Below are 55,930 nucleotides of genomic sequence, written 5' to 3' on the forward strand. Positions count from 1 at the left end.
CACGGTGCTGGAGCCTGACCTTCCCACCCTGGCGGAAGGCGGCCTGGCAGGCTTCGAGATCGTGCCATGGGTAGGCTTGCTCGCGCCCGCCGGCCTGCCGCCTGAAGCCGCCAGAAAGCTGGAGGCAACGGCCGTGAAAGCCCTCCGCCACAAGGACATTCAGGCTCAGCTGATCCGTGTCGGGCTGGATCCCGAACCCACCGATGGGAAGGGGCTGGCCGACACCATCACGGCCGATATCAGGCTCTGGGCCCGTGTCCTGAAGGACGCAGGGGTCGAGCCCGAATAGATCCGCTCAGCAAGGTCAGTAGTGCACCACCGAGCGGATCGACTTGCCTTCGTGCATCAGGTCGAACGCTTCATTGATGCCCGTGAGCGGCATGGTGTGGGTCACGAAAGGCGCGAGCTGGATCTTGCCGGCCATGGCGTCCTCGACCATGCCGGGCAGTTCACTACGGCCCTTCACGCCGCCGAAGGCAGTGCCCAGCCAGCGGCGACCGGTCACGAGCTGGAATGGGCGGGTGCTGATCTCCTGGCCGGCACCGGCCACGCCGATGATCACGCTCTGGCCCCAGCCCCGGTGCGCGCACTCCAGCGCGGCGCGCATCACGTTGACATTGCCGATGCACTCGAAGCTGTGATCCACGCCCCAGCCCGTCATCTCCACGATCACCTGCTGGATCGGCTTTTCATGGTCCTTGGGATTGACGCAATCGGTGGCGCCGAAGGTCTTGGCCAGATCGAACTTGCCGGGGTTGGTGTCGATGGCGATGATGCGGCCCGCGCCCGCGAGCTGCGCACCCTGGATCACCGCCAGGCCGATGCCGCCCAGGCCGAACACCGCCACGCTGTCGCCCGGCTGCACCTTGGCGGTGTTCTTCACCGCACCCAGGCCGGTGGTCACGCCGCAGCCCAGCAGACAAACCTGTTCAGGGTTGGCATCGGGATTGACCTTGGCCAGTGACACTTCAGCCACCACCGAGTACTCGCTGAACGTGCTGCAGCCCATGTAGTGGTAGACGGGTTGGCCGTTGTAGCTGAAGCGCGTGGTGCCGTCGGGCATGACGCCCTTGCCCTGGGTGGCGCGCACCGCCACGCACAGGTTGGTCTTGCCGCTCTTGCAGAACAGGCATTCGCCGCACTCGGCGGTGTAGAGCGGGATCACATGGTCGCCCGGCTTGACGCTGGTCACGCCTTCGCCGCACTCCACGACGATGCCCGCACCCTCGTGGCCCAGCACCGCGGGAAAGAGACCCTCGGGGTCATCCCCACTCAGGGTGAAGGCATCCGTATGGCATACGCCGGTATGGGTGATCTTGATGAGCACTTCGCCCTTTTTCGGCGGAGCGACGTCGATCTCGACGATCTGCAAGGGTTTGCCGGCTTCGAAAGCGACAGCTGCACGGGACTTCATGATATTTCTCCTTTGATTCAATGATTTGGCAATGGTTTGGGACAGCGCCTCTTGCCAAGCGCCCTACCCTCACCCCAACCCTCTCCCGCCAGCGGGAGAGAGAGCTAAAAGCGTGTTCACTTCAACGTTCCAAGTACTGCCGAAAGGCCGCGGAGCAAGCCATACCAGGGCCACCGCGGAGCGGGCTTGGCCCGGCCGCCGGAGGCGTCCCCCTGGGGGGAAGGCGCGCCAGCGCCTCAGGGGGGTCTCATTTGAGATAGCTGCGCACAAGTGAAGCCACTTCGTCTATCGCCTCGTGCGCTCGCGCATGGGCGGGGTCGTTCAGGCTGGCCACCTCGCAATCCGCATGGCCGAAGGATTCACGCAAGTGGCCTTCCAGCACGTCGGCCATCAGCCCGTTCACGGCGCCGCGCATGGCGGCCAACTGCTGCAGTACGGGGCCGCATTCACTGCCATCGGCAATGCTGCGCTCCAGCGCCTCGGCCTGGCCGCGGATACGGCGCAAGCGCGTGATGGCGCGTTTCTTGTCTTCATCGGAATGAGGCATGGGACATGCTCCTGATACTAAGGGGGAGTTTATTCCACAACGGCGTCAGTTCTAAAAAGACTTTTATTTCATCAAGATGCCCATTCCGGCCGTTACAGTGCGGTGCCATGGCAAGCCCTTCATTCGCTATGTTCATGCGCAGCCTCGGGCTGCAGGCCTGCACCGCCGTGATGGCCGTGGCTGGAGCGTCAGCTCAGGCCGCGCGGCCCATGAATACCGATGACGCGCGACTTGTCGACCCAAAGGCTTGCCAGGTTGAAAGCTGGGTTCGCAAGAATCAGGATTCGACCGAATTCTGGGCACAGCCGGCCTGCAACCCTACCGGCAATCTGGAAATCACTGCTGGCGGCGGGCACGCGCGCGGCGATGATGCAGGCAGCCAGAACAGCTGGGTGCTGCAAGCCAAGACCCTGTTCAAGCCCGTTGAAACCAACGGCTGGGGATGGGGCCTGGCAGCCGGTACGGTGCAGCATACCGGGCCGCCGAACGGGCGCGACTGGTACACCTATGTACCCGTGAGCCGCTCTCTCCTCGACGATCGCCTGGACCTGCACTTCAACATCGGCTGGCTGCGCGATGGGCAGTTGAAGCGGAACTTCATGACGTGGGGCATTGGATCGGAAGCGCAGATCAGTGACCGTATCTGGCTGATCGCCGAAACCTTCGGCCAGAACGAAGGCCGGCCGCTTTACCAAGCCGGAGTCCGCTACTGGATCGTGCCCAACCGTGTGCAGGTAGATGCCACCTACGGCAACCGCCTCGGCGGCGGAGAGCGCTGGTTCTCGCTGGGCTTGCGGCTGCTGTCGCCCGCTTTCCTGCCTTAGAAACTTGGCGCTCGCCGGCTCCAGCAGGTGACTGAGGGCCCCAGTGCGCTCTTGCGCCCGAACACTCCGAACAACCCTGTGGAAAAGATTTGCATAACCCCATGGTTATCCACAGACCAACCCCTTTTTCCTGAGTTGTTCCCTCCCGCCAAAAATCCTCAAGCCTTCTTTCCCACACCCTCGCATCGCATCTAACTCCTTGAGTTTCAATGCCATTTCATGGCTTTTCCACAAACCCACAGCCCTCTACTACAACGATCTATTTATATAAATAAGAAAAGAAGAAATACCAGGGAAACTAAAACGCGCCTCAAAATCTCCTCATCCCCCGGCCGGCGCCCTACTCACCCAACCCGATCGGTGCCGGCGCTTTCATCACGATGCGTGTAAAGAGCCGGTCGTACTCGGCTCCTGGCTCGTACCCGCCGGTAAGCGGGTCACGGTTTTTCTCGAAAGCATCGTCCAGCGCTTTCCATTCGGCGTCACTGAGCGCTTTTTCCGCTGCCGGCAATACCTCTTGCTCTTCCACGCGCATGTGCTCCAGGTACAGATCCACATACTTTTCGAACGCTTCGGTAAATGCCGGGCGTCGCGGCTCCCCAAGCAGTTCCCAGCCGAGAAGCAGTTGCTGGAGATCGCGCACCGCCTTTTCCGTGAACTCATGGTCGCGATTAAGGCGGGCAATAGCGTCCGCCGCACCTGGCGCATTTCTCAGCACGGCAGGAAACAGCAACTCGGTTTCCTTGGGGTGATGCAGGCGTTCGGGAAACTCGTCGATGTAGAACAGCATCGCGCGCAACACGTCGAAGAATTTCTTCGGATCGTCGCCGGGGCCGCGATCAACCATCATGCGCATTGACTGCAGCATGGCGGCCAGCGACGAATGTTCGTCGCGGATAATTTCCAGACTCCTGTGTCTCATAAGCTCTCCTTGAAGAAATGATTCGAGTCTAGGAACGGCCGCCTGAATCGCCCATGATGTGCATCAAGAAGATGCACAGAGCTCCCTGGAAGCTGGTTTACGGGGGCAGGCTGGCGAAGAGTGCTTGAAAAAATGGCCTTGAGCTTGACGTTGCCATCATGGCAAGGTTCAGAATCAATGCATCACTTCAAGGAGTCCAAGACATGAACCAAACTTTTTCTGTCACCGGCATGACCTGCGGCCATTGCGAGCGCTCTGTCACCCAAGCGGTGAAAAAACTCGATCCAGGGGCCGATATCAAGATCGACCGCGCGGCCAATCGCGTCGATGTGCAATCCAGCCAGCCTCGGGAAGCTCTGGCGGCAGCCATCGCCAGCGAAGGCTACAAAGTGGCGCCATGAGTACGCAGGCGCACTGCTGCTCGGAGGCTCGTTCGATGAACACGCCTACAGGCGATGATCTGCCGGTGGCCATCGGAAAGGCTGCCCAGGCTTCGGGTGTATCGGCCAAGATGGTGCGCCACTACGAGTCGCTTGGCCTGCTGGGCGAGGTCGGGCGCACCGATAGCGGCTATCGGCAGTACACCTCCGCCGATGTGCACACGCTGCGCTTCATCAAGCGGGCGCGCAACCTGGGCTTTTCCATAGCCGAGATCACTGAACTGGTCGGCCTCTGGCGCGACCGCGGCCGCGCCAGCGCCCATGTCAAGCAGATCGCGCAGCAGCATGTGGATGAATTGCAGGCCCGTATCGACGCCATGCAGGCCATGCAACGTACGCTGCAGAATCTGCTGCGCCATTGCCATGGGGATGACCGCCCTGATTGCCCCATTCTTGATGATCTCGCTGGAAATGATCCCCCTGAGGCGCTGCGCGCCTTCCCCCTAGGGGGACGCTGCCAACGGCCTGGCAAAGCCAGCTCCGCGGCAGCACTTGCATGGCTTGCTCCGCAGCCTTTTGAGCGTGGGGGTCATTTTTCATCGCCGGGCCGTTCCCAAGATGAAAAAGCCCCCCTGGGGGGCAGCGGACCTCGCGAAGCGGGGGAGCGTGGGGGTCATTTTTCATCGCCGGGCCGTTCCCAAGATGAAAAAGCCCCCTGGGGGGCAGCGGACCTCGCGAAGCGGGGGAGCGTGGGGGCCATTTTTCATCGCCGGGCCGTCCCGAGATGAAAAAAGTACCCCCTCGGGGGGCAGCGGACCCTGCGAAGCAGGGGAGCGTGGGGGCTTTTTTCATTCAACTTTACAAAGCGTCACCCTGCAGCCAAGGGACGGACACACACGGAGCTGAGACTCGCTTTCAAGCCAGCGGACTTGTTGAACAAGGATCCACTGGCCGGGCATCACTTGTTTTTCGAGTCTTTTTCTCTGCATGAAAGGAGAACCCTCATGACTCAGCATCCGAAACGCCTGTTCCTTGCAGGCCTGCTGGCCGCCACTCTGGGCGCTACCGCCATGGCCCAGACACCTCCCCCGCCGCGCCTGCGGCTGGTGAAGCACCCGCTCAACCTGCGGCGGGCAAGCAACGTCCTCACATGAACCCTGAGCAGTTCCGCCAGCGCATGGCCGAGCACCATGCCAAACGTATGAACGAGCTCAAAGCCAAGCTGCAGCTCACACCGCCCCAGGAAAACGCCTGGAACACCTATACCGCTGCCGTGCAGCCGCCCGCTCGCGAGGGGCACCAGCGCATGGACCGCGAAGCGTTCGGCAAGCTCACCACGCCCGAGCGCATCGACCGTATGCAGGCCATGCAAGCCGAGCGCCAAACCGCCATGCGCCAGCGCGGTGAGGCCACCAAGGCGTTTTATGCCCAGCTGACGCCCGAGCAGCAGAAGACTTTCGACAGCGAAACCCTGCGGCATGGCCGGCACGGCAAGCGCGGCCACGGACATCCCGGCGGCCACGGAATGAAGCACGGCTAAGCGATATAGCTCGTTTCACGAGAGGCGTCTGCCTCTCTGCAGAAGCGGACTCGGCCGTGGACGGTTTCGTTCACGGCTGAATCCGCTTTTGCTCATTTACAAGCATGTTCCGCGGGCAATTTGGGCTAAGCTGCCCCTATCGTGCCCGATCACTACCATTCCCCTCCTCTGCCACCCCGGCCTCCAGCCGGTACTCTTCGCCTGCCAGCCGTGCGCGGCGTTGAACTGGGGGCTCCCCTTCAGTGGCTGGCCCTGGGATGGCGCGATGTATGGCGCTGCGGCTTCTTGAGTGTCGCGCACGGTTTGGCGCTGGCGCTTTTCGGCGGCTTGCTGCTGTGGCTGGCGCATGACCGCTTCTGGCTGCTGGCAGGCGCGTTTTCCGGTTTTCTGGTGGTCGCTCCCGTGCTGGCTACCAGCCTGTATGCACTGAGCCGCGCGCTGGAGCGCGGTGAGCCGATCGGTGCTTCCACCATCGCCTTGACGTGGACACGCTGGCAATACTCGCGGTATGCCGTCCATGGCGGCTATTGGAGCATGGTGCGCTTCGGCCTGCTGCTCTCGCTGGCCGGTACTGGCTGGGTGCTGACCTCGGCGGCCCTCATCACTCTCCTTGCGCCGCAGCCTGTGCAAACCCCCATGGATTTCGTGCGCCACGTGATCCTGGCGCCTGGTGGCCATCTTTTCGAACTGTGGCTGACCATGGGCGCCCTGATGGCGGCTCCGCTCTTCGCTTCCAGCGTGGTGGCGATGCCCCTGCTGCTCGACCGCCGGGTGGATGTACTGCAGGCGGTGCTGACCAGTTGGCAAGCCGTATTGAAAAATCCGATCCCCATGGCCCTCTGGGCCGGACTGTTGATGGGTTTGACCCTCGTGGGCATGGCCACGGCCATGCTCGGCCTCATCGTGATCGTGCCCTGGCTCGGCCATGCCAGTTGGCACGCTTACCGGTCCCTGGTGGACGCCAGCAATCTCCCCGAGCGCCTGCTACCGGAGGGGGCCTGACATGTTTGGCTTCAACGAAGAGCAGATTGCCTGGTTCGGTCTCACGGTGGGCGTGGGCGCGTTCATGCTCTACATGCTGTTCATCATCGCCCAACTGGCCTGGGAATCGAAGGCTGGCAAATTTGGCACTTTCGTGATCTTCCTGGGCCTGGCTTTTGGCATGCTGGGCTTTGTCGTCAAGCTGGTTCTGGAGTGGTTCATGACCCGATAGGAGCAACCCTGTGGAAAAGATTTGCATAACCCCATGGTTATCCACAGACCAACCCCTTTTTCCTGAGTTGTTCCTACCTGCCAAAAATCCTCAAGCCTTCTTTCCCACATCCTCGCATCGCATCTAACTCCTTGAGTTTCAATGCCATTTCATGTCTTTTCCACAAACCCACTGCCCTCTACTACAACGATCTATTTATATAAATAAGAAAAGAAGAAATACCGGGGAAACTAAAACGCGCCTCACACATGCAAAACCCTCCGTTTGTGGCCGAGGTCAAGCGCGTTCCCGGTAGCCTTCGTCAAGGGGTGGGCGCCCTGGATTCCGGCTTTCGCCCATATGCGCTAACGTAAATTAGCGTATGCTCGAGCCATCAATCCGGATAGGTGGAAGATGGACCAAGAGCCAGAGCGAGTGAATTTGAGTGAAGACTGGCAAGTCATAGAGAGTCTATTGCCCGAGCATTGGCAAAGCCAGGCCAGGCAGTTAGGTGCGCTCAAGCGCACGCGAGGGGTGCGCGATGCGCGAATGCTGTTGCGGCTGATGCTGATTCACCTGGCGCAAGGCTGCAGCCTGCGGGAGACGGCAGCGCAGGCGCAACTGGCGGGTATAGCCCAGATCAGTGATGTCGCCTTACTCAAGCGCTTGCGCTCATGCGGTGCTTGGTTTGAATGGATGGCCGGGCAAGTCAGGCAAGCGCCTGAGCTGCAAGCACAGCCCCTGGCTGGGCAGAGCCTGCTGAGTGGGCGCAGATTGCGCGTGGTCGACGGCAGCGTGGTGCGCGAGCCGGGCCCCACGGGCTCGCAGTGGCGGCTGCACTATGCGATCGGCCTGCCCGATCTGCAGTGCCAGGAGGTTCACCTGGGCTCAGCCAGGCAGGGCGAGACACTCAAACGCTTTGAGGTGCGAGCGGGCGATGTGTTTGTGGCCGACCGTGGTTACGCGCATCCGGCGGGCATTGCCCACGTGCGCGCCGGTGGGGGCGATGTGCTGGTGCGGCTTAACCTGGTGACACTGCCTTTGTATGAGACTGGGGTGCCTGTTGCGAAGGCGCAAAAGCTTGATATTCTGGCTTGTGCTCGCACCGTTCAGATAGGTCAGCCCAAGGAGTTTGAGGCGTGTGTGCACCCCAAGGAGGGGGCCATTGTGCGCGGGCGCCTGTGCATCGCACGCAAAAGCCAGCAGGCTGCTGCCAGGGCACGCCAGCGCGTGCAGCGTGAGAGTCAGCGCAGTGGCACGCAGATGCAGCCGCAGACGCTGGAGGCGGCTGATTACGTCTTTGTCTTCACCAGTCTGTCGCAAGAGCTCAGTGCTCAGCAGGTGCTGCAGATCTACCGTCTACGCTGGCAAATCGAGTTGGAGTTCAAGCGGCTGAAGTCGCTCATCTCGCTGGGGCATCTGAAAAAGCACGATGAACAGGCGGCGCGAAGCTGGCTGCAGGGCAAGCTGCTGGTGGCCTTTCTGATCGCTCGCATGATTGCTCATGCCGAGCGCGTTTCCCCCTGGGGATACGAGATCGAGAAGATCGCGTACGACTGAGTCTTGGTGCCCTTGGCGAGAGACTTCGCTGATGCGCGAGTTGCTATGCCGTGCACTGACGCCTGCGATGAATCTGCGCGAGGCCATCCGGCAATGGCAATCTGTGCGCCAGCGCCTGGCTGAGTCGCCTCGACGGCGACGCTCTCAAAGAGTTGATTCGTATGACTTACTACGTTAGCGCATATGGGCTTTCGCCGGAATGACGGGGAAAGGAGCTTCCCTGTTCCGGGTTCGTGTGCGGGAAAGCGGCTTATCCCAGGCGGGTAGAATCCCGTAATGTCTGTCGCCCTCGCTGGAAATTCACCTGCCGCCTTCGAGATCAAAAGCGCCAGCCTGCCCCTTGTGGCCTTGCTGTTGAAATCAGCCGATCTGGCCTTGCTCGAGCGTGAAATGGTCACGCGTTTCGGCGATATTCCGGATTTTTTTGACAACGATCCGTTGATCATCGATCTGGCGCCGCTCAAGGCCTCTCAGCCTGATGCCGCCGTGGATTTCGAAGCGCTGTTGCCACTGCTTCGCACCTATCGCTTGCAGCCGATGGTCGTCCGGGGGGCAGTCCGGCGCAGATGGAAGCCGCTGCCGCCGCGGGCCTGGTACCCACGGCCGAAGCCGTGGTGCCGCGCCGCGCTTCCGCTCCGGAAACCGAGGCGCCGCCCAGGCCGCAATCAGAGGCCCAGGTGGTGGTGGCGCCTCCACCTGCGCCCGCCGAAGCCGAAGTGCGGCCCACTTCCGCGACCGAGCCTGTTCAACCGCTTTCAGCGTTGGTCATTGATCGTCCTGTACGATCGGGGCAGCAGGTATATGCCCGCGGGCGTGATCTGGTGGTCATGGCCATGGTCAATCCAGGCGCCGAAGTGATCGCCGATGGCCATATCCATGTCTATGCGCCTTTGCGCGGGCGAGCCATCGCCGGTGCGCGCGGCGATGGCAGTGCGCGCATCTTCGCGCTGGAAATGACTCCCGAGCTGATTTCGATCGCCGGCGTCTACCGCACCACCGACACGCCCCTGGCGCCTGAGGTGTGGGGCCGGGCGGCGCAGATCCATCTCACCAGCGATGATGAAGGCGACAAACTCATCGTTACCGCTATTTCCGGCTGACACCCTGGGTTGTCAGGTCTAATCCGGTTTGATTTTCAGAAAGACTATCACGCATGACCAAAATCGTTGTGGTGACTTCCGGCAAGGGTGGCGTGGGCAAGACCACCACCAGCGCCGCATTTGCTTCCGGACTGGCGTTGGCCGGGCACAAGACGGCCGTGATCGATTTCGACGTCGGTCTTCGCAATCTGGACCTCATCATGGGCTGCGAACGCCGCGTGGTGTATGACCTCATCAATGTCATTCAGGGCGAGGCCAACCTCACCCAGGCGCTGATCAAGGACAAGCAGTGCGACAACCTCTTCATCCTCGCCGCCAGCCAGACGCGCGACAAGGATGCGCTGACCCAGGAGGGCGTCGAGAAGGTCTTGAACGACCTGGCCAAGATGGATTTCGACTACATCGTCTGTGATTCACCGGCCGGCATCGAAACCGGCGCGCTGATGGCCATGCATTTCGCCGATGAAGCCCTGGTCGTGACGAACCCTGAAGTCTCCAGCGTGCGCGACTCCGACCGCATTCTGGGCATGCTGGGTAGCAAGACCAAGCGGGCCATCGAGGGCAAGGAGCCGATCAAGGAGCATCTGCTCATTACCCGCTACAACCCCAACCGCGTGGCGGACGGCCAGATGCTGAGCCTGGAAGACATCCAGGACATCCTGCGCATCAAGCTGATCGGCGTCATTCCCGAGAGCGAGGCCGTGCTGCAAGCTTCCAACCAGGGCCTGCCGGCCGTGCACCTGAAGGGCACGGATGTGTCCGGTGCGTATACCGATGTGGTGGAGCGTTTCCTGGGCAATGAAAAGCCCATGAGGTTCGTGGACGCCGAGAAGCCCGGCTTCTTCAAGCGCCTGTTTGGAGGAAAGTGAGCCCATGTCCTTTCTCTCCTTTTTTCTTGGCGAGAAGAAGAAAACCGCCAGTGTGGCCAAGGAACGGCTGCAGATCATTCTCGCGCACGAACGCTCAGGCCGTTCTGCCGCCGAGCCTGATTACTTGCCCGATCTGCAGCGCGACCTGATTGCCGTGATCAGCAAGTACATCAAGATCGACCAGAAGGACATCAAGGTCAACCTGGAGCGTCAGGATGACCTTGAGGTGCTGGAGGTGAAGATCGAGCTGCCGGAGAAAGCCTAGGAGCGTGGGCGGTAGAAGGCGTCGAAGCGAAACGTGCGAAAAACGAGGACAGCGAGGTAGTACCGAGAAGCCCATAGTGGATCTATGGGCGCAGGAGGTAATAGCGCGATGGACCGTTTTCTCGTGCGTTGCAGCCGACGTCCCTTCTGGCGCCCATGCTCCTAGGCCTTGCCTTCGTACTTCTGGCCGAGGGCCATGAGCTCCGGCGTCCCGATAGTCTCGTTCAGCTGATCGAAGTCCAGCATGCGGTCGCGCCAGGGCGCCGTGGTGCGGTTCTGGTGCAGATCGCCATAGTATTGGCGGAGCATGAACCCGGCGGCTCTTGCCGTTCCGCCCGGGAAGATCACGATGCGGTAGCCGATGGCACCCAGTTCGTCGGCGCTTTTCACGGGGGTCTTGCCGCCTTCGACCATGTTGGCCAGCATGGGAATGCGCGATGAGAAGCGTGCGCAGGCTTGCTGCATTTGCTCGGGCGTCCGCACCGCCTCGATGAACAGTGCATCCACACCGCAGGCCAGAAACGACTCGGCGCGTTCCATGGCGGCTTCGAAGCCTTCCACGGCGACGGCATCGGTACGGGCCAGGATGAGCGTTTCGCTCGAATGGCGCGCATCCAGCGCGGCCCGCAGTTTGCCGCACATCTCGGACACGGGAATGACGCCCTTGCCGTCCAGATGCCCGCAGCGCTTGGGGAAGGTCTGGTCTTCCAGCTGAATCATGGCAGCGCCCGCGCGCTCGAAGGCGCGTACGGTTCGCTGAGTGTTGAGCGCATTGCCGAAGCCGGTGTCCGCGTCGACGATCACCGGCGTGGCCACCCGCTCCGTGATGCGGGCCAGGGTGTCGGCCACTTCGGTGGCGGTGGTCAACCCGACGTCGGAGCGGCCCAGGCGGGTATAGGCGATCGAGGCGCCCGAAAGGTACAGCGCTTCGAAGCCCGCCTGCTCTGCGATCAGTGCGGTGAAGGCGTCATAGATGCCGGGGGCGAGAACAGCTCGGTCGCTGCGCAACCGTTCCTTCAAAGTCATGCTCATGGTGTTCAAAAAAGAGTGGTCAGTTCTTGAGGATTCCGGCCGCCGTGGCACCGGCCACCCAGCCGCCACCGACGGCGCTGAGTAGGCCATTGCCCGACATGTAGCCCGATACCTCGTTACCCGAGACGCCGCGTGCGGCTCCGCCCGCAGCCAGCAGATTGGAAAACGGCCGGCCGTCTTGGCGCAGCACCTGGCATTGGCTGTCGATGTCCAGGCCGCCTTGGGTATGAAAGAGCGCGCCTGTCACCTTGACGGCGTGGTAGGGCGCTTTCAGGGGGCGCTTGAAGTGGCGGCCCCAGGCATCGCTGCCTTCAGGGGCTGCCGCATCCAGTGTGGCCTGCAGCACGTCTGCTTCGCAGCCGATCAGCTTGGCCAACGAGGCGACGTCGGGTGCCGTGCGCAGCGCTCCGGCCTTTTCCGCATCGACATAGTCGGGGAAGGTGCGGGCCAGGCTCAGCAAGGGGTCGTCGAACACGTTCCATGCAACGCCGCCCGGCTGCTCAAGCACATGCACGGCCGCCTCGGAGTAGCCGTGCGTCTCGTCATGGAATCTGCGGCCCTCGGCGTTGATCTGGACGCCGCCTTCCATCATCACGGCCCAGGTCATGAGCGCGCCCTGGGGCGTGACCCAGGAGCCGTGCCCCTGATAGCCTCCCAGATCGGCTAGGCGCGCTTGTAGCGCGCGGCCCCAGGCGATGGCGCTCCCGTCGTTGCCGACATGGCCGCCGAATGTGGCGTTCTTCATTTCCGGCAGGAGCTCGCCTACCAGGCTGGGGTTGCCGCCAAAGCCATTGCATGCGAGCAGCAGCACGTCGCAGGCGACGTACGCCATGGCGCCATCGAGCGCGGCATAGCCCACGCCAATGACGCGGTCCGATTCGTTCAGCCAGAGCTCACGCACCACGGAGTCCGTCAGGGTGTCCGCACCGGCCGCGGTGGCGGTGCGTTCCAGGGCTGCCATCAGGGCCGCGCCCGTGCGCTCGGCCAAGGCGTGCATGCGCCGCGCCCGGTGCCCAGGATAGAGAAAGCCATCGAGGATCTCGAAGACGATGCCGTGCTTTTCCAGTGCGTCGATCGCTTGCGTGACACCTTCCGTGTAGGTCTTGACCAGGTGGGGGGCCGCCTGACCATGGGCCTTGGCCATGACGTCTTCCGCGAACTGGGTGTGCGAATCTTCGATGCCCAGCGATCGTTGAAGCCGGGTTTCCGCGGCAGGGATGAAGCCCGAGGAAAGCGCCGTGGATCCGCTGGGTACGGAATCGCGCTCGAGCAGCAGACACTCGATACCTGCTTCGCGCAGCCGGATGGCCGCGGTCAGGCCGCATGCGCCCGCGCCCACGATCACGGCGGGGAATCGCGGCGTCTCTTCGGGCATCTGGGCGGCACGCACGATGCGGGCGGGATGATCGGTCATGGAAGACTGCATGAATAGGCTTTATCGAGGCGTGGATGCTTTGTCGTACTGCTGGCGCAACTGATTGAGCAGACCGCCAGCGGCCACCATTTCCAGCAGAAAACCAGGAATGGGGTCGCAAGCCAGGGTGCTGCCATCGGCGCGCTTCACAGCAGGATTCGGGCCTTCCAGATCCAAGGTGACGGATTCACCTTCTTTCAAGAGCCCCGCGTCGGCACACGTCAGCAGCAAAAGGCCCAGATTGAAGGCGTTGCGGAAATACAGCCCGCCAAAGGAGGGGGCGATCACGGCTTTCACGCCCAGGTGCACTAGCGCACCGGCAGCCTGTTCCCGTGATGAACCGATGCCGAAGTTCGGCCCCGCGGCGATCACATCCCCTGGCTGGACGGCTGCAGCGAACTCGGGCCGCGTGGCTTCCAGGCAATGCGGCGCGATACCGTCGAGGCCCAGTTTCATGTAGGCACCCGGGGCCAATTGGTCCGTGTCGATGTCGGCGCCGAGAGCCCAGACCCGGCCCGGCTTGGTGGTGATGATGGTCATATCAATTACCCATGGCGCCGTGCGTGAACCGTAGCGCATGAAACATAAAGATTCCAAAGGCCGCGAAGCAGGCCATGCCAGGACGCCCGCGGAGCTGGCTTGGCCAGGCCGCTGGGCGCGTCCCCCTTGGGGGGACGGCGCGTAAGCGACTCAGGGGGGTCATCCCAAGATTTCCCTTGGATCGGCGATGTGTCCGCGCAGTGCCGAGGCGGCAACGGTGTAGGGCGATGCGAGGTAGACCTGCGCGGTGGCGGAACCCATGCGTCCCTTGAAATTGCGTGCCGTGGTGGAGATCACGTTGGCGCCGTCCGGGATGGTGCCGCCGTAGCCTGAGCAGGCGCCGCATGACGTGGCTAGAACCTCTGCTCCCGCATCACGCAACACCCCCATTACGCCCTCATCCTCAGCCTGCTGCTGGTCGCGCAGGCTGGCAGGGGCCACCAGCAGGCGCATGCCGGGTGCCGCGCGTTGGCCTCTCAGCACCTGGGCAGCCGCGCGCAGGTCGTCCAGCTTGGCGCCGGTGCAGGCGCCTATGTACGCGGCCTGGATGGGCACATTCCGGAACTGATCGACCGGGCGGGTATTGGCAGGGCTGTGCGGCGCGGCGACCTGGGGCGCCAAGGAGGCGGCATCGAAGCAGTGCGTGATGGCCTCGGCACCCTCGTCGGTGTGCCAGCCGTCGGTTTCCACATCCTTGACACCGACACTTTCCAGCCAGGCCCGCGTGGTCTCGTCCGGCGCGATCAGCCCGGCCTGGGCGCCCAGCTCGGCGCTCATGTTCGACAAGGTCATGCGCTCCGGCATGGAAAGCTGCCGGACGGCTTCGCCGCAGAACTCCACTGCCTGGTATTCGCCGCCGTTCATGCCGAAGCGGCCGATCATGTGCAGCGCCATGTCCTTGGCCGTCAGGCCCTCCGGGAGGCGGCCGTCCCATTGCATGCGGATGGTCTGCGGCACGCGCAACCAGATCTCGCCCTCGACGACGACGCCCAGCATCTCGGTGCTGCCTATGCCGAACATATAGGCGCCGAAGGCGCCGCCCGTAGGTGAGTGCGAATCACCGCCCACACAGAACATGCCGGGCCGGATGTGCCCTTTTTGCGGCAGCACGACGTGGCAGATGCCTTCGCTGTCGTAGACGTTGGGCAACTGCTGCTCCGTGGCCCAGTCGCGTGCGATGCGCACGATGCGGCGCGAATCGTCGTCGCGCTCGGGCACGTAGTGGTCCATGACCAGCACGATGCGCGACTTGTCCCAGAGCTGGGCGCCCAGCTCTTCCAGCATGGGCTGCAGCCTTCGCGGGCCCGAGGAGTCGTGGAACATCGCGAGATCGACCTTGCAGTTCACGATCTCGCCCGGCTTCACATGGGCACGCCCGCTGGCCCGTGCGATCAGTTTCTGGGCTAATGTAGTGGGATGGGTCATGTCAGTGGCGCCCGGCCGCCCGAAGGCACTGACGCGCCCCCTGGGGGGCAGCGAGTGAAGTGAGCGTGGGGGCAATTTCATAGTGGCGCCCGGCCGCCCGAAGGCACTGACGCGTCCCCCTGGGGGGCAGCGAGTGAAGTGAGCGTGGGGGCAATTTCATGTCAGTGGAAAAACCTGATGCATGGGGGTGTCCAAAGAGACAAAAATCCGGTTATGGCGCGATCTCGGTGGGAACGACATGCGCCTCGATGGCGCCGACCTGGGAGAGCTCCATCTGGTATTCGTAGCGGTCCGGCCGGTATAAGCCGTGCAGAAACTGGACGGGCCGGTTGTGGGCATCGAACACCAGGCGCCGAACGGAAAGCAGCGCCGCGCCGATGGTGACATCCAGCTCCGCGGCTACCGTCGCATCGGCCTGCTTCGCGGAGACTGTCTGGCGGGCTCTTCCCAATTCGACGCCGGAGGTTTCCAGCAGCTCCAGAATCGGGTTGCGTGCGACGTCCGCGCGGCTGAAGCCGCGGACCAGGTCTGCCGGAAAATAGCTGGTGATGAACGACACGGGGCCATCACTGGTGCTTCGCGTACGCACCAGCTTGCGCACCTGGGTGCCCACCGGAATCTGCAGCGCCTGGGCCAAGGTGTCGGAGGCAGGGATGAGGCGCCATTCGAGCACCTTGATGGAGGTGCTCCGGCTCATCTGGACGATGTTGCCGAGCAGCCCGCCCAGCCGCATGGAGGGATGGTCCGAGGAACTCACGGCCCTGCCCTTTTCTACCTGTTCGGCCCGTGAAGTCGGACGCGTGCCCCGGCCCGCGGTCCGGATGATCAGTCCCTCGTCGGCAAGCTGCTTGAGCGCGTAGCGCACGGTGACGCGCCCTACGCCGAACTGCCGCGCCAGCTCCAGCTCTGGGGGCAAGCCTTGCGCATGAAGCCCTTCCTCCAGCTGCTGCTTGAGCACCAGGTAGATCCGGTGGTATTTGGTCAACGGCAGCGAGCCCGCCATATCAGACGCCCCGCTCGCCCAGCCCTTGCCGGCGGCTGCCCGTATAGGGGGAAACGGTTTTGCGAGTCACTCACAACCCCAGATAGTTCTTGCGCAATGCCGGGTCATGCAGCAGATCCGCTGCCTTGCCTTGCATGGTCACATGTCCATTCTCGATGATGTACGCCCGGTGCGCGATCGCCAGTGTCTGCACCGCGTTCTGCTCCATCAGCAGAATGGAGAGCCCTTCGCGGTTGATGCGCTGGATCAGCGCGAACATTTCTTCCACGAGCAGGGGCGACAGCCCCAGCGAGGGTTCATCCATGATCAGCAGTTCGGGCTCCGACATCAATCCGCGGCCGATGGCCAACATCTGTTGCTCGCCCCCTGACATGGTGCCTGCCAATTGCTTCAAGCGTTCCTGGAGGCGGGGAAAGATCGCCATGACCCGCTCGAGATTGCGCCGCCGGTTCGGTTTGCCCCGTACCAGGCTACCCAGTTCCAGGTTCTCCAGCACGCTCAGGTCGGGGAATATCTTGCGCCCTTCCGGGACATGGATGAGGCCGCGCTTGACGACCTCGGTGGAGGAGAGGCCGATAAGGTCTTCACCCTTGAACCGGATGGTGCCGCCGAAAGGACGGTAAAGCGCCGAGAGGTTGTTGTTCAGCGTTGATTTTCCCACGCCGTTGCTGCCCAGCACCGCAACGATCTCGCCCGCGGACACGTCCAGATCGATGCCGCGCAGGATTTCCACGCGGCCATAGCCCGCGCGCAGGCTTCGTACTTCAAGCATGGGCATTCTCCTGCGCAATCTGTTCAGCGGCGCCGCGTCCCAGGTAGGCTTCGATCACGGCCTTGTCGCTCACGACCTCTCGCGGCTGTCCTTCCGCGATGATCTGGCCGTAGGACAGCACATAGATGTATTCGGACAGGCTCATCACGGCCTGCATGACGTGTTCGATGAGCAGCACCGTGACGCCGCTGGCGCGGATGGCGCGCACCATCTCCACGATCTCGATAATCTCGGACGGGTTCAGCCCCGCCATCACCTCGTCGAGCAGCAGCAGCTTGGGGCCCGTGGCGAGCGTGCGCGCCAGTTCCAGGCGCTTGCGTCCGGCCACGGTCAATCCGGCCGCGCTCTGGTCCAGCAGCGCTTCCATGCCGAGCTGCTTGCCGATGCGCCGGGCATGCTCCCAGGCTTCCTCCCGCCGCGGAAACTGCTGGTAGGCGCCGACGGCGATGTTCTCGTGAACCGTCAGGCGCGCGAAGGGCTGCGTGACCTGGAAGGTGCGGACCATGCCGCGCCGCGCGATGGCGTGAACAGGCTGGCCCGTGATGTCTTCACCCCGGAATTCCACCTTGCCCGCATTGATCTTCTGGAAGCCGGCGATGCAGGAAAACAAGGTGGTCTTGCCTGCGCCGTTCGGTCCGATCAAGGCGACGATGCTGCCCTCGCGCACGGCGAGCGACGCGTTGTCCACGGCCTTGAGGCCTCCAAAGACTTTGCTGAGTCCTGTGACCTTCAGCATCACTCATTCTCCTTGGATGCGAGCTTGGATCCACGCTTGCCGAAGTGCTTGAACAGATCGACCAGCCCGTTGGGCAAGAACGCAATGATCACCAGCAGCAATGCGCCATACAGCACCAGCGAAAGACCTTGAACGTCTGTCAGCACGCGGGTGAAATCACCCACGGCGGCCAGCAGCACGGCGCCGATCAGTGGCCCGTAGACGGTGCCGGAGCCGCCGATCATGCTGACCAGCAGCATCTCGACCGACTTGTCGATGCCGAACACCACCAGCGGATCGATATAAAGGAAATATTGGGCGAAGAAGCAGCCGCCCATGCCGCCGATGGCACCGGACAGCATCAACACCTTCACTTTTTCCCGGAACACATTGACACCCAGTGCGCGGGCGGCATCTTCGTTCTCGCGGATCGCCGCCAGTTGTGCCCCGAAGCGTGAGCGTTTCAGCCACAGAGCGATAGCGATTGAGCCGACTGTCAAGGCAAGGATCAGGTAGTAAAACCCGATGCGCTCGGGGAACTGGAAGTTCGCCACTGAAGGCTTGGCGGGTATCAGCATGCCAAGACCTCCGCCCGTGATCTCTACCGAGTTGGCGATGATGCGCAACACCTCTGCAAAGGCCAGCGTGATCAGTGCGAAATACGACCCCTTCAATCCCGCGCGAAACGAGAGAAACGCGATCACGAAGCCCACCACGGCTCCCGCGAGCGCGCTGGCTGGCAGGCCCAGCCAGGGATTGAAGCCGAAGCGCATTTGCAGAATCGTGGAGGCGTAGGCCCCTGCGCCGAAGAACACGACGTGCCCGAAGGACAACTGTCCCGCGAATCCGCCGGCGATGTTCCACGACTGCCCGATGAAGGCGTAGAACAAGGCCATCACGCCGAAGTTGATGGCGAAGTTGGAAGAAAACACCAGCGGGAAGATCAGCGCGATCAGCAGCAGTCCGCCATGAAGGAGCCAGGATTGGCCTTTGGAAAGCGCACTCATCGCTTGGCCCCAAACAGGCCGGACGGCCTGAACAGAAGAATCAGAATGAAGATCAGGGAAATGCCGATCTGGCCCAGGCTTTCGCCCAGGAACAAACCGCCGAATGACTCGGTCAGTCCCACGATCAGGCCGCCGATCACGGCTCCGAGGAAACTGCCCATACCGCCCAGCACCACGACGGTGAACGCCACCATCACGAACACGTGGCCTGTGGTCGGAGACACATAGAAGATCGGCATCAGCAGGCAAGCCGCGGCGCCCAGCGTTGCCAGCCCGATGCCGTAGGAGATCGCGAACACGCGGTCCACGTCGATGCCCACCAGGCGGGCACCGACGCGCTCCTTGGCTACGGCGCGGATGGCCTTGCCGATGTCCGTGTAGCGGATCAAAAGGCCAAGCCCCAGGCACAGAATCATCGAGGCGCCGAAGGAAATGATCTTGGGCAGCGAGAGAAGCAACGGACCCATTTCCACCATGGCGTCGCTGTAGGAGACGGTGATGGTGCGCGTATCGCCCTTGAAGAACATCAGTGCGAGGTTCTCGATCAGGATCGAAAGCCCGAGCGTGATCAGCAGGACGTTCTCATCTTTTCCGCTGGAGAATTTTCCGATCAGGCCCCGGTACAGCAGATAGCCGATCGCGAACATGGCGGGCACCATGATGAGCAGCGCCGCATAGGGATCGATGCCCCACAGGGTCAGGAGGTAGTAAACGCCGAACATGGCGATCATGAGCATGCTGCCGTGTGCGAAGTTGATGATGTGCAGCACACCGTAGATCAGCGTCAACCCTGATGCGACAAGCGTGTAGATGCCGCCGATCAGCAGTCCATTGACTGTCGCGGCAAGCAATGTGGTGGCGTCCAAGATGATTCCCCAGAGTGAACAATGCCCTCACAGCCTTCGCCTGAGGGCCGTGGGACTTAGAACGTAGTTATGCGTTGACGGCAGGCCTCAGCCCAGCTTTGGGCGCGGAAAAACAGCCTTCGCGCTGGCGAATTCGTTGGGCCAGATCACATCGATATCGGTCTTGCTGGCTTGCAGCAACACGGCGCGGCCCCCTTCGTTCTGCCCATTGACGAACTTGGTGGGTCCGTAGGGCATGTAGTGGTCGGACCAGGTGCTGGCTGCCAGCGCGGCGATCACTTTTTCCTTGTCGGCGGTAGCGGCGCGCTCCAGCGCATCGGCATAAAGGCGGATAGCGTTGTAGCCGCAGTACACCTCGAAGCTGAACTGATGGCCCTTGGCCTCCACGGCCTTGCGCGCGGCGATGGCCTTGGGATTCTTCGGGTTGTACCAGTGGTTGAAGTCCATCGTGTACTGGGCCACGTCCGGAAGATCCTTGACGAACTTGAAGTTGAACCCGCCACCCATCACGGAGAAGACGCCCGCGAGATTGACCTTCTGCTGATGCAGCGTGCGGGCCAGAAGCACATACTCGTTCTGGTAGTTGCTGATGATCACCAGATCAGGCTTGAGCGACTTGATGCGCAGCACCAGGTTGGAGAAATCGCGCGTCGGGGTGGCGTGCTTGATCACGTCCTTGACCTGGATATTGACGCCAGACAGCTTAGTGGCCAGGAGCTTGGCTGTCGTGGTGCCGAACTCCGAATCCTCGTGCACGACCACTGCGGTCTTGGCGATGCCGCCGGCGTTCTTGTTCAGCGTGCCCAGGGCCGCGAAGGCGTCTTCCACGACCTTGCCGTTGCCGGGTGCCAGACGGAACACGTTCTTCAACCCGCGCGAGACGATAGCGTCCGATGCGCCCACGTCGATCAGGAAAGGGGTGTTGTACTTGGCGGCAGCCTGCGTAGCCGGCAAGGCGATGGCGCTGGAGAAGCAACCCACGTAAGAGCCGACGCCCAGTTGATGCAGGCGCTCTACCTCGGCCACGCCCACTTCCGGGCGGGACTGGGAATCGGCCAGCGCGGCTTCGAGCTTGGCGCCCCCCATCGATTTGATGCCGCCTGCAGCGTTGATCTCGTCGATGGCCATCTGGCAGCCCATGCGCCCCTGCGCGCCCGCCAATGCGAGCGAGCCGCTCACGGGGTGCAGCAACCCGATCTTGACTCCAGCCGGCTGCGCGAGCAGCAAGCCTGGGGCTCCCATGACGGTACTGGCCGCACCTGCTTGAAGCAGGCGTCGCCGCGAGATGGTGGCGGAATCAAGCATGGAGTAAACCCTCATAGAAAAGTGTGAATAAACGCCAAGAATGGGCGTGCATTAAATTGTTCCTAAGATAGAACAATTTGGCCGAACTATGAAACGAGAGCCGCGCAATGTCAAGCGTGAGAGCCCTTAAATCCGATCAAATCACTGAGAAAAAGCATGGACTACCTTGATGAACTGGGCGCTTTTGCCGCCGATCTGCAATACAAAGACCTACCTTCCAGCGTCCGCCAACAGCTTGGATGGGTGCTGGCGGATACGCTGGCCGCCATCGTGGCCGGCTCGGCGGAGCCAGAGGTTCGGGCCATGGCGGAACGGGTGGCTCACCCCGGCAACGCCACGCTCATCGGCCTGGGGTTGGGCGCCAGTCCGATGGAAGCTGCCCTGATCAACGGCACCGGCGGCACCTTTCTGGAGATGGATGAAGGCAACCGCTTTTCGCGCGGACACCCGGCCATCCATGTGCTGCCTGCCGTGCTGGCCCTTTGCGAGGCCCGTGACGTGGAGGCGGATCAGTTGCTGGCAGGGTTGATGGCGGGCTACGAAGTCGGCTCCCGGCTGGGGGCCGCTGCTCAACTGCGCAGCGTGATGCATCCCCACGGTACCTGGGGCACGCTGGGCGCCGCCGCCGGTTGCGCGCGCGTGCTGGGCATGGATGCCCGCATGATGCGCGAGGCCATCAACACCGCTGCATCGATGAGCATCGCCACTTCGAAGAAAACCATGCTGCAGGGCGGTTTGGTGCGTAACGTGTACGCCGGACTGTCCAACAGCAACGGGATGCTGGCGTCCCAACTGGTGCAGAGCGGCTTCGGTGGCGAGGCCGATGGCCCCGGCTCACTGCTTGGGGAGATTGTTTCCGAGCGTTTCGACCGGCAGGCAGTCGTCCGGGAACTGGGCCAGGAATGGCACGTGATGCAGAATTACTTCAAGCTGCACTCATGCTGCCGCTTCAATCACGGTACGCTGGATGCGCTCGACATGCTCGCCGCGCAAGGGGCTTTGCCCGCGGCGCAAGAGATTGCTGCCATACAGGTCACCACCTACAACCTCGCGGCGGAGTTGAACGATCCGGCACCCCGCAACACGCTGGCGGCCAAGTTTTCGGTGCCCTTCGCGGTGGCGACCCGCATCATCCATGGCGGCAGCGGGTTGGGGAGCTTCACCTGGGATGCTGTCAAGCGTGCGGATGTATTGGCGCTCGCCGCCAAGGTGAGCGTGGCCGAGGATCCCGCCATGACGAGCCAACTGCCGCACAAGCGCCCTGCCCTGGTGCGCATTACCGACCACCAGGGCCGCGAGGTTCAGGCGGAAGTCGGCGTGAACCGGGGGGATGACACCTCACCCTACACCCCTGAGGAGCTCACAGGCAAGTTCCACGAATTGTGCGGCCGCGTCTGGCCGCGCGCACATGCCGATGCCCTGCTGAACGCGACGCTCACGCTCGGTGAAGGCCGCCAGGACGGCCGCGCCAGCCTTCAGGACTGGCTGGCCTTGCTGCGCAGGCCTGCGGCCCACGCTCTCGCCGAGTGAATGGGTCGGACATTAAATGTCCCATTGACAGAACAAATTGACAGGCGCATTATTTACGCCTGTCAGCCGTCCCATCGTTATCCCCGTCATTCCCGCGCAGGCGGGAATCCAGGGTCAGCGCCGGAACAGTCAACCTGGATTCCCGCCCGCGCGGGAACGACGAAGTTCCAACGCATAAGTCTTGAAACTGAAAGATCTCCGCATGCAAACTTCCGACAAGACCGCTCGCCAACTGTTCGAAGAGTTCAAGGCCAACCCCACGCGCAAGCGCTTCGGCTTCGGCCGGATGCCCGCGCTGATCAATGTCGATCCGCAGAAAGCCTACACCTGCGTGGGCGAGTTCGCCACGGCCTATGAAACCGATCCGCGCCAGATGGAATACACCAACCAGCTGGCCGCGGCATTTCGTGCCAAGGGGTTCCCGGTGGTGTGGACCTACGTCGCGTACATGGAGTCCGGCGAGGACTGCGGCATCTGGGGCACGCGCAGCAATACACCGGATTCGCTGCAGAACATCAAAGTGGGCAGCCGCCGCTCGGAGTTCGATGACCGGCTGGTGATCGACCGAGAGCGCGACATCATCGTCAACAAGCGCATGGCGTCGGCGTTCTTCGAAACCAACCTCGGTTCGATCTTCAGCTTCCATGGCGTGGACACGGTCATCGTGACGGGAGGTTCCACCTCGGGCTGCGTGCGCGCCACGGTCGTCGACAGCCTGCAGCGCAGCTTCCGCACCATCGTGGCGGAGGAATGCGTGGCCGACAAGCACGAGAGCCCACATTTCGCGAACCTCTACGACATGGCCGTCAAGTACGCCGATGTCCTGCCCGTGGCAGAAGTGCTGGAGCAGATCGGCAAGATGCCGGCGAAGGGCGAGTGATGAAACGCGATCCCGGCTTCTACGACTACCTGCCCTATGACCAGCGGCCGCAGATCCGCTGGCCCAATGGGGCCCGTGTGGCCTTCTGGGTGGCGCCCAATGTCGAGTTCTACGAGCTGAATCCGCCGCGCAACCCCGCCCGTGCGCCCTGGGCCCGCCCGGCCCCTGACGTGCTGAATTATTCCTACCGCGACTACGGCAACCGCGTGGGCTTCTGGCGCATGCTGGAGACCATGAAGCGGTGCAACATGCGCGGCAGCGTCTCGCTCAACGTCGCCATGTGCGAACACCATCCCGAGGTGATCGAGGCCTGTGCCGAGAACGGCTGGGAGTTCTACTCCCATGGCACCTACAACACCCGCTACCTCATGGGCATGACCGAGGAGCAGGAGCGCGCGGTCATCCAGGATTCGATCGATACGATCAAGAAGCACACCGGCCAGAAGCTCGACGGCTGGCTGGCACCCGCTCTCACCTATACCGACCGCACCATGGACCTGGTCGCGGAGATGGGCCTGACCTACGTGTGCGATCTCTTCCACGACGACCAGCCCGGCCCCGTCAAGACAAAGACAGGGCGCCTCGCCAGCATCCCCTATTCGCTGGAGATGAACGACACGATCGTCTACAACGTCAACCAGGTATCGCCGCGCCGCTACGGCGACATCATCAAGCGCCAGTTCGACCGCCTCTACCAGGAAGGCGAGCACTCGGGCACGGTGATGTGCATTCCGCTGCACCCCTACCTCATCGGACAGCCTTACCGGCTTGCCGCGTTCGAGGAGGCGCTGCAATACATCACGAGCCATGACAAGGTCTGGCTTGCCACGGGCCGCGAGATCGCCCAGTATTTCAACGAGCACTATTACGACGCGTTCGCCAAGGCTGCGCATCCTGTTGGGGAGGCACCATGAGCAGTTTGCCTGAGGATTATCTAGACTATCCGTTGCGCCGCTATGGCATGGATCATGAGCGCTATGAATGGTCCATGTTGCCCCAGCGGCCGCCTGTGGCCTGGCCCCAGCAGGCGCGTGTGGCGCTGTGGGTGGTGCCGGCCCTGGAGTGGTTCCCGCTGGACATGAAGGGGCAGCCCTTCAAGCCGCCGGGCGCCATGCAGACGGCCTACCCTGACTTCCGGCACTACACCTTGCGCGACTACGGCAACCGTGTCGGCATCTTCCGCATCATGCAAGCGCTGGAGCGGCACGGCATTCCCGCCAGCGTGGCCATGAATGCCGCCGTGGCGGTGCGCTACCCTGCCCTCGTGCAGGCTTGCGTGAAGCGGGGCTGGGAAGTCATTGCCAACGGGCTGGACATGGATCATCTGCACCACGGCGGCCTGGCCGAGGCAGACGAGCGCGCCCTGATCCAGCAGTCCATCGAAATCCTGCAAAAGGCGAGCGGCCAGAAGATCCGCGGCTGGCTCTCGCCCGCCAAGTCGGAGTCATGGAACACACCCGATCTGCTCCGCGAGGCCGGCATTGAATATGCGTGCGATTGGGTCAACGACGACATGCCTTATCCGATGAACACGCGCGGCGGCACGCTGTACGCCATGCCTCATCCGATCGACATCGACGATGCGACCATCCTGGTGCAGAACCATCACACCGAAGATGATTTCCGCGATCAGCTGATCGACCAGTTCGATCTTCTCTACCGCGAGGCAAGGCCTGGCGACGGCCGCGTGATGGCCATCTCGCTGCATCCCTGGGTGATCGGCCAGCCCTACCGCATCCGTGCACTGGAAGAGGCCCTGACCCACATCATGCGCCACCAGGGCGTCTGGGCGGCCACGGGCGGCGAGATCCTCGACGCCTGGAAATCGGCGCAACCCACAGCCTGAGCCTGCCATGCCTGTTGTTGCCGCCACATTGCTTCCGGTTTATCCGGCCGAAGTCGAGCAGCGCCTGGTGCAGCGCCTCGCACTGGCCACGCGTTCGGTCATCGCGGCGCCAGCTGCCGGCACCACGGTCTACGTGAAACATGCCAGCACCTATCTGCGGGACGGACGCGTGTTCACCGGGGGCGGCAGTGCGCTCGCGGATGCCAGCGCCCTCGCCCGTTCATTCCTGGAAGCGATGCAAGCGCGCGATCTTGAAGCCGCGCAGCGATATCTCGCGCCGTCTTTCGTGATGCACTTTCCGGGCTCGGGTCCCCTGCATCGGCTGGAAGAACTGGTGGAGTTTTCCCGCCCCCGCTATAAGTTCGTGGGCAAGACCTTTGAGCGTTTCGAAGAAAGCTGGGGCGATGAGCGCACGGTGGTGTTCTGCACCGGCACCCTGCACGGCGAATGGCTGGACGGCAGCACCTTCGAGGGCATCCGTTTCGTCGACCGCTTCGAGATCGCAGATGGCCTGCTGCAGCGCCAGGACGTCTGGAACGATCTTGAGCTCCACAGGCCTTAGAACGTGTTCACGATCTAGATTCCGGAAAATCGTTGATGACTGCTTCCTCCAATCCCGTGCGCCGCGTGCTCGTGGTGGTGCCCTTCGCCATGTCGGCCGACAACCTGCTGCTGCGCCAGGCGCAACTGGAGGGACTTCAGTTCGGTGAAGGGATCCGTTTCGAATACCGGGCCGTCAAGGCCGGGCCGCTGAACTATTCCAGCCATCATGATTTCGCGCTGGCCGATGTGGCCAACTTCGAAGCCGGTTGCCGTGCGCAGGAGGAAGGCTTTGATGCCGTGTGCATCGACACCATGAGTGATTCCGGCGTGGCGGCCTTGCGATCGGTGCTGGACATTCCGGTCTTTGGGCCTGGCAAGGTATCAATGCTCAGCGCGTTGATGCTGGGCGACCGCTTTTCCATCCTGACCATGGCCAGCCGGTGGAAGCCGCTTTACAAGAAGGCGCTCGACGAACTGGGCATGCACCACAAGTGCGCCTCGGTGCGCGCCATCGAAGTACCGCCTGACAACCAGAACCTGCTCTCGGGCAAGGAAGAGGATGTCTTTCCCCTGCTTGAGGCGGCCGCGCGCCGCGCCATCGAGGAAGATGGCGCTGAAGTGCTGATCCTGGGTTCGACCACGATGCATCAGTCGCACGCGTGGCTGCGCGAACGCCTGCCCGTGCCGATCATTAACCCCGGCCCGCTGAGCTACAAGGTGGCCGAGTCGATGCTTGCCCTGGGCCTTGCCCATAGCCACCAGGGCTACCCGCGGCCCATGCATCCGCGGCTGGACATGCTGACCCGCATGCTCGACGCGGGCGGCCAGGCGCCGGTTGCTTGACTGCCAACCCGCGTTGAGGCCAGTTTGATGGGTTCTCAGCGGTATTACCCCCTCTCTCTCGCGGGAGAGGGTTGGGGTGAGGGCCAGTGGTGGTTGTTTACTTGCTGCGTTTCTCTAATAACTCCTTGCTTTTGATTCGGAGACACCCTATGAACCGTTTTCCCACTCGTCGCACTCTGCTGGGCATGGCACTGGCTTTCGCCGCCGTCACCGCGTCGCATGCGTTTCCTACCAAGCCGATTCGCTTGATCGTGGGCGCCAGCGCGGGCGGCACCACCGATACCCTGGCGCGCGAAATCGCCGAGGACATGACCAAGACGCTGGGCCAGCCGGTCATCGTCGAGAACAAGCCGGGTGCTGGCGGCAACATCGCGGCCATGGAGGTGGCGCGGGCAGCGGCGGATGGTCATACGCTGCTGGTCTCCTTCACCAGCCACACAATGAACGCATCGCTGTTCAAAAAGCTGCCTTACGACCCGATCAAAGATTTCACGCCCGTGGCGCTGTTGACCAAGGTCTCCAGCGTCCTGGTGACGCGCACGGAATCGCCCTACCGCGAGGTGCGTGATGTGCTCTCCATAAGCAAGGCCGAGGGCAAGCCGATTTCCTTCGCCATCGGCGGGGTCGGCTCGTCACTGCACATGGACACCTACGAGTTCGAGGTGTCCAGCGGCGTAGGCATCACGCAGATTCCGTTCAAGGGCACCAGCCCTGCCCTGGCCGATGTGGTGGCGGGGCATGTGGATCTGATGTTCGCGCCCGTCAACGGGGCTCGTCCGCTGGTCCAGGCTGGGAAGTTGAGGGCGCTGGCCGTTGCAGGGCCGAAGCGCATGGCGGCCTTCCCGGACGCGCCGCCGATCACCGAGGCGGTACCCCGCTACACCACCAACTATGGCTGGTTCGGCGTGCTTGGCCCTGCGGGGATGCCGAAAGAGGTCACGCTGGCCTTGAATACCGCGATCAACAAGGCCATGGAGCAGCCGAAGGTCAAAAAGCGCCTAGAGGGGGATGGCGCCATGCCTGAGCCTGGCACGCCCGACATGTTCGCTTCCTTCCTGGCGCTCGACATGAAACACTGGGCCTCGCAGGTCAAGGCCTTTGGCATCAAGCCCGAATAAACCGCTTAGCCTGCACCAGACGGCCCAGCGTCGCAACCCTGCGCTCGTTAGGGTCTATGAGCCGGCCCGATAGGTGCCTGGGGGTTGCGGGTATTCTTGCTCAGCCCTCCGGCTGAGTCCGAGGCGGCCATGCACGCCCTGTCTGTTGCAGCCGGTGCGCCAACCTAATGCCGGATCCCGGCTGAAGTACAACATGCGCATCATCTCTCGCTTATTCCTTCTTTTGCTGGCCGTCATGGGCCTGGGCCTTGCCATCGGTGGCGGCTGGCTGCTGAGCTTGGGCGGCTCACCCTACTATCTCATCGCGGGGCTGGCGTGGCTATTGGCCGCATGGCTGCTCTGGCGCCGGCGCCGCAGCGGGGCCTTGGTCACCGCTGCGGTGGCGGTGCTGACCGTGCCCTGGGCACTATGGGAAAGCGGGGCCGATTTCTGGGCGCTGTTCCCGCGCCTGATGGCGCCGCTGGCCGTGGCGGCCCTGGCGCTGTGGCTGGTGCCCGTAGGGCCGAGCCTGGCCCGCCCGCGGCGTTGGCGCTGGGGCGGCACGGTGTTCGCATTGCTGTTCGCCATCGGCTTCGGGATGGCTTTCATGCCTCATGGCGAGATCAAGGTCGGAACGGAGCAGGCCTACAAACTGCCCAGCGGCAACAACGAACCTGTGAACTGGAGCGCCTATGGCCGCACGAACGCAGGCCTGCGCGATGCGCCCTTCAACCAGATCAACCGCGACAACGTTTCGCAGCTCAAGCTGGCCTGGAGCTATCGCACCGGCGACGTGAAGCCGGGGGTGGATCAGAATACGCCGCTGCAAATCGGTGACACGGTCTATAGCTGTACCCGCAATGACAAGATCATCGCCCTCGATGCTGATACGGGGCAACCGCGCTGGACTTTCGACCCAGAGGCCAAGTCTCCCTTCTGGCAGCGTTGCCGAGGCCTGGGCTACTACCGCGCCGACGCTCCGGCGGCGGCACCAGCCGGTGCTGCAAGCAGTGTTTCCACGGCATCCGCGCAGGCGGCAGCGGCTCCAGAGGGCGGAGTTTGCCGGGACCGCATCGTGCAAACCACTATTGATGCACGTCTGATCGAGCTGGATGCCCGCACCGGAAAGCTTTGCGAGGACTTTGGCAACCAAGGCATCGTGGCTCTGTCGGAGAACATGGGGCCGGTCAAGCCCGGTTTCTACTTTCAGACCTCAGCTCCGCTGGTGGCGCGTGATCTGATCGTGATCGGCGGCTGGGTGGTGGACAACCAGATGCGCGGCGAACCCTCGGGGGTGATCCGGGCTTTCAGCGCTCGCACTGGTGAACTGGTTTGGGCCTGGGATCTCGGCAATCCGGCCATCACGCGGTTGCCGCCGGAGGGTGAAAGCTACACCCGCGGCACGCCCAATATGTGGACCACAGCGGCCTACGACGACAAGCTTGGCCTGATCTACGCGCCGCTGGGCAATGCCACACCCGACTACTACGGGCCGGGCCGCCCGGAGCATTCGGAGGAATATGCCTCCTCGCTGGTTGCACTCGACGTGGCTACTGGCCGGCCGCGCTGGAAGTTCCAGACTGTGCACCACGATATCTGGGACTACGATCTACCTTCGCAGCCCGCTTTGATCGATCTGCCGGACGGCCAGGGAGGCTCCACGCCTGCCGTTTTGCAGACGACCAAGCGCGGCCAGCTCTTCCTGCTCAACCGCGCCACTGGCAAGCCGCTGGCCGATGTGGCCGAGCAGCCAGTCACGCAGAATGGCGCGGTGCCCGAGCAGAAGCTTTCGCCCACGCAGCCTTACTCCGTGGGGATGCCCACCATCGGCGTTGAACGGCTGACGGAGCACCGCATGTGGGGTGCCACCATGTTCGACCAGTTGATGTGCCGCATCGAGTTCCGGCAGATGCGCTACGACGGCGATTTCACCCCGCCGGGGCTGGTGCGTGCCATCGAGCATCCCGGCAATGTCGGGGGCTTGAATTGGGGCAGCGTATCGGTGGATACGGCCAACCAGCGTGTGTTCCTGAACGACATCCGCGTTCCTAGCGTGTTCCAGCTGGTACCCCGTGACGAGTACCCTGAATTTGCCAAAAAATATCCCACCGTAAGCGACGGGCATGGCCCTTCGGCCCAGTTGGGAACCCCCTACGGCATGTACACCAACATCTGGTTCTCCAAGATCGGTGTGCCTTGCGTGCAGCCGCCGTTCGGCACGCTCACCGCCATCGATCTGAAAACGCGCAAGATTGCATGGCAGGTTCCCGCCGGCACTGCTGAGCAGTTGGGCCCGCTTGGGGTCAAGATGGGGCTGCCCATGCCGATCGGGATGCCCAGTTACGCCGGCACCCTGGCGACCCAGGGCGGCCTGGTGTTCTTTGCCGGCACACAGGATTTCTACCTGCGCGCCTACGATGCCGAAACCGGCAAGGAAGTCTGGAAGGCGCCGCTGCCGGTAGGCTCCAGCGCCACGCCCATGACCTATGTCTCACCCAAGACGGGCAAGCAATATGTCGTGATCTCGGCTGGCGGGGCCGCCTACTCGAAGCAGATCGGCGATTACGTGCTGGCTTTCGCCCTGCCCTGAACCCGGCCTGAGATCTTCAGCGCGGGCCGGTATCGAGTTCGCCCTGCCACGCGGCGGGAACGCGCACGGGCAGGGCCAGCAGCACCTGGCCGAAGGTCTTGCCCAGAGGATCGTTGCGCAGCGAGCCCGCGCCGCCACCGGCCAGCGCCTGTTCCAGCATGAAGTTGTAGGCATGCACTCCGGGGACGTCGTAGCGGCGAACCTCGCCCTGCACCAGGTGCTGGAAGTACTGCCGCACGGCCTCGGGTGTGACCTGCTCGCCGATGAGGCCAGTGAAATGCGGTTGGCGGGCGATGATGGCGATATTGGAGATATTGCCCTTGTCGCCGCTGCGCGCCACCGCGAGCGCCGAAAGCGGTACCGTTACATCATCGTCCGATGAGGCCGCGGCGGAGTGCTTGGCTTTCTGCGCGGCGTAATGCGTGCCTTCGCCCAGAGCCTGGTCCACGGGCACGCCGGAAGGGATGGAAACCGGCCAGGTCTCGCCGTCCATGGACACGGTCACCGCGACGTGGTCCTTGGGCCACAGGAAGGAGAAAAGCCGGAACACCGGCCCTGGCTTGGGGCGTCCGCTGAAGCCGGTGGTGCCTTGAGCCGCGGAGACGCCGAAAGGCGCGACTTCCTTGGCCACGATGTTCAATGCGGCAGCGTCGGCATGCCGTACGGCGAATCGCATCACCACCTCGCGCGCAGCCGTGCCGCGGGCCTGCCGGCCGTAGGAGGGCTTCTCGCTGCCCAGGACTTCCACGAGGGTCTCGCTGAAATCTCCGAAACCGGCTTCGCCCATCATCCGCCGGCAGCGGGCCAGCAAGGCTTCGCCGGTCCGCTCGGCCTTGGCGACAGCGTCGTCGCCCGCGATCGTGAGCGTGGAAGACAAGCGGAAGCCATCCGCCCAGGTGGCACTGACCTTGTACCGGTCCGTTGGCGGACGGCCGCGCGCACCGTGAATGAAGATGCGGTTTTCTCCAGCCTGTTCCATGCGCACGGTGCTGAAGTCGCAGGTGACGTCGGGCAGCAGGTAGTTGGCGGGATCTCCGACCTCGTAGAGCATCTGCTCGGCGGCCACGGTGGGCAGGATGAGGCCGCCGGTGCCGGGAGGCTTTTCCAGGTGGAAGCTGCCGTCTGCGTTGCAGTCGGCGATCGGAAAGCCCATGTGGTCCCAACCGGGCACGCGCCACCAGTCGGTATAGAGGCCACCCGTGGTCTGGGTGGTGCATTCCAGGATATGCCCGACCAGGCTGCCGGCGGCCAACTGGTCGTAGTCGCTGGCGCTCCAGCCGAAATGATGGATGAGGGCGGCCAATGAGAGCGCGCTGTCCACGCAGCGCCCGGTGATCACCACGTCGGCTCCTTTCTGCAGCGCTGAGGCGACGGGCAGGGCGCCGAGGTAGGCATTCATGCTGGTCAGGGAGGAGGGCAGCGGGGTGCCGTTGAACATCTCGGTGACCTGGCGGGCGGCGATGTCTTCACGCGCGCCCATCAGGTCGTCTCCTTCGACCACCGCGATGCGCAGCGTCAGGCCTTGCGCGTTGGCCGCGCGGCGCAGGGCTTCGGCGCAGGCGCGGGGATTCATTCCCCCCGCGTTGGCGAGCAGCTTGATGCCGCGTTCCGCGATCGCGGGCAGGTGCGGGCTTACCGCAGTGACGAAATCGGCGGCATAGCCCGCCTTGGGGTCCCGGCTGCGGGCTTTCTGCAGCAGCGACATGGTCAGCTCGGCCAGGTAGTCGAACACCAGCACATCGACGTCGCCGCCATGGACCAGTTGTGCCACGCCGGCATCGCTGTCTCCCCAGAAGGCGCAAGCGCCGCCGATACGCAAGGTTTTCCGAGAGGCTGTCATTTGTTCACGGCTCATCAATGAAAAAATAAAAAGACGAAAAGTTTTCCTATTTATAGGATAACAAGATTAGATAATGCGGTAAAGCGTCTTTCGAAACGTCGACCGAGCACACTAGAATGCCTCGAACTTTCCATTCCGCTGCCCGATCGCCCGGGATCCACGCCATGTCATCTCGATCCGCTCCACCGCAGCCGCCCCAGTTCACTGTGGGCGCCACGACGCTGTATGCCCAGCTGGCCAGCCTGCTGCGCAGCCGCATCTACAGCGGCGAGTGGGCGAACGAGGAGGCGATACCCAGTCTTCAGGAGCTGTCCGAGCTCTATGGCCTGGGCCGGGTGACGGTGCGCCAGGCGCTGCAGATCCTCGCGAGCGAAGGGCTGATCTCCAGCCAGCGGGGGCGCCGGACCTTCGTGACCTATGCGCCGCAGGATGCCGGCGGCGCGGGCATGGATGGGCCGGTCGTTTCCTACACGACCTCGATCGAGCAGCGGCGGCCCGATTTCAATGTGGTGCTGTTGTCGCGCGAACGGGTGGCTTCGCTGCCTCGAGGCCGGTGGATGGTGGGGCGCGACCAAGGGCCCTACATCCACATCCGCAAGCTGGACCGGGACGGCGAGCAGGTCTATGGGCTGGCGTCGGTGCACGTGGCGGAAGATCTCTACAAGCGCTTTCCCAAGGGGGCTGAGGGCAAGCAGAAGCTGGCCCAGCTGGTGCGCAAGTACGCGCAGCCGCTGTCCGAGGCGCGCGAGCGTGTGACAGTGGTGCCTACCGATTTCGAGGCGGCTTCGGCGCTGGATTACCCCATGGCGGCGCCGGCGGCCCGGGCGGAACGGGTGGTGTGCGATGACTCCGGCCGGGTGGTCTATCTGGCTGTGAGTGTTTATCGAGGGGATCGGTTTGGGTTGGAGAGGGATCTGTTGGATTTCTTTCGGTGATTGGCGGTTGATTTATTTGCTGCGTTGTTTAATAACCTTCGGTTGCTGACCTACGGTCGGAGGCCGGGATTGCCCCCGGCGGTGCACCTACCTTTCTTTGCTCGCCCAAAGAAACGTAGGCCAAAGAAAGGGCGCCCCACTGGACGTGTCCCTTCGCTGCGCTGCGGGCAACCTGTGGTGCTCACGCATGGGGCGGTGCCGTCGAACTCGCTATGTTCACTTCGTTCACGCCGCTCAAACAACGCCGGCAAGCTAGAGCACGAAGCAGAAGCATCTTGCAGTGCTTCTGCCCGCCCCATACGCTGCGCTCCTCGGCACGGCCAGAGGGGCGGGGAGCCCTGCTCGGGCCATTGCTGCGCTCGGCCCGCGAATCAACGGGCTTCGCTGTCTTGCCCCTTCCCCCACTGGGGGAAGGCAGGGATGGGGGCTTTCACGGCGGTTGATCAGAATGGGCTTTTGTTGTGCAGATACTCCAGTGAAAGCCCCCACTCTAACCCTCCCCGCGGGCGGGAGAGGGAGCAAGACCACCGAGCAGTGCGAGATCTATTGATTCGCAGGCCGAGCGCAGCAATGGCCCGAGCCGCGGGCCCCCTCTGGTCGTGCCGAGGAGCGCAGAGCGAGGGGTGGGCAAGGGCACTGCAAGATGCCCTTGCTTCGTGCTCTGACTTGCTGCAGCTGTTTGAGCGTAGTGAACGAAGTGAACGCAGCGAGTTCTGCAGCACCACCCCTCGATCGAGCACCGCAGGTTGCCCGCAGCGCAGCGAAGGGACACGGCAAGTGGGGTCGCCTTTTCTTGGGTTACGTTCTTTTGGCGAAGCAAAAGAAGGTGACTGCGCCGCCGGGCGCACATCCCGGCCAACCGACCGTAGGTCAGCAACCGAAGGTTATTAAACAACGCAGCAGTAAATGAGATGCCCCAGATGAAGAAGCCAACAAGACAAGGACACCCAAGCCGCCCTTACTCAGCCTTGATCTTGTTATCCGCGATCACCTTCCGCCATAACTGCGTGTCTTCACGGTTGATGCGGTCCAGCACTTCCGGCGTGCCAGGGGCCGGCGTGGCATTGAGCTTGGCCAGCCGGTCGCGAACGGCGGGAAGGGCCAGGGCGTCGTTCAAGGCCTTGTTGTAGGCCCGCACGATTTCCGGGGAGGTCTTGGCGGGCAGCATCATGGCGTACCAGCCATCGCTGATGAAGCTTTCATATCCCTGTTCCCTGACCGTGGGCGTATCGGGCAACTCCGGCAAGCGCGCCGAGCTGGTGACCGCCAGCGCTTTCAGGCGGCCGCTCTTGACCTGCGCCGCGCTGGAGGAGGGCGTCAGCACGCTGAAGTCCACGATGCCGCTGATCACATCAGTCATGACGGTGACGCTCTTGTAATGAATCATGCGGATGTCCACGCCGGTCTGGGCCTTCAGGCGTTCGATCATCAGGTGCTGCGGGGTGCCCAGGCCGATGGAGCCGAAGTTGAGTGAGCGGCCTTGCGTCTTCGCCAAGGCCAGCACCTCCTTCAGGTTGGCGCCCGGCAGGTTGGGATTGGCCACGATGACATATGGCGTGGTGGCGATCATGCCCACCGCGCGGAAATCCTTGACCGGATCGAACCCCAGCTTGGGGCCGACCAGGCCAAAAGTGGGCTGCACATTGAAGGTGATCAGCACCGTGTTGCCATCAGGCTTGGACTTGGCCACGTAGTCGGTGGCGATGGTGTAGCCCGCGCCGGGCTTGCTGTCGACGATGATGGTGCGGCCCATCGCCGGGCCCATTTGCTCGGCCAGGATGCGGGAGAGCACATCCACCCCTCCACCCGGCGTGCTGCCCGAGATGAATCGGGTGACCTGGTTGGATTGCGCCGCGACGGGCAATGCAAGAACAGATATGGCGGAGGCCGCCACCCAAGCTTTCCAGTTCATGAACTCTCCTTTGTCTCCTGAGTGAATGATCTCGTCGGTTTTCTACTTGACCTATTGTATTATCAAGCATCATACTTGAGTCAAAATCACAGTTCATTTCCTCGTATTACCTATTCGCCATGAACCACCGCAACGTTTGTCAGATGTTTGGGATCGAGGTCCCGGTGTTCGGTTTTTCCCATTGCCGCAACGTGGTAGCCGAGATCACCAAGGCAGGGGGGATGGGTTGCCTGGGAACGGCCTACTACACGCCGGAGCAGCTGGAGATCGAGTTGAACTGGATCGATGAGCAGGTCGCGGGAAAACCCTACGCCGTCAACATGCTGTTGCCGAGGAAGTTCGAAACCGTGGGCGAACCGCTGGAGTTCGAAAAGTTGCCTGAAAGCCACGTGGCCTGGCAGCGAAAGCTGCTGGACGATGCCGGTATTCCGCCCCTGCCGGAATCCGAGCGCGAGCGCCTGGTGCGTGAGGAGCTGGATCAGATGCACCTCACGCCCGAATTCGCGGAGGAGCTGCTGGAGGTGATATGCCGCCACCCCAACGTGAAGCTGGTGGTCAGCGCCCTGGGCTCGCCGCCTCGCCCAATCCTGGACCGCCTGCACGCGCAAGGCATCAAGGTCGGGGCCATGACGGGCAAGGTGCAGCACGCGCTGAAGCACAAGGAGGCGGGGCTCGACATCCTCATCGCGCAGGGGACGGAGGCGGCAGGCCATACCGGCGTGGTTTCCTCCATGGTGCTGTGGCCCGAGGTGGTGGACGCCGTGGCGCCGATACCCGTGCTGGCCGCTGGCGGCATCGGCCGCGGCCGCCAGATGGCAGCGGCTTTCGCCCTGGGCGCGCAAGGCATCTGGTGCGGCTCCGTCTGGCATGGCACCAGGGAAAGCGATCTCACCGATGAGATGAAGCAACTGCTCTACCAGGCACGCTCCGAAGATGCGGTTCAGACGCGCTCCAAGACCGGCAAGCCAGGGCGGATGCTGCGCAGCAAGTACACAGAGGCATGGGTGCAGCCGGGAGCGCCCGCCACCTTGCCGATGCCGTGGCAGAGCGTGCTCAATGCCGAGGCGCGGCTGCGCATCGATCGGGCCCGGGCGCTCGACTACATGACCTGCCCCGTGGGGCAGATCGTGGGAACCATCAACAACGAAAGCTCCGTACGCCAGGTGATACAGGATATTCTGGAAGAGTTCGTGACCACGGTGGAGCAAATGCCCGCGGCAACAGGCCTGGCGGACGCTTGAGCCATGTCCTGCATGGGTGCTTGAGCCCGGTGACGGACCCATCCCATCTTGGGCGCTAAATGAAAATGAGGAGTGAATGCATGTCGGAGAATTCGTCGATCGTTCAGCAGGCCGGTGGTGATCTGCTGGTGGAGCAAAGAGGCGCCGTGCTGTGGCTGACGCTCAACCGCCCGCAGCGGCGCAATGCCCTGACCGATGCCGTGATGCTCGCGCTGCGCGATGAGTTCCTGGCCGCGGCCAGGAACCCGGAGCTCAGGGTCATCGTGCTCACCGGCGCGGGGGACAAGGCCTTTTGCGCGGGCGCCGATCTCACACCGGGCGACACGCCCTTCAAGCCCAAGGTGGATCGTTTGCAGACCCCCATGGGTGAGCTCTTTCGCGCGGTGCATGACTGCACGGTACCCGTGCTCGCGCGCGTCAACGGTGTCTGCGTGGCGGGCGGGCTGGGCCTGTTCGGCATGTGCGACATGGCGGTCTCGGTGGATACGGCTCAGTTCGGCATGCCGGAAGTGAAGATCGGCCTTTTTCCGATGCAGATCCTCAGCGTGCTGCGGGACCTGATTCCGCCGCGCATGCTGAATGAAATGTGCATGACCGGAAAACCCATCAACGCGCAGACAGCCCATTCGCTGGGCCTTCTGAACCGCATCGTGCCCGCGGCGGAGCTGGATGCCGCCGTCGATGCCCTGGTGGCGGATCTCGTGGCGGCTTCACCCATGGCGGTGCGGCGCGGCAAGTACGCGATGCGCGCGGTGGCGTCGATGTCGTTCCCCGAGATGATGTCCTTCACGGAAACGGCGCTGGTGCCCATGATCCAGACCGAAGACGCGCGCGAAGGCCTTGCGGCGTTCAACGAGCGCCGCTCGCCTCAATGGCCGGGGCGATGAGCATGTCATCCCCTGACTCATCCGCCGTGCCGTCGTTTCAGCACCTGGCGGGCCCCCAGCGCGTGTTCTGCGGTACCGGCAGCCTGGACGGGCTTAGCCGGGAGCTGGATCGCCTGGGATGCAAGCGTGCGGCCGTGGTATGTGGGGCGTCGCTGGCCCGGAACGGGCAGGCATTGGCACGGGTGCGCGAAGCGGTGGGCACGCACCTCGCGGGAGTGGTGGCTGGTGCGGTGGAGCACAGCCCCGTGCCCGCCGTCCTGGAGGTGGCCCGGGAGCTGCAGGGCATGCAGGCAGACGCCGTCATCGCGGTGGGAGGCGGTTCGGCCATCGTCACCGCGCGCGCCGCCAGCATCGTGCTGGCTGAAGGGCCGGACGTGCATCGCCTGTGCACGCAGCGAGGCGCCGATGGCCAATGGGTCAGCCCTCGCCTGGCTCGGCCCAAGCTCCCTCAATTGGTCATTCCGACGACGCCTACGACGGCCTGTGTGAAGGCAGGCAGCGCTGTGCTTGATGTGAGCATGGGGCAGCGCCTGGCCCTGTTCGACCCCAAGACCCGCGCGCAGGCCTTGTTCGTGGACCCCGAGCTGGTGGCCACGGCCCCTGCCTCGCTGGTGCTGAGCGCCAGCATGAACACCCTGGCTATGGCAGTTGAGGGACTGGAGTCGCTGCAGGCTCACGCGTTCTCGGATGCGCTGTTGATGCAGTCGCTGCGGCTGCTGGCCAAGCATCTTCCCGTGGCCGATACCCCTGCGGCGCGTTGCCAACTGGTGCTGGCGGCGGCGCTGTGCGGCCAGGGCACGGATTTCGGGGGAGCGGGGCTGGCCTCGGTGCTGGGCCATGCCCTCGGGCATAGCCAGGGTGTGGCCAACGGCCTGGTCAATGCCGCCGTGTTGCCCCACACCATGCGCTTCAACGCGCCGGCCACGGTGCGAGGGGTCCCGCAAGTCGCCGCCGCGCTGGGAGCGGCGTCTGACCCCGCGCCCGGCGCGGAGGAGGCGATCGCCCGCGTGGAGGCGTTGCTGAACACGCTGGGCTTGCCCCGGCGTTTGCGCGACCTCGGTGTTTCTTCGTCCGCCTTGCCGGAGATCGCTGGCAAGGCCATGAGCGACTGGTTTCTTCAGCGCAACCCTCGTCCGGTGCAAGGCGTGGCGGAGTTGCAGGCTGTTCTGGAGGCCGCCTGGTAGCGGCATTTTTTTCTTATCTCATGAGTTCCATTCCTTCCTCTTCATCCGGCCCGCTGGCGGGCGTGCGCGTGGTCGATATCACCGCCGTGCTCATGGGGCCTTCGGCCACCCAGATGCTGGCCGATCTGGGTGCCGATGTCATCAAGATCGAGCCGCCAGGCGGTGACAAGACGCGTGCCATCGGCCCCATGGGCGACCGCAAGATGGGCCCCATCTTTCTGGGAGCAAACCGCAACAAGCGCAGCGTGGTGCTGGACCTGAAGGTGCCGGAAGGCCGCCAGGCGCTGTTGAAGCTGGCCGAAACTGCGGATGTGCTGACCTACAACGTGCGTCCGGCTGCCATGGCCCGCCTGGGTTTGACCTACGAAGCGCTTCGCGCCGTCAATCCGAGGCTGATCTATGTGGGCATGTTCGGGTTTTCGCAGCATGGGCGCTACGCGCCTTCACCGGCATTCGACGATCTCATCCAGGCGGCCACCGGGGTCACGGCGGCCATGACGGCTGCCAGCCCCGATGGGACACCGGGTTTCGTACCGCTCAACCTGATGGACCGCTCGGTGGGGCTGTACGCCTTTGGCGTCATTGCTTCGGCGCTGTATGCGCGCGAGAAAACGGGCGAAGGCCAGCGCGTGGATGTGCCCATGTTCGAGACCATGGTGCCTTACGTGCTGGGCGATCACCTGTATGGGCGCAAGTACCTTCCTGCGCAGGGCGATTTTGGTTATCCGCGGCTCCTCTCCTCCGCGCGCCGCCCGTTTCGCACCAAGGATGCGCAGGTCTGTTGCGTCATCTACCAGGACCACCATTGGCGCGCCTTCCTGGGCATCCTGGGCATGGGCGATCTCTATGAGACCGACCCGCGCTTCAGGGACATCACCACCCGCACGGCGCATGCGGACGAACTCAACCGGTTCGTCGAGAAGCATCTGGCCGAGAGGACCACGGCCGAGTGGCAGCAACTGCTGAAGGAGGCCGACGTGCCGGTGTTCCCAGCGCATACCTTCGAGACGCTGCTGGAAGACGAACATCTGCAGGACATCGGATTTTTCCGTGACGAGGAAGTGCCTGGCGTGGGCACCGTGCGCGAAACCGCGGTGCCCAGCGAGTGGTTCGGTACGCCTCCGCAAGGCTACCGGCCTCCGCCTGCGCTGGGCCAGCACAGCGCAGAGGTGCTGGCCGAGGCGGGCTACAGCCCCGCCGAGATTGACCGCCTCGTGCAGAGCGGGGCTACCCATCTATCGTAGAAAGGCAAAGGCAAATGGATCGAAGAGCATTCAGCACGGGGCTCGTGGCGGGCGCCGCGCTCGCGGCTGCTGGCATGGCACGCGCCCAAGGGGGCCGGCAACCCACCATGGTGGTGCCCTACACGCCCGGCGGCAGCACCGACATACTGGGGCGCCTGTTCACAGACGCGTTCTCCGCCAAGGCGGGCGAGAAGTACATCGTGGAAAACCGTCCCGGTGCCAGCAGCATGCTGGGTTCCGCCTACGTGTCTTCGTCGCCGCCGGATGGACGTACCCTGATGTACACCTATGGCAACCTGATGCTCAATCAGGAATTCCTGATGAAGGAGAACCGCCTGCTTCCCTTGCGGGATCTGGTGCCGGTGACGCGCACTTGCATCATTCAGGCGGTCATTGTGGCCGCGCCGTCCTTTCCGGCAAACAACCTGCGGCAGTTGCTGGAGATGGCGCGAAAGAATCCTGGCAAGCACACCTACGCTTACTACGGGGATCTGGGTATCGCCTCGGTGGCCGCGGAGGCAGATGTGCAATTGCTGCGCGTGCCCTACAAGGGTGGTGTGCCGGGCATGACGGACGTCATGGCGGGTACGGTGGACATCATCACCAGTTCACTGGCGCAGGCGCAGCCCATGTTGAAGGCGGGCAAGCTCAAGGCTCTGGCGGTCTATGGCGACGAGCGTTTGCATGAATGGCCGGACGTGCCTGCGGTGAAGGAAGTGCTGCCCAATTTCCGGGCGCTGGACTACCAGGTGGTGATGGCACCCAAGGGCACGCAAGGAGCGGTGCTGGCGCAGCTGGCACAGCGCGCCAAGGCCGCGCTGGCCGGGGCCGAGATCCGTCAGGCCTTTCTGGAGCGCGGGGCGATCGTGGCGCCGATGAGTCCTGAGGAGACGCTGGCTTTCATGGAGTCTGACCGGGCGCAATTGGCCAAGGTGGTGAAGGCGGCGAAGATCGCGCCTGAATAAAGGAAAGGCTGGTGCGCGGAGCGCCGTCCTTCCGGGACCGCCAAGCTCCAGCTTGGCATCTGCGTCACTTGGAGGCGCCGCCTGCCAAGCTGGAGCTTGGCGGTCCCAGCGGGTCAACGCATCAATAGGACTTCGGCAGGCCCAGGACTCGCTCGCCGATGTAGTTGAGGATCATTTCACGGCTGACGGGTGCGATGTTCGGGACCATGATCTCGCGCAGGTAGCGCTCCACGTCGTACTCAGCCGCATAGCCCATGCCGCCGAGCGTGCGCACGGCTTGTTCGCACGCCTGGAAGGCGGCCTCCGCGCCCAGGTATTTGGCGGCGTTGGCCTGGGGGCCGCAGGGGCGGCCGGCGTCATAGAGACGCGCGGCTTGCCAGACCATCAGGTCGGCTGATTCCAGCGCCATCCAGTTGCGGGCCAGGGGATGGGCAATGCCCTGGTTCTGGCCGATGGGACGGCCGAACACCTGGCGTTCACACGCGTAGGCGGTGGCCTTCGAGAGAGCGCGCCGCCCGATGCCCACGGCTTCGGCGGCCACCAGGATGCGTTCGGGGTTGATCGCATCGAGCAGGATGTGAAAACCCCGGCCTTCCTCGCCAATCAGATCCTCCTTCGGAATGGGCAGCGCGTCGATGAACAAGGCGTTCGAATCCACCGCGCCCCGCCCCATCTTGACGATCTCGCGCGCTTCCACGTAGCGGCGGTCCAGATCGGTATAGAAAAGCGACATGCCGTCGGTTCGCTTGCGGCATTCTTCCAGCGGTGTAGTGCGTGCCAGCAGCATCATCTTGTTGGCGCGCTGCGCGGTGGAGATCCACATCTTGCGGCCGCTGGTCACATAGTGATCGCCTTTGCGCACCGCTCGGGTGGAAATGCTGGTCGTGTCGAGACCGGCGTCCGGTTCGGTCACCGCGAAGCAGCTCACGTCTTCGCCGGAGATCAGCGGCGGCAAGATGCGCTTCTTCTGTTCCGCCGTGCCGTGCACCACGATGGCATGCGGTGCGAACACGTTGATGTGGATGGCCGAGCACGCGGCAAGGGCGCCGGCTGAATTGCCCACGGTCTGCATCATCAGCGCTGCCTCGGTGATGCCCAACCCCGCGCCACCATATTCCGGGGGCATCGTCACGCCCAGCCAGCCTGCCTTTGCCATGGCCGCCACGAACTCGACGGGAAAGCTGTGGGAGCGGTCCTTCTCGCGCCAGTAGTCGTCGCCGAAGTTGTCGCACAAGGCTTGCACGGCTTCCTTGATCTGTTGCTGCTCCGGGGTGAGATCGAGTTCAAGCATGGGTGTGCGCTCCACTGAGAATGAAGGTGTGTTGACGATAGACCTATTGTATCTTTAATAGGATATGTTGAGAAAAAACATGCGATGCTTGGCAGTGCGACGGCAGTGCGGTGGCGCCGGCCGCAGACCGCTCAGTTCCTGGCGTTGTCGATTCGTGCGGTGGCCCGCGCAATAAGGGCGTGCGCTGCGCTTTCGGCGTCATTGGGGGCCCGGCGTCCGATGGCGTCGAGCAATTGCCAGTGCAACTTCAGCGCGGCGGCATCAGGTGCGCCCGTGCCGCTTGTCGAAGCCCGAAAACTGGTTTTCCATACGGCAGAAAGTGCTGTTTCCAACTGCTGGATGAACGGGTTACCGCAGGCGCGCACCACCAGGCCATGAAAGCGCAGATCGGCCTCGATGTAGCTGTCACGCTGGCCAGCACCAGCCATTGCGTCGTAGGCGCTTCGCAGGTCGGCTACTTCGTCTGCGCTGGCGCGTGTGGCCGCCAGACGTGCGGCCAGAGGCTCGATGGCCAAGCGCAGTTCGATCAGGTCGGCCAGCAGCTTGCTATCGAAATCCGATTGATCGTGCCAACTCAATACCGCAGGGTCGAACAGGTTCCACTGGGCACGCGGCAGCACATGCGTGCCGATGCGCGGGCGGATCGACACCAGTCCCTTGGCAGCAAGGCTCTTCATGGCCTCGCGCACGATCAGTCTGCTGGCGCCGTAGGTCTTCGCGAGTTCCGGCTCCGTCGGCATTTGCGTGTCGACCGAATAAGTGCCGGTCACGATATCTCGCCCCACCATCTCAACCAGTTGATGGTGGAAGTTTCGAAGGCGTGGCGGCGATTGCATGCCTGCGAGCATAACCCCGCGGCTGATCTTCTCCTGTTTGACCTCAATCATTTAATGATTGTATGATTGTATGAATAAAAGAAGATGGATCTGACCACCCTTGTTTGCCGTCACCTACCCATCTCTCAACCCTGGAGACTTTCATGCACCGACGCCTTGCCGTCATGGCCCTGTCCCTAGCTGCCGCTGTATTTGGCGCCACGTCCGCCGCGGCTCAGGACTTTCCTACCAAGCCCATCCGCATGATCGTGCCGGTGCCACCGGGCGGCACGGGCGATATGGTGTCGCGCCTGTTCGCCAACGTCGCGGCCAAGGACCTGGGCCAGCCCATCGTGGTGGAAAACCGACCGGGTGCTACGGGCAACATCGGCACTGTGGCGGCCGTGAAATCGCCGGCTGACGGCTACACCATTTTTCTGTGCAGCATTGGCAACTGTGCGGTGAACTCCAGCTTGTACGCCAACCCGGGCTTCGACCTGTTCAAGGACGTCGCGCCGGTCGTGCTGCTGGGCTACTCCATCAACGTACTCACGGCTGGTCCTCAGACTGGTATTACCAGCGTGGCCAGCCTGTTGGCCAAAGCGCGTAGCGGCCAGCTCAGTTACGCGTCATCGGGCGTCGGCGCTTCCAATCACCTGGCTGGAGAAATGCTTAAGAAAGTATCGGGCGTGCCGCTGTTGCATGTGCCCTATAAAGGCTCGGGTCCAGCCATTACTGACCTGCTGGGAGGCCAGGTTCAAGTGTTTTTCGACAACGAGCCATCCATCCTCCCTTTCATCAAGTCCAACCGTGTCAAGGCATTGGCGGTCACAGGCAAAACCCGCTCGGCCAACTTGCCGGAAGTGCCCACGATGGAAGAGTTGGGTTACAAGGGATTCGTCATAGAGCCCTGGTATGCCATCGGCGCCCCTGCAGCCACGCCACCGGCGATCGTTGCTCGTCTGAATACGGCGTTCAATCATGCGTTGCAGGACGCTGCCGTGCGCAAGACGCTGCAGGAGGCGGGTATCAGCCCTGGGGGCGGTACCGCGGCGGCCTTCGGCCATCACATGCGTCAGGAATACGACAAGTGGGCCGAACTGATTCGGACCCAGAAGATTTCTGCCGACTCTCCCTGAAATCCCCGTAGTTTCCGCACCCTCGTCCTATGCAGATCACCGCGATCCAGACCACCCGACTGCCCTCCCAACCCAATCTCATATGGGTGGAGGTGGAAACCGATGCCGGCGTGACCGGCCTCGGTGAAACTTTCCGTGGCGCTGCTGCCGTCGAAACGTACCTGCACACCATGGCAGCTCCTCTTATGCTGGGAAAGAACCCGCTGGAGATCGAGCGCTTGCACAAGCTTCTGTTCCGTGGATACCTGGGCTTCAACGGTAGCGGAGTGGAAACCCGTGCGGCGTCGGCAGTAGACATCGCGCTGTGGGACCTGTTCGGCCAGATGACCGGCCAGCCTATCTATCAACTGCTGGGTGGTGCCTGCCATGAGCGCATGCGCACCTACAACACCTGCGCAGGCGTGGACTACAACAGCCGCAGTATCCAGCGCAGGTTGGTCGAGCCGGGCCAAGCCAGGGTACGCGGCCGCTACGACGACCAGATTGCCTTCATCGAAAACCCGGCTGAACTTGCGCAGAGCCTGCTCGATGAAGGCTTCGGCGCCATGAAGATCTGGCCATTCGACGGTGCCGCCGCACAGACCGACGGCCAGTACGTCAGCGGCCCATTGATGCGCCAGGGCCTGGAAGTGTTCGAGAAGATCCGCGTGGCGGTGGGCGACCGCATCGAGATCATGTGCGAGCTGCATTCCATGTGGAACCTCACCTCCGCCCTGGCCATTGCGCGCGAACTCAAGCAATACCGTCCCTTCTGGGCCGAGGATCCTATCAAGATGGACAGCCCCGGCGCGCTGGCCGACTACCGCCGCCAGGCCGGAATTCCCGTGTGCGGCAGTGAAACGCTTGCTGCGCAAGGCGCGTTTCGCGACCTGTTGGCCGCTGATGCGGTCGACATCGTCATGCCCGACCTGTCCTGGTGTGGCGGCATCACTGAAGCCCGCAAGATCGCAAGCCTGGCGGATGCCTACCAGAAGCCTATTGCTCCGCATGATTGCACCGGTCCGGTGGTGCTGTGGGCCTCGCTGCATTTGGCGCTGGCTTCGCCCAACGCCATATTTCAAGAGGTGGTGCGCGCCTTCCTGGCCACCTTCTATCGCGACCTGGTCACTGAGCTCCCGGTCTTGAACAAGGGCCTCCTCGACCGACCGACCGAGCCTGGTCTGGGGACACAATTGAGTCCGACCGTGCGTCATGATCCTGCGGCCATCGTACGTCGCACCGAGCACGCCTGATCCCCTGCGGCCTATTTCACTCACAGAACCCAGGAGTCCTTCCTTATGCCGAATTTTGACCACGCCGCCGTGCGCGCCGCACTGGATGGCATCTCAGGCATTCTTGTCACGCCCTTTGATACGCAGAACAAAATCGCGCCTGCGCGGCAAAAGCCCATTGTCGACCGCGCGGTGGCCGCCGGTGTGCATGTACTGGTAGCCAATGGCAACACCAGCGAGTACTACGGCCTGCGTGCCAGCGAGGCGGAAGCCATGGTGGCCGCCAGCGCCGAGCACATCGCGGGGCGCGTTCCGCTGCTGGGCGGCGTGGGCCGCGGCGTCGAAGAAGCGTGCGACCTGGCTGCGGCTTCGTATCGCGCGGGTGCCGATGCGCTCATGGTGCATCAGCCGCCCGATCCCTTCGTGGCGCCGCGCGGCGTGGTCAGCTATGTGCAACGCGTGGCCGAAGCCGGCCAGGGTCTGCCCGTGGTGCTGTACCTGCGTAACGAGAACATAGGTTTGCTCTGCCATTGAGGCGCTGTGCGCCATCCCAGGGGTGATTGGCATCAAATGGGCTGCGCCAACGCCGTTGCTGCTGTCCGAGGCCATCCGCCGCAACCGCGAACGCCGGTTGGCCTGGGTCTGCGGATTGGCCGAGAACTGGGCTCCTGCCCTGTATGCGGCTGGGGCGCGCGGCTTTACCTCCGGCTTGATCAACGTCCGACCGGATCTGTCCGTGGAGATCCATGCCGCGTTGAGCAGCGGCAGCTATGAGCGCGCCCAGGCCTTGATTGAGAAGATCCTGCCTTTCGAGACCTTGCGCGCGGAAGAAAATAACGGCACCAATGTGACGGTGGTCAAGGCTGCTCTGCAACGGATGGGCATGGACTGCGGCCCCACCCGCCCCCTTCAGCGTGGCCGCTGAGCGATCGGGCCGCGTCGAAACTGGATGAACTGATGAGCACGTGGGCCGCGCGTTAGTGCTCAATGTCCCGGCTTCTGGCGCACTCGCGCGACGTGAGAGGGCAAGTCTGTCCACGCAGGCGCCTGCGGTGCGTAGCGGGCGCGCAGATAGGTGGCCAACTCGGCGATTTGCGTGTCGGAGAGCACGTCACCAAAGCCTTGCATGAAGCCGATCTCGCGCGTGGCCGGCTCGCGCACGCCCTCGAGGATGGTCCGGATCAGGTTGTCGGGACGGTCGCTGGAGAGCTTGCTGGAGAGTGCCAGGGGCCGGTTCAGGCCGAGCACAGTGGGGCCGTCTCCGTCGTGATGGCAGGCGGCGCAGGCGGTTTCGAACATGCGTTGCGCAGGGCCGAGCAGGGTGCTTTGGCTTTGGGCGGCACGGGCGACGGCTTGGCGGGCAACGGCATCCAGCTCGGCAGGGGCCGGGGAGGGAGCATTGAACGAGGCCAGGTAGGTGGCCATGGCCCGAATGTCTTCGTCGGGCAGGGCCTGCAGCTCACCGACCACTTCGGACATCGGGCCGCCAGCTGAGCCGTGGCGGGGGGAATGGCCGTGGCGCAGGTAACGGTAGAAGGCGTCCGCGTCCCACGGCACTGCGGCTTTCGAGACAGTAGTCAGGGCAGGGGCTTCCCAGCCATCGATCATGGCGCCTGACAGAAAGGCCCCGCCGGTTTTCTCCGCGCCCGTGGCGTCGCGCGGCGTATGGCAGGCACCGCAATGGCCGAGGCCCTGGACCAGGTAGGCGCCGCGGTTCCATTCGATGCTCTGGGTGCGGTCGGCCTGGTAGGGCTGTGCATCGAGGTGGAGCGCGTTCCAGCCCGCCATGAGCGGGCGCAGGTTGAACGGAAAGCGCATCTGCGCTTTCGGCGTTTCCGCGCGTACGGCGGGCTGGCTCATCAAATAGGCATAAAGGGCCTGAAGATCGTCGTCGCTGGTCTTGGCGAACGCCGTATAGGGGAAAGCAGGGTACAGATGCTTTCCATCGCGCGAGAGGCCTTCGCGCATGGCGCGCTGAAAAGCAGAAAAGCTCCAGGAGCCGAGGCCCGTGCCGGCATCAGGCGTGAGGTTGGTGGTGAAGACGGTTCCGAAAGGCGTTTCCATGGCGCGGCCGCCTGTGCCGCGCGCACCGCCCGGGGCCGTATGGCAGACGAAGCAGTCGCCCGCTGCGGCGAGCGTGCGGCCGCGCTCGATGGTCTCCTGGCTGTAAACCGGGGCGCTCAGGTTGACCGGGGCGATGGCGGGGCGCCAGCCGAACAGGCCGGTGATGAGACCGATCATGCCCACGGCCAGCGCACCGGCGGTGGCCCACAGGCTTTTGCCGCGCGGCCATGGGGTTGAATTCTCCCTCCCTTCGGGGTTGCCGCGTCCTGCGGGGGGCGCTGAGGGGGGACGGCCATGCCGCCGTGGTCTCCATGCCCGGCCAAAGGAGGAGGGAGTGAGCCTCCGGTCCCTGCCGCTTCCAACCCGGCCTGCACCACTTCAGGTGTAAAAGGCGGCGCGCGAAAGCGCACGCCGGTGGCATCGAAGATGGCATTGGCAATGGCTGCCGTGCCGGGTACGCTGGAGGACTCTCCCGCGCCGAGCGGGGCCTCGCCGGGCCGCGGCATGTGCAGCACTTCGATGACGGGTACTTCGCGGAAATTGAGGATGGGGTAGCTGCCCCAATCCATGTTCTGCACCGTGCCCGCAGGCCGCACGCCGGCCAAGGCGGTCTTCGCGGCTTGCTGTTCGGGCGCGCCATGCGGGGCGAAGCTCACTTGCTCCTTCAAGGCACGGCTGGTGGTCTGGATCACATTGCCGTGGACCTGATGTTCCACGCCCGCCGGGTTGATGAGCATGCCGGCATCGTGCCCGACGACGACACGGCGCACGTGCACCTCGCCTGTCTTGCGGTTCACTTCAACATCGGCGACCCAGGCCGACCACGCGGCGCCGAAGCCCGGCCATTTGCTGTGCACGTAGCGGGCGTAGGCGAAGCCTTGGCCGAAGAGAATGTCGCCGCCTTCGCCAAGCCCGCCGTCCGTGTTTTCCTGTGGGCCGGTGCGCGGCCGCCAGCCGGCTTTTTGCGCGGTGGCCTGCACGAGTTCCGCGGCGCGCGGGTCACGCAGATGCTTCAGGCGGAACTGCACCGGGTCTTGCCCGGCTTCGGCGGCCAGCTCGTCGATGAAACTCTCGTGCGCGAAGGAACTCGGCAGTGCCGACACGCCGCGCAGCCATGACGCGCGAACGATCGGCGGCATGTCGTTGACTTTCACGCGCAGGTGTTCAGCCTCGTACGGCCAGCGCGCCGTGCGGTCGCCCATTTCGAAGGCCTGCGCCACAGGCTCCACGGTTCGGGTGAGCAGCAGCGCGAGGGTGGGGGCGCCATTGCTGGGGTAGCTGGTCTCGAAATCGTAGGCAGCGATGGCTCCTTCGGGCGTCAGGCCGCCGCGCGCCTGCATCAACTGTGCCGCGCCCTTGGGCTCCCATGCATGTTCCTGCGCGCGCGTGAGCTGTACGCGCACGGGTGCCCCCACGGCCCGGGACAGGAGTGCCGCGTCGGCGGCCACGTCGTCGGCGCCGTTGCGGCCGTAGCAGCCCGCGGCTTCCATGCGGATCACGTCGACCTGCACATCCTGCAGGGCCATCAGCTTGGCCAGGTCTGCGCGCAGCACATGAGGGTTCTGTGTGCCGGCCCAGATCTTGAGGGGCACATCGCCTTCCGGCTGCCAGTGCGCCAGCGCGCATGAAGGGCCGATGGAGGCATGCATCTGGTAAGGCCACAGATACGTGCGCGCCATGCCCCTGCCGCCGGCCAGGGCGGCGTCCACATCGCCCTCGTCGACCAGCAGGCGCTGTGTGGCCGGGTTGGTGCGTACCGCGTTTTCGACGTTCCCCATATCCGGCATGCCGGGCCAGGGCTTCCAGCGGATCACGAGCGCGCGCGCGGCGGCTTCGGCGTGTTCTTCACGCTCGGCGACCACGCCGACGAAATCGCGGATCACGACCACTGCCCGGATACCGGGGATGTGCGCAATGCTGCGCTCGTCCACGGATTCGAGCGTGTTGCCGATGTAGTCGCCATGGTCAGCGCCTGCATAAGGCGGACGCACCACGCGGCCATGCAGCATGCCGGGTACGCGCATGTCATGCACGAACACGGTTTCACCGGAGAGCTTCTGAGGGATGTCCACGCGCGGCTGGCGTGTGCCGACGATGCGGTAATGGGCCGGGTCTTTCAGCGGGGCATCGGGATCGAGCCGAAGGATGGTGCGCTGGCCGGCGAGCAGTTGGCCGTAAGGGACGTGGGTGTGGTGTTCGGTGCGCAACCGCACCACACCGAGCCGGGTTTCGACATTTTCCACTGGTACGCCTAGCCATTCGGCGCCGCGGGCCAGCAACCAGGCATGTGCCTGCGCTGCCGCCCGCCGCATGGGCTGCGCATGGATCTGGATCGAGGCACTGGCGATCGTCGCGCCCTGGTTGGGCGCGCGCGCCGTGTCGCCCAGCGCCATGCTGACGCAGGCCAGTGTCAGATCCAGCTCTTCCGCCACGATCTGCGCCAGCGCGGTCTGCAGGCCGGTGCCTAGATCCACATGGCCGTTGAGCGCGGTGACGCTCCCATCGTCCCAGAGCGCCAGCAGGATTTCGTCGCCTTCGAGCGGGTTGGCGCCAACGGCCGTGGGCTGGCCCGGGGCCGCAGGAGGAGGGGCAGGGGCTCGCGCACGATCGCGAGCACGCCGTCGGCCGTGAGGATGTCGGCGCGCGTGCGGGGGTGGTCGGCGCGGCGGGTCATGCGGGCTTGGTGCTGGACAGCAGTTCGGCGGCACGGGTGACCGCTGCCAGGATTTCCACGTGCGTGCCGCAACGGCACAGGTTGCCGGAGAGCTCGGCGCGGATGCGGGCCTCGCTGGGTTTGGGATCGCGTGCGAGCAGGGCGGCGGTTTGCATCACCATGCCGTTCAGGCAGTAGCCGCATTGGGCGGCTTGGGCTTCTTCGAATGCGGCCTGGACTGGGTGCCAGTGCTCTTTTGCCGCCGGGCCGCTCCCAAGGCGAAAGGGGCCCCCTGGGGGGCAGCGGACCATGCGGAGCAGGGTAGCGTGGGGGCCATGTTCATGCCCAAGCCTTCCAGGGTGGTGATTTGGCGGCCTGCGACACCGTGGGCAGGGATCACGCAGGCCCTCGCTGCCACGCCGTCTACATGTACTGTGCAGGCGCCGCAAGAGCCTTGGCCGCAGCCGTATTTGGGGCCGTTCAGGCTTAGGTCGTTGCGCAGCAGGTGCAGCAGTGACGTGTCTCGCGGGACGTCGAGTGTCACGGCCCGTCGGTTGACGGTTAGGGTCAGTTCGGGCATGGACGGGTTGGCTCCTTCCCCCTTTGGGGGAAGGTTGGGATGGGGGCTTTCACGGCGGTTGATTTATTGGCTGCGTTTTCTAATGGCTTTCTGCTTTCTAATGACCTTCTGCTGCTTGATCTAATGTCGGAGGCCGGGATTGCCCCCGGCGGTGCAGTATCTTTCTTTTGCGTCGCCAAAAGAAAGACACCAAAGAAAAGGCGACCCCACTTGCCGTGTCCCTTCGCTTCGCTGCGGGCAACCTGTGGTGCTCGATCGAGGGGTGGTGCCGTCGAACTCGCTATGTTCACTTCGTTCACGTCGCTCGAACAACGCCGGCAAGTCAGAATACGAAGCAAGGGCATCTTGCAGTGCCCTTGCCCACCCCTCGCTCTGCGCTCCTCGGCACGTCCAGAGGGGTGGGGAGCCCGGCTCGGGCCATTGCTGCGCTCGGCCTTCGAATGATCAGGCTTTGCTGTATTTACTCCTTCCCCCGCTGGGGGAAGGTTGGGATGGGGGCTTTCACGGCGCCACCTGCACAGCAGAAGACCATTCAGATCAACCGCGGTGAAAGCCCCCACCCTGGCCCTCCCCCAGCGGGGGAGGGAATTAATACCGTGGAGCGCTGTGGGGCTTGTTGAATGGGCAGCGGATGAGCAATCGCCGCTGCCCCTCACCGGATGGCCAGCCCCCCAACCCTCTCCCGCTGGCGGGAGAGGGAGCAAGACCACCGAGCAGTGCGAGGTCCGACTATTCGCAGGCCGAGCGAAGCGATGGCCCGATCCGCGGGTCCCCTCTGGGCGTGCCGAGGAGCGCAGAGCGAGGGGTGGGCAAGGGCACTGCAAGATGCCCTTGCTTCGTGCTCTAGCTTGCTGCAGCTGTTTGAGCGGCGTGAACGCAGTGAACAAAGCGAGTTCTGCAGCACCACCCCTCGATCGAGCACCACAGGTTGCCCGTAGCGCAGCGAAGGGACACGGCAAGTGGGGTCGCCTTTTCTTGGGTTACCTTCTTTTGGCGACGCAAAAGAAGGTGACTGCACCGCCGGGGGCAATCCCGGCCGCCGACCTCTGATAGCCAACAGAAAACCATTAAGAAGCAAAAAGCTAAGCACTTTCAAACACTCAAATAAGCCCGCCGAACCTCCTCGTTAGCGGCTAGTTCAGCCATCGACCCCGCAAACCGAATCTGCCCCTTCTCCAACACATAAGCCCGGTCAGAAACAAGCTCAGCAAAGTGCATGTTCTGCTCCGAGAGCAGGATGCTCACGCCCTGCGCTTTCAGCTCCAGGATCATGTTCGCCATCTGCTCGACGATCACAGGCGCCACACCCTCGCTGGGTTCATCCAACAGCACGAGATACGGATTGCCCATGAGCGTACGCGCCACCGTGAGCATCTGCTGCTCCCCGCCGCTCATCTGGCCACCGGGCCGCAAGGGCATTTCACCCAGGTTGGGAAACAGCTTGAACAGGCGCTCGGGTGTCCAGTGCGGGGCGGCGTTGCCATCAGGCCAACTGCGGGCCGGTTGTTTGCCGACTTCCAGGTTCTCCAGCACCGTAAGGTCCGTGAACACGCGGCGATCTTCGGGTACGAAGCCCAGGCCCAGGCGGGCGCTGGCGAAAGGCTCGGCGCGCGAGAGGTCATGGCCCATGAACTGCACCGTGCCGCGCCGCTTGGGCACCATGCCCATGATGGCCTTCAAGGTGGTGGATTTGCCGGCGCCGTTGCGCCCCATCAACGCCACAACCTCGCCGCGCCGCACTTCCAGATCGACATCGAACAGGATCTCGGCAGCCGCATACCAGGCGCGCAGCTGCTTGACCGTCAACAAGGTATCGCCCATGCCCGCCATTTAGGTGCTCCCCACTTTTTCACCGCTTTTCTCGAAGGTCTTGCCGCTGCCGAAATAGACCTCTTGCACCTTCGGGTGGTCGCGGATTTCAAGCGGCTTGCCGGCCGCGATGAGGCGGCCGCGTGCCAGCACGATCATGCGGTCGGCATAGGCGAACACAACATCCATGCTGTGTTCGGTGAACAGCACCGCCATGCCGCGCTCGGTGACGAGCTTCTTGGTGAGCGCCATCAGCGCGTTGCGTTCGCGCGGAGCCATGCCGGCAGTGGGCTCGTCCATCAGCAGCAGCTTGGGACTGTTGGCCATGGCAATGGCCAGCTCCACACGCTTGACATCGCCATACGCCAGCTCGCTGCAGGGGCGGTCGGCCTGGGCCGCCATGCCTACCTGATCCAGCAGCGCGAGCGCCTCCTGGCGCTTGTAATCCGCGGCGCGGCGCCACATGGCATACAGCAAGCGATCGTGCGAGAGCAGGGCCATCTGCACGTTTTCCACCACGGTGAGCGATTGGAAGGTTTCCGCGATCTGGAAGGTGCGGCCCACGCCCAGCCGCCAGATGCTGCGCGGCTTCAGGCCGATGAGCTCGTGCCCGTCCAGGCGGATCGAGCCGCGGTCGGCCTTGAGCTGGCCGTTCACCATGTTGAAGGTGGTGGATTTACCGGCGCCATTGGGGCCGATGAGCGCCAGCAGTTCACCGGCGGCCAGCTCAAAGCTGATGCCATCCACCGCCTTGACGCCGCCAAAGGATTTGCCAAGGTCTTTCACCGTGAGAAGACTCATGCTGAAGCCTCCTGCTTCGGTTGCCGCCAGCTTCGTACCAGCCTGTGGATACCGCCTGCGATGCCGTCCGGGAAGATCAGCACCAGCAGCAAGATGATGCCGCCCAGCAGCGCGCGCCAGTAATCGGTGTTGCGGGCCACGGCATCCTGCAGCCAGGTGAAGCTCACCGCACCCACCACCGGGCCGGCCAGGGTGTGCAGGCCGCCCAGCAGCACCATCACCAGGCCGTCGATCGATTTGCCGACCGCCATCGACTCAGGCGAAATGCTGCCCTTGGAAAACGCGAAGAGGGAACCTGCCAAGCCGGCCATCAGCCCGGCGACGATGAAGGCCACCCACTGAACGCGCTTGACATCGATGCCGATCGCATCGGCGCGCAGCACGGAATCCCGTCCGGCGCGCAGCGCATAGCCGAAGGGCGAGAACAGCACGCGGCGCAGCCACCACACCCCCAATCCCACGAGTGCCAGCGCCAGCCAGTAGTAGTTGCGCCCGCCGGCCAGCCACTCCGCCGGCCAGATGCCGGTCAGGCCGTTGCTGCCGCCCGTGAAATCATCCCACTGGTAGGTGATGGCCCAGGCGATCTGGGCGAGTGCCAGGGTCAGCATCGCCAGGTACACGCCAGACAGGCGCACCGAGAACCAGCCGAACGCGATGGCACCGATTGCGGCCACCAGCGGACCGCCGATCAGGGCCACCTCCATCGGCAGGCCCGCGGCTTTCATCAGCAAGCCCGCGCCATACGCGCCGATGCCGAAGTAGGCCGCGTGGCCGAAGGAGTGCATGCCGCCCGGCCCCATGATGAAGTGCAGACTCGTGGCGAACAGGGCCGCCACCAGCAAATCGGTGGCCAGCACCGTGGTGTACGAGGAGCGGGCCAGGAAGGGCACCGCGATCAAGGCCACCACCAGCACGCCGACAGCCACCTTGTAGCCCATGCTCGCCCGGCGCAGCGGCGCTTCGGGTTCGCCCACGTGGCGGCTCGGTGCCTGCGGGCGTCCCATCAGGCCCCAGGGGCGCCAGATCAGTACCGCGGCCATGACCAGGAAGTCCACCACCAGCGTGGCCTTGGAGAAATTGACGGTATGGCCGAACAGGCTCACGACGCCCAGCCAGATGCAGACTGCCTTGATCAATGAAATGAGCAGCGCCGCCAGGTAGGCGCCTGGCAGGGAGCCCATGCCGCCCACTACGACCACCACGAACGCGGCGCCGATGGTGTTCAGGTCCATCTCCAGATGAGCAGGCTCCCGTGGCAGCTGCAGCGCGCCGCCCAGGCCAGCCAGCATCGCGCCGAGCGCGAACACGGCCGTGAACAGCCAGGCCTGGTTGACGCCCAGCGCACTCACCATTTCACGATCCTGCGCGGCTGCGCGCACCAGGGTGCCGAAGCGCGTGCGCGTGAGGAGCAGCCACACCGCGCCCAGCACCAGCGGGCCGATGACAATCAGGAACAAGTCGTAGGAGGGAAACTGCCTGCCCAGGATTTCCACCGAGCCTCGCAGCCCCGGCGCGCGCGGACCCAGCAGCTCATCGGGGCCCCAGAGCCACAGCACGGCGTCCTTGATGACCAATACCAGCGCAAAGGTGGCCAGCAACTGGAACAGCTCCGGCGCCTTGTAGATGCGCCTGAGCAGCACGAACTCGATCAGCGCGCCCAACAGGCCCACTGCCAGCGCGGCCAGCACGAGCCCGGGCCAGAAGCCCAGGTTCGTGCCAAGCTGGCCGACCAGCGTGTAGGCCAGATAGGTTCCCAACATGAAAAACGAGCCATGCGCGAAATTGACGATGCGCGTGACGCCGAAAATCAACGACAGTCCAGCGGCGACGAGGAATAGCGACGAAGCGCCGGCCAGGCCGTTGAGCAACTGGACGATAAGACCCGAAAAGTTCATAGGCAGGATGTACGCAGAACAAGCACGTGCATGTCGGTAGGGTGCGCACTGCGTGCACACCCTGCGAGATTTACGTCAGGGGGCCGAGCGTGATTTCTTGATCTCTGCGGCGGACGGCTGGAACTTGGCGCCATCGAAGTAGGTGTAGTCCACCATCACACCCTTGCCACCGTCGTTCTTGGTCTTGCCGACGAAGGCGCCCATGGTGGATTGGTGGTCTTCGGGCCGGTAGGTGATCTTGCCGAAGGGGGAATCAACCTCCAGGCCCTTGAAGGCGGCGATCATCTTGGCTGTATCGTTGCTACCGGCCTTCTTCAGGCCCGCCGCGGCCGACTTGATCATGCTGTAGCCGACCACGCTGCCCAGGCGGGGGTAGTCCTTGAACTTGGCCTGGTAGGCCTGCAGGAACGCCTTGTGCTCGGGCGTCTGGATGTCCTGCCAGGGGTAGCCCGTCACGATCCAGCCGTTCGGCGTTTCATCTTTCAGCGGATCGAGATACTCCGGCTCGCCGGTCAGCACGCTCACTACCGTGCGGTCCTTGAACAGGCCGCGCGTATTGCCCTCGCGCACGAACTTCGAGAGATCGGCGGCGAACAGCACGTTGAAGATCGCATCGGGCTTGGCATCGGCGAGCGCCTGCACCACGCTGCCTGCGTCCACCTTGCCCAGAGGGGGCGCCTGCTCGGCCACGAACTCCACATCCGGCTGCGCGGCTTTCAGCAGTGTCTTGAAGGCCGCCACGGCGGATTGGCCGTATTCATAGTTGGGGTAGATCAGCGCCCAGCGCTTTTTCTTCAGCTTCACGGCTTCGGGCACGAGCATGGCGGCCTGCATGTAGGTGCCGGGACGCAGGCGGAAGGTGTATTCATTGCCGCCCTGCCACGTGAGCTTGTCGGTCAGTGGCTCACCGGCCAGGAAGAACACCTTCTTCTGCTTGGCGAAATCGGCCACGGCCATGCCGGTGTTCGAGAGGAACGTGCCCGTGAGCACATCGACCTTCTCGCGGGAAACCAACTCCTCCGCCACGCGCACGGCATCGCCGGGGTTGGCGTTGTCATCGCGGGTGACAAGTTCCACTTTCTTGCCGTTGATGCCGCCAGCGGCGTTGATTTCATCGATGGCCAGTTCCATGCCCTTCTTGTAGGGCTCGAGGAACGCAGGCTGCGCTTTGTAGCTGTTGAGCTCACCGATCTTGTAGGTGCTTTGCGCCCAGGTGGTGCCAGCGGCGAACATGGCGGCCAGCGCCACGGGGGTGATGAGGGCAAGGCGGCGTGTGGTCATGGAAAGCTCCTTGGATGAAAGTGAAGAACGTTAATGATTTCTACAGGGAAGGCTGGATTTCTCCCTCTCCCGCTTGCGGGAGAGGGGGAAGAGGTTCAGCGCAGGCCGTCCTCGCCCTTGATCTCGCTGGCTTGCAGGCCGCCGATGCGCGGCAACGGCCGTC

Annotated in this window: 52 protein-coding genes and 3 pseudogenes (2 of these 55 only partly in view); 30 read left to right on the top strand and 25 right to left on the bottom strand. The window is 63.7% G+C overall.

The features are described 5' to 3' along the window. Positions 1–289, top strand: partial view of a Bug family tripartite tricarboxylate transporter substrate binding protein gene (locus WJU18_RS00270; protein WP_423458185.1) — the 3' end only. Its footprint begins 689 nt before the window's first position; only the last 289 of its 978 coding nucleotides appear in the window; the start codon falls outside the window, past its left edge; its stop codon occupies positions 287–289. A 15-nt stretch (positions 290–304) separates the two neighbouring features. Here the strand turns inward: WJU18_RS00270 and WJU18_RS00275 are convergent, their stop codons facing one another. Continuing rightward, positions 305–1,414 carry an S-(hydroxymethyl)glutathione dehydrogenase/class III alcohol dehydrogenase gene (locus WJU18_RS00275; RefSeq protein ID WP_423458186.1) on the bottom strand — a complete coding sequence of 370 codons (1,110 nt, stop codon included), beginning with the start codon at positions 1,412–1,414 and terminating at the stop codon, positions 305–307. Positions 1,415–1,661: 247 nt separating this feature from the next. Continuing rightward, positions 1,662–1,961 (bottom strand): metal-sensing transcriptional repressor, encoded by a 300-nt coding sequence (locus WJU18_RS00280; RefSeq protein ID WP_423458187.1) that lies wholly within the window; start codon positions 1,959–1,961, stop codon positions 1,662–1,664. 107 nt (positions 1,962–2,068) lie between these two features. On the opposite strand from WJU18_RS00280, the gene WJU18_RS00285 reads away from it, so the two are divergent. Further along, positions 2,069–2,785 carry a hypothetical protein gene (locus WJU18_RS00285; protein WP_423458188.1) on the top strand — a complete coding sequence of 239 codons (717 nt, stop codon included), beginning with the start codon at positions 2,069–2,071 and terminating at the stop codon, positions 2,783–2,785. Positions 2,786–3,125: 340 nt separating this feature from the next. Here WJU18_RS00285 and WJU18_RS00290 read toward each other — a convergent pair whose 3' ends face one another. After that, positions 3,126–3,707, bottom strand: a complete 582-nt coding sequence (locus WJU18_RS00290) for a hemerythrin domain-containing protein (RefSeq protein WP_423458189.1) — start codon at positions 3,705–3,707, stop codon at positions 3,126–3,128. A gap of 203 nt (positions 3,708–3,910) precedes the next feature. Here WJU18_RS00290 and WJU18_RS00295 point away from each other — a divergent pair, with 203 nt between their 5' ends. From WJU18_RS00295 to minE, 10 genes and pseudogenes are all read left to right on the top strand, one after another. Then, positions 3,911–4,108, top strand: coding sequence for a heavy-metal-associated domain-containing protein (locus tag WJU18_RS00295; protein WP_423458190.1), 198 nt, complete (start codon positions 3,911–3,913; stop codon positions 4,106–4,108). A 35-nt stretch (positions 4,109–4,143) separates the two neighbouring features. Then, a pseudogene (gene cueR, locus WJU18_RS00300) lies at positions 4,144–4,563 on the top strand (Cu(I)-responsive transcriptional regulator); the annotation flags it as partial. Positions 4,564–5,091: 528 nt separating this feature from the next. Next, positions 5,092–5,241, top strand: a complete 150-nt coding sequence (locus WJU18_RS00305) for a hypothetical protein (RefSeq protein WP_423458191.1) — start codon at positions 5,092–5,094, stop codon at positions 5,239–5,241. Next, on the top strand, positions 5,238–5,627 hold the full coding sequence (locus WJU18_RS00310; RefSeq protein WP_423458192.1) for a Spy/CpxP family protein refolding chaperone: 390 nt from the start codon (positions 5,238–5,240) through the stop codon (positions 5,625–5,627). The genes WJU18_RS00305 and WJU18_RS00310 overlap by 4 nt, the downstream gene beginning before the upstream one ends. Positions 5,628–5,768: 141 nt before the next feature. Next, the gene (locus tag WJU18_RS00315; RefSeq protein WP_423458193.1) at positions 5,769–6,629 is read left to right on the top strand and encodes a DUF2189 domain-containing protein; all 861 of its coding nucleotides are present in this window, start codon (positions 5,769–5,771) and stop codon (positions 6,627–6,629) included. A 1-nt stretch (position 6,630) separates the two neighbouring features. Further along, positions 6,631–6,840, top strand: a complete 210-nt coding sequence (locus tag WJU18_RS00320) for a DUF2788 domain-containing protein (protein ID WP_423458194.1) — start codon at positions 6,631–6,633, stop codon at positions 6,838–6,840. 393 nt (positions 6,841–7,233) lie between these two features. Then, complete coding sequence (locus WJU18_RS00325; protein WP_423458195.1) at positions 7,234–8,379, top strand: IS4 family transposase; 1,146 nt, start codon at positions 7,234–7,236, stop codon at positions 8,377–8,379. Positions 8,380–8,655: 276 nt separating this feature from the next. Next, positions 8,656–9,479, top strand: a pseudogene (gene minC, locus WJU18_RS00330) (septum site-determining protein MinC). Between the two features lie 53 nt (positions 9,480–9,532). After that, positions 9,533–10,348: a septum site-determining protein MinD gene (minD, locus tag WJU18_RS00335; RefSeq protein ID WP_423458196.1), complete on the top strand. Its 816-nt coding sequence runs from the start codon at positions 9,533–9,535 to the stop codon at positions 10,346–10,348. Positions 10,349–10,352: 4 nt separating this feature from the next. Then, positions 10,353–10,613 (top strand): cell division topological specificity factor MinE, encoded by a 261-nt coding sequence (gene minE, locus WJU18_RS00340; protein WP_423458197.1) that lies wholly within the window; start codon positions 10,353–10,355, stop codon positions 10,611–10,613. A 161-nt stretch (positions 10,614–10,774) separates the two neighbouring features. Here minE and WJU18_RS00345 read toward each other — a convergent pair whose 3' ends face one another. The 10 genes from WJU18_RS00345 to WJU18_RS00390 form a co-directional block, all read right to left on the bottom strand. After that, positions 10,775–11,644 carry an isocitrate lyase/PEP mutase family protein gene (locus WJU18_RS00345; protein ID WP_423458198.1) on the bottom strand — a complete coding sequence of 290 codons (870 nt, stop codon included), beginning with the start codon at positions 11,642–11,644 and terminating at the stop codon, positions 10,775–10,777. Positions 11,645–11,663: 19 nt separating this feature from the next. Next, positions 11,664–13,058, bottom strand: coding sequence for an FAD-dependent oxidoreductase (locus WJU18_RS00350; RefSeq protein WP_423458199.1), 1,395 nt, complete (start codon positions 13,056–13,058; stop codon positions 11,664–11,666). A 21-nt stretch (positions 13,059–13,079) separates the two neighbouring features. Then, positions 13,080–13,598 (bottom strand): 3-isopropylmalate dehydratase, encoded by a 519-nt coding sequence (locus WJU18_RS00355; protein WP_423458200.1) that lies wholly within the window; start codon positions 13,596–13,598, stop codon positions 13,080–13,082. A 159-nt stretch (positions 13,599–13,757) separates the two neighbouring features. Next, positions 13,758–15,023, bottom strand: coding sequence for a 3-isopropylmalate dehydratase large subunit (locus WJU18_RS00360; protein WP_423458201.1), 1,266 nt, complete (start codon positions 15,021–15,023; stop codon positions 13,758–13,760). Between the two features lie 211 nt (positions 15,024–15,234). Further along, the gene (locus tag WJU18_RS00365; protein ID WP_423458202.1) at positions 15,235–16,026 is read right to left on the bottom strand and encodes a GntR family transcriptional regulator; all 792 of its coding nucleotides are present in this window, start codon (positions 16,024–16,026) and stop codon (positions 15,235–15,237) included. A gap of 70 nt (positions 16,027–16,096) precedes the next feature. Further along, a complete protein-coding gene (locus WJU18_RS00370) occupies positions 16,097–16,798 on the bottom strand; it encodes an ABC transporter ATP-binding protein (protein WP_423458203.1) in 702 nt (233 codons plus the stop codon). After that, positions 16,791–17,534 (bottom strand): ABC transporter ATP-binding protein, encoded by a 744-nt coding sequence (locus tag WJU18_RS00375; protein WP_423458204.1) that lies wholly within the window; start codon positions 17,532–17,534, stop codon positions 16,791–16,793. Before WJU18_RS00375 ends, WJU18_RS00370 begins: the two co-directional genes overlap by 8 nt. Next, positions 17,534–18,520 carry a branched-chain amino acid ABC transporter permease gene (locus WJU18_RS00380; protein ID WP_423458205.1) on the bottom strand — a complete coding sequence of 329 codons (987 nt, stop codon included), beginning with the start codon at positions 18,518–18,520 and terminating at the stop codon, positions 17,534–17,536. The genes WJU18_RS00375 and WJU18_RS00380 overlap by 1 nt, the downstream gene beginning before the upstream one ends. Continuing rightward, the gene (locus tag WJU18_RS00385) at positions 18,517–19,389 is read right to left on the bottom strand and encodes a branched-chain amino acid ABC transporter permease (RefSeq protein WP_423460903.1); all 873 of its coding nucleotides are present in this window, start codon (positions 19,387–19,389) and stop codon (positions 18,517–18,519) included. The genes WJU18_RS00380 and WJU18_RS00385 overlap by 4 nt, the downstream gene beginning before the upstream one ends. A gap of 84 nt (positions 19,390–19,473) precedes the next feature. Next, positions 19,474–20,691 (bottom strand): ABC transporter substrate-binding protein, encoded by a 1,218-nt coding sequence (locus tag WJU18_RS00390; protein ID WP_423458206.1) that lies wholly within the window; start codon positions 20,689–20,691, stop codon positions 19,474–19,476. Between the two features lie 156 nt (positions 20,692–20,847). On the opposite strand from WJU18_RS00390, the gene WJU18_RS00395 reads away from it, so the two are divergent. The 8 genes from WJU18_RS00395 (at position 20,848) to WJU18_RS00430 (ending at position 30,020) form a co-directional block, all read left to right on the top strand. Then, the gene (locus WJU18_RS00395) at positions 20,848–22,221 is read left to right on the top strand and encodes an MmgE/PrpD family protein (protein ID WP_423458207.1); all 1,374 of its coding nucleotides are present in this window, start codon (positions 20,848–20,850) and stop codon (positions 22,219–22,221) included. Positions 22,222–22,423: 202 nt separating this feature from the next. Beyond that, positions 22,424–23,101 (top strand): isochorismatase family protein, encoded by a 678-nt coding sequence (locus WJU18_RS00400; RefSeq protein WP_423458208.1) that lies wholly within the window; start codon positions 22,424–22,426, stop codon positions 23,099–23,101. Next, positions 23,101–24,015, top strand: a complete 915-nt coding sequence (locus tag WJU18_RS00405) for a polysaccharide deacetylase family protein (RefSeq protein WP_423458209.1) — start codon at positions 23,101–23,103, stop codon at positions 24,013–24,015. Before WJU18_RS00400 ends, WJU18_RS00405 begins: the two co-directional genes overlap by 1 nt. After that, positions 24,012–24,947 (top strand): polysaccharide deacetylase family protein, encoded by a 936-nt coding sequence (locus tag WJU18_RS00410; protein WP_423458210.1) that lies wholly within the window; start codon positions 24,012–24,014, stop codon positions 24,945–24,947. The genes WJU18_RS00405 and WJU18_RS00410 overlap by 4 nt, the downstream gene beginning before the upstream one ends. Positions 24,948–24,954: 7 nt before the next feature. Continuing rightward, complete coding sequence (locus WJU18_RS00415; RefSeq protein WP_423458211.1) at positions 24,955–25,509, top strand: nuclear transport factor 2 family protein; 555 nt, start codon at positions 24,955–24,957, stop codon at positions 25,507–25,509. 35 nt (positions 25,510–25,544) lie between these two features. Then, on the top strand, positions 25,545–26,333 hold the full coding sequence (locus WJU18_RS00420) for an aspartate/glutamate racemase family protein (protein ID WP_423458212.1): 789 nt from the start codon (positions 25,545–25,547) through the stop codon (positions 26,331–26,333). Positions 26,334–26,482: 149 nt separating this feature from the next. Continuing rightward, positions 26,483–27,451: a Bug family tripartite tricarboxylate transporter substrate binding protein gene (locus WJU18_RS00425; protein ID WP_423458213.1), complete on the top strand. Its 969-nt coding sequence runs from the start codon at positions 26,483–26,485 to the stop codon at positions 27,449–27,451. Positions 27,452–27,644: 193 nt separating this feature from the next. Further along, positions 27,645–30,020, top strand: coding sequence for a membrane-bound PQQ-dependent dehydrogenase, glucose/quinate/shikimate family (locus WJU18_RS00430; RefSeq protein ID WP_423458214.1), 2,376 nt, complete (start codon positions 27,645–27,647; stop codon positions 30,018–30,020). Positions 30,021–30,036: 16 nt separating this feature from the next. Here WJU18_RS00430 and WJU18_RS00435 read toward each other — a convergent pair whose 3' ends face one another. Next, positions 30,037–31,860: an acyclic terpene utilization AtuA family protein gene (locus WJU18_RS00435; RefSeq protein WP_423458215.1), complete on the bottom strand. Its 1,824-nt coding sequence runs from the start codon at positions 31,858–31,860 to the stop codon at positions 30,037–30,039. Positions 31,861–32,024: 164 nt separating this feature from the next. On the opposite strand from WJU18_RS00435, the gene WJU18_RS00440 reads away from it, so the two are divergent. Further along, positions 32,025–32,795, top strand: a complete 771-nt coding sequence (locus WJU18_RS00440; RefSeq protein ID WP_423458216.1) for a GntR family transcriptional regulator — start codon at positions 32,025–32,027, stop codon at positions 32,793–32,795. 958 nt (positions 32,796–33,753) lie between these two features. On the opposite strand, the gene WJU18_RS00445 is transcribed toward WJU18_RS00440, so the two are convergent. Then, entirely contained in the window at positions 33,754–34,707 is a 954-nt protein-coding gene (locus tag WJU18_RS00445) for a Bug family tripartite tricarboxylate transporter substrate binding protein (protein ID WP_423458217.1), read from the bottom strand. Positions 34,708–34,826: 119 nt separating this feature from the next. Between WJU18_RS00445 and WJU18_RS00450 the strand changes: the two genes are divergently transcribed. From WJU18_RS00450 to WJU18_RS00470, 5 genes are all read left to right on the top strand, one after another. Further along, complete coding sequence (locus WJU18_RS00450) at positions 34,827–35,948, top strand: NAD(P)H-dependent flavin oxidoreductase (protein ID WP_423458218.1); 1,122 nt, start codon at positions 34,827–34,829, stop codon at positions 35,946–35,948. 80 nt (positions 35,949–36,028) lie between these two features. Then, on the top strand, positions 36,029–36,835 hold the full coding sequence (locus WJU18_RS00455; protein ID WP_423458219.1) for an enoyl-CoA hydratase-related protein: 807 nt from the start codon (positions 36,029–36,031) through the stop codon (positions 36,833–36,835). A gap of 2 nt (positions 36,836–36,837) precedes the next feature. Then, a complete protein-coding gene (locus WJU18_RS00460; RefSeq protein ID WP_423458220.1) occupies positions 36,838–38,019 on the top strand; it encodes an iron-containing alcohol dehydrogenase family protein in 1,182 nt (393 codons plus the stop codon). Between the two features lie 20 nt (positions 38,020–38,039). Further along, positions 38,040–39,263 carry a CaiB/BaiF CoA transferase family protein gene (locus WJU18_RS00465; RefSeq protein WP_423458221.1) on the top strand — a complete coding sequence of 408 codons (1,224 nt, stop codon included), beginning with the start codon at positions 38,040–38,042 and terminating at the stop codon, positions 39,261–39,263. Between the two features lie 14 nt (positions 39,264–39,277). Next, positions 39,278–40,228 carry a tripartite tricarboxylate transporter substrate binding protein gene (locus WJU18_RS00470; RefSeq protein ID WP_423458222.1) on the top strand — a complete coding sequence of 317 codons (951 nt, stop codon included), beginning with the start codon at positions 39,278–39,280 and terminating at the stop codon, positions 40,226–40,228. A gap of 121 nt (positions 40,229–40,349) precedes the next feature. Here the strand turns inward: WJU18_RS00470 and WJU18_RS00475 are convergent, their stop codons facing one another. Further along, the gene (locus WJU18_RS00475) at positions 40,350–41,519 is read right to left on the bottom strand and encodes an acyl-CoA dehydrogenase family protein (RefSeq protein WP_423458223.1); all 1,170 of its coding nucleotides are present in this window, start codon (positions 41,517–41,519) and stop codon (positions 40,350–40,352) included. 131 nt (positions 41,520–41,650) lie between these two features. Beyond that, entirely contained in the window at positions 41,651–42,406 is a 756-nt protein-coding gene (locus WJU18_RS00480) for a FadR/GntR family transcriptional regulator (protein WP_423458224.1), read from the bottom strand. Positions 42,407–42,498: 92 nt separating this feature from the next. Here WJU18_RS00480 and WJU18_RS00485 point away from each other — a divergent pair, with 92 nt between their 5' ends. The 4 genes from WJU18_RS00485 to WJU18_RS00500 are packed head-to-tail and all read left to right on the top strand — an operon-like array spanning position 42,499 to position 45,609. Next, the gene (locus WJU18_RS00485) at positions 42,499–43,473 is read left to right on the top strand and encodes a Bug family tripartite tricarboxylate transporter substrate binding protein (RefSeq protein ID WP_423458225.1); all 975 of its coding nucleotides are present in this window, start codon (positions 42,499–42,501) and stop codon (positions 43,471–43,473) included. 29 nt (positions 43,474–43,502) lie between these two features. Then, entirely contained in the window at positions 43,503–44,705 is a 1,203-nt protein-coding gene (locus tag WJU18_RS00490; RefSeq protein ID WP_423458226.1) for a mandelate racemase/muconate lactonizing enzyme family protein, read from the top strand. Between the two features lie 45 nt (positions 44,706–44,750). After that, positions 44,751–45,218 (top strand): dihydrodipicolinate synthase family protein, encoded by a 468-nt coding sequence (locus tag WJU18_RS00495; protein WP_423458227.1) that lies wholly within the window; start codon positions 44,751–44,753, stop codon positions 45,216–45,218. A 22-nt stretch (positions 45,219–45,240) separates the two neighbouring features. Beyond that, positions 45,241–45,609 (top strand): dihydrodipicolinate synthase family protein, encoded by a 369-nt coding sequence (locus WJU18_RS00500; RefSeq protein WP_423458228.1) that lies wholly within the window; start codon positions 45,241–45,243, stop codon positions 45,607–45,609. A 59-nt stretch (positions 45,610–45,668) separates the two neighbouring features. On the opposite strand, the gene WJU18_RS00505 is transcribed toward WJU18_RS00500, so the two are convergent. From WJU18_RS00505 to WJU18_RS00540, 8 genes and pseudogenes are all read right to left on the bottom strand, one after another. Beyond that, on the bottom strand, positions 45,669–46,925 hold the full coding sequence (locus tag WJU18_RS00505) for a c-type cytochrome (RefSeq protein WP_423458229.1): 1,257 nt from the start codon (positions 46,923–46,925) through the stop codon (positions 45,669–45,671). Beyond that, the gene (locus WJU18_RS00510) at positions 46,922–49,456 is read right to left on the bottom strand and encodes a molybdopterin cofactor-binding domain-containing protein (protein ID WP_423458230.1); all 2,535 of its coding nucleotides are present in this window, start codon (positions 49,454–49,456) and stop codon (positions 46,922–46,924) included. Before WJU18_RS00510 ends, WJU18_RS00505 begins: the two co-directional genes overlap by 4 nt. Beyond that, a pseudogene (locus WJU18_RS00515) lies at positions 49,419–49,981 on the bottom strand ((2Fe-2S)-binding protein). Before WJU18_RS00515 ends, WJU18_RS00510 begins: the two are co-directional and overlap by 38 nt. A gap of 1,092 nt (positions 49,982–51,073) precedes the next feature. Beyond that, positions 51,074–51,802, bottom strand: a complete 729-nt coding sequence (locus WJU18_RS00520) for an ABC transporter ATP-binding protein (RefSeq protein WP_423460904.1) — start codon at positions 51,800–51,802, stop codon at positions 51,074–51,076. A gap of 9 nt (positions 51,803–51,811) precedes the next feature. Next, on the bottom strand, positions 51,812–52,591 hold the full coding sequence (locus tag WJU18_RS00525) for an ABC transporter ATP-binding protein (protein ID WP_423458231.1): 780 nt from the start codon (positions 52,589–52,591) through the stop codon (positions 51,812–51,814). Beyond that, positions 52,588–54,486: an ABC transporter permease gene (locus tag WJU18_RS00530; RefSeq protein WP_423458232.1), complete on the bottom strand. Its 1,899-nt coding sequence runs from the start codon at positions 54,484–54,486 to the stop codon at positions 52,588–52,590. Before WJU18_RS00530 ends, WJU18_RS00525 begins: the two co-directional genes overlap by 4 nt. A gap of 75 nt (positions 54,487–54,561) precedes the next feature. Further along, positions 54,562–55,767 carry an ABC transporter substrate-binding protein gene (locus WJU18_RS00535; protein WP_423458233.1) on the bottom strand — a complete coding sequence of 402 codons (1,206 nt, stop codon included), beginning with the start codon at positions 55,765–55,767 and terminating at the stop codon, positions 54,562–54,564. Between the two features lie 95 nt (positions 55,768–55,862). Further along, positions 55,863–55,930, bottom strand: the end of a protein-coding gene (locus tag WJU18_RS00540) for an amino acid synthesis family protein (RefSeq protein WP_423458234.1). It continues 517 nt past the right edge of the window; the window shows 68 of its 585 coding nt (coding positions 518–585); its start codon lies beyond the right edge, outside the window; its stop codon occupies positions 55,863–55,865.

The organism is Ottowia sp. VDI28 (genome assembly GCF_049532675.1).
Lineage (GTDB): Bacteria > Pseudomonadota > Gammaproteobacteria > Burkholderiales > Burkholderiaceae_C > Ottowia.

Excerpts from the sequence above, each read along its gene's own strand:
- WJU18_RS00275 (WP_423458186.1), bottom strand. The coding sequence starts at position 1,414 with ATGAAGTCCCGTGCAGCTGTCGCTTTCGAAGCCGGCAAACCCTTGCAG.
- WJU18_RS00280 (WP_423458187.1), bottom strand. The coding sequence starts at position 1,961 with ATGCCTCATTCCGATGAAGACAAGAAACGCGCCATCACGCGCTTGCGC.
- WJU18_RS00285 (WP_423458188.1), top strand. The coding sequence starts at position 2,069 with ATGGCAAGCCCTTCATTCGCTATGTTCATGCGCAGCCTCGGGCTGCAG.
- WJU18_RS00290 (WP_423458189.1), bottom strand. The coding sequence starts at position 3,707 with ATGAGACACAGGAGTCTGGAAATTATCCGCGACGAACATTCGTCGCTG.
- WJU18_RS00295 (WP_423458190.1), top strand. The coding sequence starts at position 3,911 with ATGAACCAAACTTTTTCTGTCACCGGCATGACCTGCGGCCATTGCGAG.
- WJU18_RS00305 (WP_423458191.1), top strand. The coding sequence starts at position 5,092 with ATGACTCAGCATCCGAAACGCCTGTTCCTTGCAGGCCTGCTGGCCGCC.
- WJU18_RS00310 (WP_423458192.1), top strand. The coding sequence starts at position 5,238 with ATGAACCCTGAGCAGTTCCGCCAGCGCATGGCCGAGCACCATGCCAAA.
- WJU18_RS00320 (WP_423458194.1), top strand. The coding sequence starts at position 6,631 with ATGTTTGGCTTCAACGAAGAGCAGATTGCCTGGTTCGGTCTCACGGTG.
- WJU18_RS00325 (WP_423458195.1), top strand. The coding sequence starts at position 7,234 with ATGGACCAAGAGCCAGAGCGAGTGAATTTGAGTGAAGACTGGCAAGTC.
- minD (WP_423458196.1), top strand. The coding sequence starts at position 9,533 with ATGACCAAAATCGTTGTGGTGACTTCCGGCAAGGGTGGCGTGGGCAAG.
- minE (WP_423458197.1), top strand. The coding sequence starts at position 10,353 with ATGTCCTTTCTCTCCTTTTTTCTTGGCGAGAAGAAGAAAACCGCCAGT.
- WJU18_RS00345 (WP_423458198.1), bottom strand. The coding sequence starts at position 11,644 with ATGAGCATGACTTTGAAGGAACGGTTGCGCAGCGACCGAGCTGTTCTC.
- WJU18_RS00350 (WP_423458199.1), bottom strand. The coding sequence starts at position 13,058 with ATGACCGATCATCCCGCCCGCATCGTGCGTGCCGCCCAGATGCCCGAA.
- WJU18_RS00355 (WP_423458200.1), bottom strand. The coding sequence starts at position 13,598 with ATGACCATCATCACCACCAAGCCGGGCCGGGTCTGGGCTCTCGGCGCC.
- WJU18_RS00360 (WP_423458201.1), bottom strand. The coding sequence starts at position 15,023 with ATGACCCATCCCACTACATTAGCCCAGAAACTGATCGCACGGGCCAGC.
- WJU18_RS00365 (WP_423458202.1), bottom strand. The coding sequence starts at position 16,026 with ATGGCGGGCTCGCTGCCGTTGACCAAATACCACCGGATCTACCTGGTG.
- WJU18_RS00370 (WP_423458203.1), bottom strand. The coding sequence starts at position 16,798 with ATGCTTGAAGTACGAAGCCTGCGCGCGGGCTATGGCCGCGTGGAAATC.
- WJU18_RS00375 (WP_423458204.1), bottom strand. The coding sequence starts at position 17,534 with ATGCTGAAGGTCACAGGACTCAGCAAAGTCTTTGGAGGCCTCAAGGCC.
- WJU18_RS00380 (WP_423458205.1), bottom strand. The coding sequence starts at position 18,520 with ATGAGTGCGCTTTCCAAAGGCCAATCCTGGCTCCTTCATGGCGGACTG.
- WJU18_RS00390 (WP_423458206.1), bottom strand. The coding sequence starts at position 20,691 with ATGCTTGATTCCGCCACCATCTCGCGGCGACGCCTGCTTCAAGCAGGT.
- WJU18_RS00395 (WP_423458207.1), top strand. The coding sequence starts at position 20,848 with ATGGACTACCTTGATGAACTGGGCGCTTTTGCCGCCGATCTGCAATAC.
- WJU18_RS00400 (WP_423458208.1), top strand. The coding sequence starts at position 22,424 with ATGCAAACTTCCGACAAGACCGCTCGCCAACTGTTCGAAGAGTTCAAG.
- WJU18_RS00405 (WP_423458209.1), top strand. The coding sequence starts at position 23,101 with ATGAAACGCGATCCCGGCTTCTACGACTACCTGCCCTATGACCAGCGG.
- WJU18_RS00410 (WP_423458210.1), top strand. The coding sequence starts at position 24,012 with ATGAGCAGTTTGCCTGAGGATTATCTAGACTATCCGTTGCGCCGCTAT.
- WJU18_RS00415 (WP_423458211.1), top strand. The coding sequence starts at position 24,955 with ATGCCTGTTGTTGCCGCCACATTGCTTCCGGTTTATCCGGCCGAAGTC.
- WJU18_RS00420 (WP_423458212.1), top strand. The coding sequence starts at position 25,545 with ATGACTGCTTCCTCCAATCCCGTGCGCCGCGTGCTCGTGGTGGTGCCC.
- WJU18_RS00425 (WP_423458213.1), top strand. The coding sequence starts at position 26,483 with ATGAACCGTTTTCCCACTCGTCGCACTCTGCTGGGCATGGCACTGGCT.
- WJU18_RS00430 (WP_423458214.1), top strand. The coding sequence starts at position 27,645 with ATGCGCATCATCTCTCGCTTATTCCTTCTTTTGCTGGCCGTCATGGGC.
- WJU18_RS00435 (WP_423458215.1), bottom strand. The coding sequence starts at position 31,860 with ATGACAGCCTCTCGGAAAACCTTGCGTATCGGCGGCGCTTGCGCCTTC.
- WJU18_RS00440 (WP_423458216.1), top strand. The coding sequence starts at position 32,025 with ATGTCATCTCGATCCGCTCCACCGCAGCCGCCCCAGTTCACTGTGGGC.
- WJU18_RS00445 (WP_423458217.1), bottom strand. The coding sequence starts at position 34,707 with ATGAACTGGAAAGCTTGGGTGGCGGCCTCCGCCATATCTGTTCTTGCA.
- WJU18_RS00450 (WP_423458218.1), top strand. The coding sequence starts at position 34,827 with ATGAACCACCGCAACGTTTGTCAGATGTTTGGGATCGAGGTCCCGGTG.
- WJU18_RS00455 (WP_423458219.1), top strand. The coding sequence starts at position 36,029 with ATGTCGGAGAATTCGTCGATCGTTCAGCAGGCCGGTGGTGATCTGCTG.
- WJU18_RS00460 (WP_423458220.1), top strand. The coding sequence starts at position 36,838 with ATGTCATCCCCTGACTCATCCGCCGTGCCGTCGTTTCAGCACCTGGCG.
- WJU18_RS00465 (WP_423458221.1), top strand. The coding sequence starts at position 38,040 with ATGAGTTCCATTCCTTCCTCTTCATCCGGCCCGCTGGCGGGCGTGCGC.
- WJU18_RS00470 (WP_423458222.1), top strand. The coding sequence starts at position 39,278 with ATGGATCGAAGAGCATTCAGCACGGGGCTCGTGGCGGGCGCCGCGCTC.
- WJU18_RS00475 (WP_423458223.1), bottom strand. The coding sequence starts at position 41,519 with ATGCTTGAACTCGATCTCACCCCGGAGCAGCAACAGATCAAGGAAGCC.
- WJU18_RS00480 (WP_423458224.1), bottom strand. The coding sequence starts at position 42,406 with ATGATTGAGGTCAAACAGGAGAAGATCAGCCGCGGGGTTATGCTCGCA.
- WJU18_RS00485 (WP_423458225.1), top strand. The coding sequence starts at position 42,499 with ATGCACCGACGCCTTGCCGTCATGGCCCTGTCCCTAGCTGCCGCTGTA.
- WJU18_RS00490 (WP_423458226.1), top strand. The coding sequence starts at position 43,503 with ATGCAGATCACCGCGATCCAGACCACCCGACTGCCCTCCCAACCCAAT.
- WJU18_RS00495 (WP_423458227.1), top strand. The coding sequence starts at position 44,751 with ATGCCGAATTTTGACCACGCCGCCGTGCGCGCCGCACTGGATGGCATC.
- WJU18_RS00505 (WP_423458229.1), bottom strand. The coding sequence starts at position 46,925 with ATGATCGGTCTCATCACCGGCCTGTTCGGCTGGCGCCCCGCCATCGCC.
- WJU18_RS00520 (WP_423460904.1), bottom strand. The coding sequence starts at position 51,802 with ATGGGCGATACCTTGTTGACGGTCAAGCAGCTGCGCGCCTGGTATGCG.
- WJU18_RS00525 (WP_423458231.1), bottom strand. The coding sequence starts at position 52,591 with ATGAGTCTTCTCACGGTGAAAGACCTTGGCAAATCCTTTGGCGGCGTC.
- WJU18_RS00530 (WP_423458232.1), bottom strand. The coding sequence starts at position 54,486 with ATGAACTTTTCGGGTCTTATCGTCCAGTTGCTCAACGGCCTGGCCGGC.
- WJU18_RS00535 (WP_423458233.1), bottom strand. The coding sequence starts at position 55,767 with ATGACCACACGCCGCCTTGCCCTCATCACCCCCGTGGCGCTGGCCGCC.